Annotated in this window: 58 protein-coding genes and 2 pseudogenes (1 of these 60 running past the window's edge); 23 read left to right on the top strand and 37 right to left on the bottom strand. The window is 43.4% G+C overall.

The window, feature by feature from the left end; all coding sequences use genetic code 11:
- The first annotated feature begins 195 nt into the window (after positions 1 to 195).
- From CDG60_RS03545 to CDG60_RS03535, 3 genes are all read left to right on the top strand, one after another.
- Positions 196 to 1345, top strand: a protein-coding gene (locus CDG60_RS03545; protein ID WP_227542919.1) for an IS3 family transposase whose coding sequence is annotated in 2 segments (ribosomal slippage) — positions 196 to 446 and positions 445 to 1345 — 1152 coding nt in all. Because the reading frame shifts where the segments join, the coding sequence is not laid out codon by codon here.
- Positions 1338 to 1601 (top strand): hypothetical protein, encoded by a 264-nt coding sequence (locus CDG60_RS03540; protein WP_087514444.1) that lies wholly within the window; start codon positions 1338 to 1340, stop codon positions 1599 to 1601. Before CDG60_RS03545 ends, CDG60_RS03540 begins: the two co-directional genes overlap by 8 nt.
- 565 nt (positions 1602 to 2166) lie before the next feature.
- Positions 2167 to 3219 carry a YagK/YfjJ domain-containing protein gene (locus CDG60_RS03535; protein ID WP_227542918.1) on the top strand — a complete coding sequence of 351 codons (1053 nt, stop codon included), beginning with the start codon at positions 2167 to 2169 and terminating at the stop codon, positions 3217 to 3219.
- Positions 3220 to 3536: 317 nt separating this feature from the next.
- On the opposite strand, the gene CDG60_RS03530 is transcribed toward CDG60_RS03535, so the two are convergent.
- Positions 3537 to 3965, bottom strand: coding sequence for a hypothetical protein (locus CDG60_RS03530; RefSeq protein ID WP_160116963.1), 429 nt, complete (start codon positions 3963 to 3965; stop codon positions 3537 to 3539).
- Positions 3966 to 4579: 614 nt separating this feature from the next.
- Here CDG60_RS03530 and CDG60_RS03525 point away from each other — a divergent pair.
- Positions 4580 to 5071, top strand: a complete 492-nt coding sequence (locus CDG60_RS03525) for a hypothetical protein (protein WP_227542917.1) — start codon at positions 4580 to 4582, stop codon at positions 5069 to 5071.
- 118 nt (positions 5072 to 5189) lie between these two features.
- Here CDG60_RS03525 and CDG60_RS03520 read toward each other — a convergent pair.
- From CDG60_RS03520 to CDG60_RS03505, 4 genes and pseudogenes are all read right to left on the bottom strand, one after another.
- A pseudogene (locus CDG60_RS03520) lies at positions 5190 to 5303 on the bottom strand (helix-turn-helix transcriptional regulator); the annotation flags it as partial.
- 73 nt (positions 5304 to 5376) lie between these two features.
- The gene (locus tag CDG60_RS03515) at positions 5377 to 6273 is read right to left on the bottom strand and encodes a recombination directionality factor (RefSeq protein WP_119023841.1); all 897 of its coding nucleotides are present in this window, start codon (positions 6271 to 6273) and stop codon (positions 5377 to 5379) included.
- 119 nt (positions 6274 to 6392) lie between these two features.
- Positions 6393 to 7442: a YqaJ viral recombinase family nuclease gene (locus tag CDG60_RS03510; RefSeq protein WP_119023820.1), complete on the bottom strand. Its 1050-nt coding sequence runs from the start codon at positions 7440 to 7442 to the stop codon at positions 6393 to 6395.
- Positions 7443 to 7595: 153 nt separating this feature from the next.
- Positions 7596 to 8639 carry a DUF932 domain-containing protein gene (locus CDG60_RS03505; protein WP_119023819.1) on the bottom strand — a complete coding sequence of 348 codons (1044 nt, stop codon included), beginning with the start codon at positions 8637 to 8639 and terminating at the stop codon, positions 7596 to 7598.
- Positions 8640 to 9329: 690 nt separating this feature from the next.
- Here CDG60_RS03505 and CDG60_RS03500 point away from each other — a divergent pair.
- Genes CDG60_RS03500 through CDG60_RS03490 form a run of 4 tightly spaced genes read left to right on the top strand, consistent with a single transcriptional unit; the run spans position 9330 to position 10505 of the window.
- Positions 9330 to 9587, top strand: a complete 258-nt coding sequence (locus tag CDG60_RS03500; RefSeq protein WP_087514478.1) for a hypothetical protein — start codon at positions 9330 to 9332, stop codon at positions 9585 to 9587.
- 3 nt (positions 9588 to 9590) lie between these two features.
- Entirely contained in the window at positions 9591 to 9722 is a 132-nt protein-coding gene (locus CDG60_RS18485) for a hypothetical protein (protein ID WP_264757131.1), read from the top strand.
- Positions 9719 to 9943 (top strand): hypothetical protein, encoded by a 225-nt coding sequence (locus CDG60_RS03495; RefSeq protein ID WP_087514477.1) that lies wholly within the window; start codon positions 9719 to 9721, stop codon positions 9941 to 9943. Before CDG60_RS18485 ends, CDG60_RS03495 begins: the two co-directional genes overlap by 4 nt.
- A 34-nt stretch (positions 9944 to 9977) precedes the next feature.
- Positions 9978 to 10505: a hypothetical protein gene (locus CDG60_RS03490; protein WP_087514476.1), complete on the top strand. Its 528-nt coding sequence runs from the start codon at positions 9978 to 9980 to the stop codon at positions 10503 to 10505.
- Positions 10506 to 10591: 86 nt separating this feature from the next.
- Here CDG60_RS03490 and CDG60_RS03485 read toward each other — a convergent pair whose 3' ends face one another.
- From CDG60_RS03485 to CDG60_RS03475, 3 genes are all read right to left on the bottom strand, one after another.
- Positions 10592 to 10900: a hypothetical protein gene (locus tag CDG60_RS03485; protein WP_087514475.1), complete on the bottom strand. Its 309-nt coding sequence runs from the start codon at positions 10898 to 10900 to the stop codon at positions 10592 to 10594.
- A 102-nt stretch (positions 10901 to 11002) separates the two neighbouring features.
- Positions 11003 to 11872 carry a YagK/YfjJ domain-containing protein gene (locus tag CDG60_RS03480; protein ID WP_119023818.1) on the bottom strand — a complete coding sequence of 290 codons (870 nt, stop codon included), beginning with the start codon at positions 11870 to 11872 and terminating at the stop codon, positions 11003 to 11005.
- 385 nt (positions 11873 to 12257) lie between these two features.
- Entirely contained in the window at positions 12258 to 13175 is a 918-nt protein-coding gene (locus CDG60_RS03475) for a hypothetical protein (RefSeq protein WP_227542916.1), read from the bottom strand.
- A gap of 160 nt (positions 13176 to 13335) precedes the next feature.
- On the opposite strand from CDG60_RS03475, the gene CDG60_RS03470 reads away from it, so the two are divergent.
- Positions 13336 to 13608: a pyocin activator PrtN family protein gene (locus tag CDG60_RS03470; protein WP_087513749.1), complete on the top strand. Its 273-nt coding sequence runs from the start codon at positions 13336 to 13338 to the stop codon at positions 13606 to 13608.
- Here CDG60_RS03470 and CDG60_RS03465 read toward each other — a convergent pair.
- Complete coding sequence (locus CDG60_RS03465; protein ID WP_087513748.1) at positions 13592 to 14740, bottom strand: site-specific integrase; 1149 nt, start codon at positions 14738 to 14740, stop codon at positions 13592 to 13594. The genes CDG60_RS03470 and CDG60_RS03465 overlap by 17 nt on opposite strands.
- A 133-nt stretch (positions 14741 to 14873) precedes the next feature.
- On the opposite strand from CDG60_RS03465, the gene dusA reads away from it, so the two are divergent.
- Positions 14874 to 15896 (top strand): tRNA dihydrouridine(20/20a) synthase DusA, encoded by a 1023-nt coding sequence (dusA, locus tag CDG60_RS03460; RefSeq protein ID WP_087513747.1) that lies wholly within the window; start codon positions 14874 to 14876, stop codon positions 15894 to 15896.
- A gap of 6 nt (positions 15897 to 15902) precedes the next feature.
- Here dusA and CDG60_RS03455 read toward each other — a convergent pair whose 3' ends face one another.
- Positions 15903 to 16571, bottom strand: coding sequence for a CDP-alcohol phosphatidyltransferase family protein (locus CDG60_RS03455; protein WP_087513746.1), 669 nt, complete (start codon positions 16569 to 16571; stop codon positions 15903 to 15905).
- Between the two features lie 30 nt (positions 16572 to 16601).
- Positions 16602 to 17009: a hypothetical protein gene (locus CDG60_RS03450; protein WP_087513745.1), complete on the bottom strand. Its 408-nt coding sequence runs from the start codon at positions 17007 to 17009 to the stop codon at positions 16602 to 16604.
- A gap of 135 nt (positions 17010 to 17144) precedes the next feature.
- Between CDG60_RS03450 and CDG60_RS03445 the strand changes: the two genes are divergently transcribed.
- Complete coding sequence (locus CDG60_RS03445) at positions 17145 to 17819, top strand: lysophospholipid acyltransferase family protein (RefSeq protein WP_087513744.1); 675 nt, start codon at positions 17145 to 17147, stop codon at positions 17817 to 17819.
- Positions 17819 to 18760, top strand: coding sequence for a phosphatidate cytidylyltransferase (locus CDG60_RS03440; protein WP_394373925.1), 942 nt, complete (start codon positions 17819 to 17821; stop codon positions 18758 to 18760). The genes CDG60_RS03445 and CDG60_RS03440 overlap by 1 nt, the downstream gene beginning before the upstream one ends.
- A gap of 28 nt (positions 18761 to 18788) precedes the next feature.
- On the opposite strand, the gene CDG60_RS03435 is transcribed toward CDG60_RS03440, so the two are convergent.
- The 9 genes and pseudogenes from CDG60_RS03435 to CDG60_RS03395 form a co-directional block, all read right to left on the bottom strand.
- Positions 18789 to 19565: a tRNA threonylcarbamoyladenosine dehydratase gene (locus tag CDG60_RS03435; protein ID WP_087513742.1), complete on the bottom strand. Its 777-nt coding sequence runs from the start codon at positions 19563 to 19565 to the stop codon at positions 18789 to 18791.
- A 112-nt stretch (positions 19566 to 19677) separates the two neighbouring features.
- Entirely contained in the window at positions 19678 to 20865 is a 1188-nt protein-coding gene (locus CDG60_RS03430; RefSeq protein ID WP_087513741.1) for an MFS transporter, read from the bottom strand.
- A gap of 107 nt (positions 20866 to 20972) precedes the next feature.
- Positions 20973 to 23732: pseudogene (gene acnA / locus CDG60_RS03425) on the bottom strand (aconitate hydratase AcnA).
- Positions 23733 to 23851: 119 nt separating this feature from the next.
- Positions 23852 to 24673 (bottom strand): TatD family hydrolase, encoded by an 822-nt coding sequence (locus CDG60_RS03420; RefSeq protein WP_087513740.1) that lies wholly within the window; start codon positions 24671 to 24673, stop codon positions 23852 to 23854.
- Entirely contained in the window at positions 24673 to 25626 is a 954-nt protein-coding gene (locus tag CDG60_RS03415) for an RsiV family protein (RefSeq protein ID WP_087513739.1), read from the bottom strand. The genes CDG60_RS03420 and CDG60_RS03415 overlap by 1 nt, the downstream gene beginning before the upstream one ends.
- A gap of 64 nt (positions 25627 to 25690) precedes the next feature.
- Positions 25691 to 26509: a hypothetical protein gene (locus tag CDG60_RS03410; RefSeq protein ID WP_087513738.1), complete on the bottom strand. Its 819-nt coding sequence runs from the start codon at positions 26507 to 26509 to the stop codon at positions 25691 to 25693.
- Positions 26510 to 26600: 91 nt separating this feature from the next.
- A complete protein-coding gene (locus CDG60_RS03405; RefSeq protein WP_087513754.1) occupies positions 26601 to 28190 on the bottom strand; it encodes a peptide chain release factor 3 in 1590 nt (529 codons plus the stop codon).
- A 267-nt stretch (positions 28191 to 28457) separates the two neighbouring features.
- On the bottom strand, positions 28458 to 30527 hold the full coding sequence (locus tag CDG60_RS03400; RefSeq protein ID WP_087513737.1) for a bifunctional diguanylate cyclase/phosphodiesterase: 2070 nt from the start codon (positions 30525 to 30527) through the stop codon (positions 28458 to 28460).
- 273 nt (positions 30528 to 30800) lie between these two features.
- The gene (locus CDG60_RS03395; RefSeq protein ID WP_087513736.1) at positions 30801 to 32996 is read right to left on the bottom strand and encodes a carboxy terminal-processing peptidase; all 2196 of its coding nucleotides are present in this window, start codon (positions 32994 to 32996) and stop codon (positions 30801 to 30803) included.
- A 234-nt stretch (positions 32997 to 33230) separates the two neighbouring features.
- Here CDG60_RS03395 and nagZ point away from each other — a divergent pair, with 234 nt between their 5' ends.
- The 4 genes from nagZ (at position 33231) to CDG60_RS03375 (ending at position 37378) form a co-directional block, all read left to right on the top strand.
- Positions 33231 to 34253, top strand: coding sequence for a beta-N-acetylhexosaminidase (gene nagZ / locus CDG60_RS03390; protein WP_087513735.1), 1023 nt, complete (start codon positions 33231 to 33233; stop codon positions 34251 to 34253).
- A gap of 99 nt (positions 34254 to 34352) precedes the next feature.
- Positions 34353 to 35225, top strand: a complete 873-nt coding sequence (locus tag CDG60_RS03385; protein ID WP_087513734.1) for a class I SAM-dependent methyltransferase — start codon at positions 34353 to 34355, stop codon at positions 35223 to 35225.
- Positions 35226 to 35473: 248 nt separating this feature from the next.
- Complete coding sequence (locus CDG60_RS03380; RefSeq protein ID WP_087513733.1) at positions 35474 to 36757, top strand: alpha/beta hydrolase family protein; 1284 nt, start codon at positions 35474 to 35476, stop codon at positions 36755 to 36757.
- 261 nt (positions 36758 to 37018) lie between these two features.
- Positions 37019 to 37378, top strand: a complete 360-nt coding sequence (locus tag CDG60_RS03375) for a hypothetical protein (RefSeq protein WP_087513732.1) — start codon at positions 37019 to 37021, stop codon at positions 37376 to 37378.
- 46 nt (positions 37379 to 37424) lie between these two features.
- Here CDG60_RS03375 and wrbA read toward each other — a convergent pair whose 3' ends face one another.
- Positions 37425 to 38021 carry an NAD(P)H:quinone oxidoreductase gene (gene wrbA, locus CDG60_RS03370; protein ID WP_087513731.1) on the bottom strand — a complete coding sequence of 199 codons (597 nt, stop codon included), beginning with the start codon at positions 38019 to 38021 and terminating at the stop codon, positions 37425 to 37427.
- A 110-nt stretch (positions 38022 to 38131) separates the two neighbouring features.
- On the opposite strand from wrbA, the gene CDG60_RS03365 reads away from it, so the two are divergent.
- Positions 38132 to 39379 (top strand): YihY family inner membrane protein, encoded by a 1248-nt coding sequence (locus CDG60_RS03365; RefSeq protein ID WP_087513730.1) that lies wholly within the window; start codon positions 38132 to 38134, stop codon positions 39377 to 39379.
- A 45-nt stretch (positions 39380 to 39424) separates the two neighbouring features.
- Here CDG60_RS03365 and CDG60_RS03360 read toward each other — a convergent pair whose 3' ends face one another.
- Complete coding sequence (locus CDG60_RS03360) at positions 39425 to 40336, bottom strand: DMT family transporter (RefSeq protein ID WP_171405482.1); 912 nt, start codon at positions 40334 to 40336, stop codon at positions 39425 to 39427.
- A gap of 106 nt (positions 40337 to 40442) precedes the next feature.
- Between CDG60_RS03360 and CDG60_RS03355 the strand changes: the two genes are divergently transcribed.
- The gene (locus CDG60_RS03355; protein WP_087513729.1) at positions 40443 to 41237 is read left to right on the top strand and encodes a helix-turn-helix domain-containing protein; all 795 of its coding nucleotides are present in this window, start codon (positions 40443 to 40445) and stop codon (positions 41235 to 41237) included.
- A gap of 57 nt (positions 41238 to 41294) precedes the next feature.
- Here the strand turns inward: CDG60_RS03355 and CDG60_RS03350 are convergent, their stop codons facing one another.
- The 5 genes from CDG60_RS03350 to CDG60_RS03330 form a co-directional block, all read right to left on the bottom strand.
- Complete coding sequence (locus CDG60_RS03350) at positions 41295 to 41696, bottom strand: ExbD/TolR family protein (protein ID WP_087513728.1); 402 nt, start codon at positions 41694 to 41696, stop codon at positions 41295 to 41297.
- Positions 41696 to 42319: a MotA/TolQ/ExbB proton channel family protein gene (locus CDG60_RS03345; RefSeq protein ID WP_087513727.1), complete on the bottom strand. Its 624-nt coding sequence runs from the start codon at positions 42317 to 42319 to the stop codon at positions 41696 to 41698. The genes CDG60_RS03350 and CDG60_RS03345 overlap by 1 nt, the downstream gene beginning before the upstream one ends.
- Before the next feature lie 18 nt (positions 42320 to 42337).
- The gene (locus CDG60_RS03340) at positions 42338 to 43144 is read right to left on the bottom strand and encodes a TonB family protein (protein ID WP_227542914.1); all 807 of its coding nucleotides are present in this window, start codon (positions 43142 to 43144) and stop codon (positions 42338 to 42340) included.
- Between the two features lie 205 nt (positions 43145 to 43349).
- Positions 43350 to 44216: a formyltetrahydrofolate deformylase gene (gene purU, locus CDG60_RS03335; protein WP_087513725.1), complete on the bottom strand. Its 867-nt coding sequence runs from the start codon at positions 44214 to 44216 to the stop codon at positions 43350 to 43352.
- A 78-nt stretch (positions 44217 to 44294) separates the two neighbouring features.
- Positions 44295 to 44999 (bottom strand): TetR/AcrR family transcriptional regulator, encoded by a 705-nt coding sequence (locus CDG60_RS03330; RefSeq protein ID WP_087513724.1) that lies wholly within the window; start codon positions 44997 to 44999, stop codon positions 44295 to 44297.
- 115 nt (positions 45000 to 45114) lie between these two features.
- On the opposite strand from CDG60_RS03330, the gene CDG60_RS03325 reads away from it, so the two are divergent.
- From CDG60_RS03325 to CDG60_RS03310, 4 genes are all read left to right on the top strand, one after another.
- The gene (locus CDG60_RS03325; protein WP_087513723.1) at positions 45115 to 46560 is read left to right on the top strand and encodes a coniferyl aldehyde dehydrogenase; all 1446 of its coding nucleotides are present in this window, start codon (positions 45115 to 45117) and stop codon (positions 46558 to 46560) included.
- A gap of 160 nt (positions 46561 to 46720) precedes the next feature.
- A complete protein-coding gene (rpmB, locus tag CDG60_RS03320) occupies positions 46721 to 46957 on the top strand; it encodes a 50S ribosomal protein L28 (RefSeq protein ID WP_000048256.1) in 237 nt (78 codons plus the stop codon).
- 12 nt (positions 46958 to 46969) lie between these two features.
- Positions 46970 to 47125 (top strand): 50S ribosomal protein L33, encoded by a 156-nt coding sequence (gene rpmG, locus CDG60_RS03315; RefSeq protein ID WP_001205031.1) that lies wholly within the window; start codon positions 46970 to 46972, stop codon positions 47123 to 47125.
- A gap of 139 nt (positions 47126 to 47264) precedes the next feature.
- Positions 47265 to 48983, top strand: coding sequence for a cation:proton antiporter (locus CDG60_RS03310; protein WP_087513722.1), 1719 nt, complete (start codon positions 47265 to 47267; stop codon positions 48981 to 48983).
- Positions 48984 to 49038: 55 nt separating this feature from the next.
- On the opposite strand, the gene CDG60_RS03305 is transcribed toward CDG60_RS03310, so the two are convergent.
- The 6 genes from CDG60_RS03305 to CDG60_RS03280 form a co-directional block, all read right to left on the bottom strand.
- Complete coding sequence (locus CDG60_RS03305; protein ID WP_087513721.1) at positions 49039 to 49317, bottom strand: hypothetical protein; 279 nt, start codon at positions 49315 to 49317, stop codon at positions 49039 to 49041.
- A 103-nt stretch (positions 49318 to 49420) separates the two neighbouring features.
- Positions 49421 to 49924 carry a DUF6586 family protein gene (locus CDG60_RS03300; protein WP_087513720.1) on the bottom strand — a complete coding sequence of 168 codons (504 nt, stop codon included), beginning with the start codon at positions 49922 to 49924 and terminating at the stop codon, positions 49421 to 49423.
- 132 nt (positions 49925 to 50056) lie between these two features.
- Entirely contained in the window at positions 50057 to 50419 is a 363-nt protein-coding gene (locus tag CDG60_RS03295; RefSeq protein WP_087513719.1) for an ASCH domain-containing protein, read from the bottom strand.
- A 109-nt stretch (positions 50420 to 50528) separates the two neighbouring features.
- Positions 50529 to 50780, bottom strand: coding sequence for an RNA recognition motif domain-containing protein (locus CDG60_RS03290; protein WP_087513752.1), 252 nt, complete (start codon positions 50778 to 50780; stop codon positions 50529 to 50531).
- Positions 50781 to 50809: 29 nt separating this feature from the next.
- A complete protein-coding gene (locus CDG60_RS03285; RefSeq protein WP_087513718.1) occupies positions 50810 to 52801 on the bottom strand; it encodes an ATP-dependent helicase in 1992 nt (663 codons plus the stop codon).
- A 75-nt stretch (positions 52802 to 52876) separates the two neighbouring features.
- The gene (locus CDG60_RS03280) at positions 52877 to 54010 is read right to left on the bottom strand and encodes a glycerate kinase family protein (protein ID WP_087513717.1); all 1134 of its coding nucleotides are present in this window, start codon (positions 54008 to 54010) and stop codon (positions 52877 to 52879) included.
- Positions 54011 to 54107: 97 nt separating this feature from the next.
- Here CDG60_RS03280 and CDG60_RS03275 point away from each other — a divergent pair, with 97 nt between their 5' ends.
- On the top strand, positions 54108 to 54557 hold the full coding sequence (locus CDG60_RS03275) for a carboxymuconolactone decarboxylase family protein (protein WP_087513716.1): 450 nt from the start codon (positions 54108 to 54110) through the stop codon (positions 54555 to 54557).
- 109 nt (positions 54558 to 54666) lie between these two features.
- Here the strand turns inward: CDG60_RS03275 and CDG60_RS03270 are convergent, their stop codons facing one another.
- The 4 genes from CDG60_RS03270 to topA form a co-directional block, all read right to left on the bottom strand.
- The gene (locus CDG60_RS03270; RefSeq protein ID WP_087513715.1) at positions 54667 to 55230 is read right to left on the bottom strand and encodes an HdeD family acid-resistance protein; all 564 of its coding nucleotides are present in this window, start codon (positions 55228 to 55230) and stop codon (positions 54667 to 54669) included.
- A 117-nt stretch (positions 55231 to 55347) separates the two neighbouring features.
- A complete protein-coding gene (locus tag CDG60_RS03265; RefSeq protein WP_087513714.1) occupies positions 55348 to 56106 on the bottom strand; it encodes a hypothetical protein in 759 nt (252 codons plus the stop codon).
- Positions 56107 to 56127: 21 nt separating this feature from the next.
- Complete coding sequence (locus CDG60_RS03260; protein ID WP_087513713.1) at positions 56128 to 56592, bottom strand: NUDIX hydrolase; 465 nt, start codon at positions 56590 to 56592, stop codon at positions 56128 to 56130.
- Positions 56593 to 56688: 96 nt separating this feature from the next.
- On the bottom strand, positions 56689 to 57671 hold the final stretch of the coding sequence (gene topA / locus CDG60_RS03255) for a type I DNA topoisomerase (protein WP_087513712.1). It continues 1660 nt past the right edge of the window; only the last 983 of its 2643 coding nucleotides appear in the window; its start codon lies beyond the right edge, outside the window; its stop codon occupies positions 56689 to 56691.

Below are 57671 nucleotides of genomic sequence, written 5' to 3'. Positions count from 1 at the left end.
TCATAGACCACTCAATAATTATTTTTGCAACAATAATAAATATTGTATCAAAATCATTTTTTGAATGTAATTATTATTAACAGCATAAGTAGACAGTTAAGGAAAGAAGAGTTACCTAACAATTATTTATTTGAATAGCCACCGATTTTGTAGACACTCTTTAGTTAGATAAAATGGCTAATTAACGAGGTGTTTATGAGCAGTAGCAAACGATATCCTGAAGAATTCAAAATTGAAGCAGTAAAGCAAGTGACAGAAAAAGGTCATAGCGTGGCTGAAGTTGCCGCACGCTTAGGTACAACCACGCATAGTCTTTATGCCTGGATTAAACGTTATGATCCTCAACAGCCTAAAATCACAGAATCTGGTGATCCACTGGCGGAATTGGCAAAGCTAAAAAAAGAACTTCAAAGAGTCACAGAAGAAAGAGACATATTAAAAAAGCCACGGTGTACTTCGCAAGCCAGTCCAAGTGAGGTATGCCTTTATTCGGGACAACCAGCGTATCTGGCCAATCCGTCGTTTGTGTTCAACTTTAGATGTTCATCACAGCGGCTATTACGCATGGTTAAAGCAACCCATCAGTGAGACTGCTAAGAAACGGCAACAGCTTTCAGGTCTCATTAAACAGTTCTGGCTCGAATCTGGTGGAGTTTATGGCTATCGCAAGATTCACTGTGATTTAAAAGATACCGGTGAAGGCTGTGGAATTAATCGGGTATATCGACTGATGAAAGCGGATGGGCTTAAATCACAGCGTGGCTATCGCAAGCCTAGAGCTTATGCTGGTATGCCAAGTATTGTCTCCACAAACACTTTAGACCGGCGGTTTAATCCAACTCAGCCTAATCAGCGGTGGGTTACTGATATCACCTATATTCGTACACATGAAGGCTGGTTATATCTTGCGGTGGTGATTGATTTATTTTCGCGCCTTGTGGTTGGCTGGTCTATGAAATCGAGAATGACTACAGACCTGGTTTTAGATGCATTACTGATGGCTCTATGGCGAAGGAAGCCGAAGCATAAAGTACTCATTCACTCAGACCAAGGCAGTCAATATACGAGTCATGAATGGCAAGCTTTTCTCAAGCATCATAATCTGGAAAGCAGTATGAGCAGAAGAGGAAATTGCCATGATAATGCTGTTGCTGAGAGCTTCTTTCAGTTGCTAAAGCGAGAGCGTATTAAGAAGAAAATTTACGTATCAAGATCAGAGGCTAGAGCAGACATATTTGAATATATTGAAATGTTTTATAACTCAAAACGACGACATGGTTCCAATGAGCAACGTTCTCCATTAGATTATGAAAAAGCCCATCAAAAGATGGTTATGTGTGTCTAGAATTTTGGTGGCTATTCAAACATCACTTTCAGAAGAAAGACTAATAGACTTTATAAAGCAAAATGAAGATCGAAGACAAATGAAATTATTCGGTATTATGGCCTTATCTTTAGAAAATAAATATTCTGCTGAAAAATTTATAGATGAAGATGTTAAATATGCCCTTGAACGTATAAGAAAACTCTTGGCGCTGGAAGATAACAGTCATGCTGAGAAGCAAAGACAAGCCATTGATTTATTATTAAAATCTTATTGATGAAGTAATATTCCTTACGATATTTAATTAAGTACTTTTTAGAACAGTAGATTTTTACCCATTCAAGCCAGAATGGGTTTTTTTTTGTGGATTATTCACGATACACGCCTATTCATTAATCAATTTTTCATAATTTTGATTAGATATTTAATCAAAAGATTGCAAAGTTCCCCACTATTTTATCTTGTTATGTCTGAAAGATAGAACGAAGCTTTACAGAACCATTTATGAAATTACAGATTGATGATTAAATTTTATTTATTTAGTTTTTCTAAACAATATATTCATAGCTATCTAAGAACTGCATTGATTTATGCATAAAAAACTAATAGGATTATTAATATCCTATTAGTTTTTTATGTGACCATCACCTCTTTACCCTACTAAATTTATGAAGTTGAGGTAACTCAACAAACGGACACAGATCAACAATAAATATATGAAAAATAATAATTTACTTTTTAACTCTATGTTGTTAAGATATATTGTCATTTAAATATTATATTAAATATCAAACACATAACCATATTGATATTATACCTATATGAACTCATGGGAATTAAGCATGCGTTTTATTGAAGATAAGAGCTTTTCTATTATTGATAACAATAAGTTAACTATTGATAGGGTTGGTTATTTAACTCTCGACGAACTTGCCTCGATAGAAATGTATCTAAAAGAATTAAAAACTGAAGATGAAAAATTATTACGAGATCCATACGGATATAAGTTCATTTTTAAAAAATATAAATTTTTTCTATCAAGGCGAAAAAATTTATGTGCTGAAGAGCTAGAAGAAAACTTTCCAGATAGTAAGTTTTCCCCTTACACAAATCTTTATTTACAGATAGCAGAAAGATGTAAAAATCTTGGTGATCAAGAGTTTTTAATAACTCTAAAAGAAGGATTGGATTCTGAGGTCTTTAAGAAAAAAGTTGTTCAGCAGAGAAAGTATACGAGTGAATATAAAAAGGAGGTTCGAAATTATATTAATGGGCTTTTTGAGTATCGCTCAAGGCTGTTAGTAATAAGAATAGATCTAAGCTACCGTAAAGGACTATTAGTAACTCCACACAATGAATATGGCTTTTTTAAGAGGCCATCTAAACCTGGCATGAACACCCCATTTACAAGTCCCACACCACAGAAACTTAGATTTTTAAAAGATTGGTTACTTGATGTTCAAAAACATAGAACCATGTTAATTAAACAACTTAAGAGACAATATTCAAAAGACTTTGTAGGCTATGTATGGAAGCTTGAATACACTGAAGAGAAATCTTTTCATTACCACATGATGTTTTTTCTAGATGGCTCTAAACATAGAGAAGATGTGGTTATAGCTCAAAATATTGGTGAGTTATGGGTCAGTGAAATTACGCAAGGAATAGGCTTATATTGGAATTGCAATGCTTTTAAGGATAAATATAGAAATCCTGGAATGGGCATGATTAGCCATCATGAAACTTTTCCAAGAGATAACATGTTAAATACTGCATTCTATTTGGTAAAAAAAGATTATTTTATTCGGTCTATTATGTTCGACTCAAAGAATCGAGCTTTTGGTAAAGGCCAAATCCCCGGAAAAAGTAAATCAGGACGGCCTAGAAAAAAATAGCACTAAAAGTCATAATGTATAGAAATACAAATTAATTTAGATATATATTTTTCAAAAAAGGTCTAAATTTGTACTTTAAGAAAGCTTTCCTCTATTACAAAAGTTATTTGAATGGAAAAAACTCTAAATTACCAAGAGCCGGCTACAACTAAATACAATCTAAGCGTAGAGCGATTGAAATTTCAATCGCTCTACCAATCAAAGAGGATCAGTAGAGCGTAGAATTATCAACAGAAATAAAGGATTAATAAAGTAAATCTAATAAGTCTTATCAGATAACGGTCTTTTCTTGGTGTTGCCTGATAGGTTCTTATTCGTTACCAAAGGCGGATGTGTTCTTTATTTTTTAATTCGATGATTAAGCCTTTGCTAAGATCAAGTTCCATTCCACTGCTAAATTGACTTTCAGGCAGAGCTTTAAAGTTATAAAGTTCTTGATCTTCTAAATTCCAAAGCTCATTACTATCCAAGATGGCATATTTACTAATATCGTTATCAGGCCATTTTATTTTTAATAAAGGATATGTACCATTCACTCCGAAGAAATCTTTTGTTCTTTTAGTGGAAGTCTTAACATTGGAAATGCTTACAGTGCATTTTTTACTAGCTATAACTTTTTTATATGCACAATTAAATGAAGCTGTTGCATTGTTTTGGTTAATGAAAGATTCAATTCCTTCGGCATGTGAATAATTTGCCCCAAATCCTAGTAACAATGAACCAAGAATATATGTTAAATTTTTCATCTCTTTTCTCGTAATTAAATATTGGTTTTTCATTTGCTATGATTGGGTTGTAGTTTTATATTTCAATCTATTGCTACATGTAATTTATAGACAAAATATATAAATAAAAAAGATGAAAGCAAACCTGTAATTGAGCTAGCAAAGCTAGATGTAATAAAACATTACAGCATCCAAAAACACAGATCAAAATGAAATCTAAACAAAAATAGTGATGGCAAATCTATCTTTCCGAGATGATAAGAGTATTTAGTCAATCAACTCAGAGAAGTAACGTAGAATAGTCTAAGACTACATTTCAATCGACAGAAAGTAACTTTGCCAGACAACAAGTAGATACACTAAAAACAGCCTTAATTTGTTCAAGAAAGTGAAGCTTGTTAACATGAATAGTTTTACTGACTACTGATGATCAAACAGAGTCATTGTAACGCTTACCTGACACTGAAGTTACAGAAAAATTTGGATAAGGCTTCTATCTGAAGCAATTCTTCAACAGCAAAAATGTGAATCTGCACAACCAAAATATGTGGTTTATTTAGTTGGCAATACGAGTAGCATTGGATTATTTTTTAAACCCATCTTAAATTTATACATAAAATATAATAATTTAACTAATGCAAAATATTGTTTATAATTATTTTTTTATAAATTCTATTTCTGAGGGGAAAATGAAGAATCAATTTTTATTCATTACATTATTAGCGGTAAGCGGCAATGTCTTAGCTGCATGTCCTGGCAATACAAAAACAGTCTTCTCTTGCACGACAGCGAATAATAAAACTATTCAAGTATGTGACGCAGGAAAATCTATTAGCTACTCTTTTGGAAAAGCTAGTTCACCAGAACTGTCCATTGCTGTGCCTCGTAATCGAGTAACGACTCAACAGTGGAATGGAATTGGTAGACATATGAGTTACTCTGTAAATATTCCTAATGGGAATACAGTGTATTCAGTGTTTAACACTGTTGATAAATTTCAGGAATATTCAGGTTCAGGTGTTGAGGTTATACAAAACAGGAAGCTGTTAGCTACTGTTAAATGTTCAGAATCAAAGAAAATCGTAAATAATATCGAAGGCATCAACTTAAAGAATGCCGATGAATAATAAAGACTAAACTTATAAGACATCAGAGCTATAGCTTTGATGTCTTATTTTTTTATCGGGGCTTTCGGAAATATCATTCGACTATAAGCTTTGAAATAGTCGAGTCGTAGTATTTTCAATTTGCATTAATCATTTCATAAATTGTTGATCTACCTACACCTACAAATTTGATCACTTCTTTAATATTGATAATCTGATTCATCTGAAAAGTCTGACCTGTGAACGCATTCATGATGTTTACTCCTGATCACTGATGCGAGCGGGTATTCGCTCAAATGATCGGCCTCCTGTGTAAAGTTTCACTTTCAGGAGTTCACAGCATGAACTGATTTCTGCAATCCCTGCTGAAGATCCTGTACCAGGCTTAATCCCTTGTCCTGCTTCTGATCCCACTGTTCTTCACCAGAATAAAACTCTTCAACCGCTTCCACACCATCTTCACTGTTCATTTCAAACCTCACATTGTCATAGCCATGCCTCGCTGTGCGATCCAGTGCCTCCTGATTAAAACCACTTTGCTTACCCTGCTGATCAATATCCTTCGCCATCTGAATGGCCTGCTGCAGGTCTGTCCCATCTCTGAGCGTCAGATCCACGTAATACACAGGCGTTCGATAGCTTTGTGTGGTGGACTTACCCCGAAGTGTCAGTTGCAGTGGAAGGCATGACAACAGACCATTCGATGCAGCATGGTAATAACTCAACCGTGCTGCCAACGTCCGAATACTGTTAAAACCCGTGGTTCTAAAAATAAATGTCCCAAGTTCATCAGATTCATCCAGATTGACATAAAGGCGTCCATAAGGCTTACAGAGTCCACTCTGTCCCAGTGGACATAAGTCAGGAGACGGGCATGGATACTGCTCTACGCCCTGACTAGTCAGTCGCTGGCAGCTTTCTCCATTGCCGACACATATGGGACGTCCTGTCTGACGGTCAAATAAGGTATATTCCGCTCTCAGGTTGAGATCAGAATCATTGAAGATCATCCGTACCGGAATACTTCTTAGCTTTTGGTTCTGTGCTTTGGCACGCAGCTGCTCATCTAAAGGATGTTTCACCCATCCATCCTTATTCTGAATCTGACTGGTGACGGTGAACTGATCATCCTTTTCAGGGATACGTTTGCCGTTCTTTTCAACCATCCTGCCTATACTGATCCGTCCCAGTACAGGTGGTGTAATTGCTAAACCTTTGATCATGATCATTACCTCTTCTGTTTAAATATTCTGATTTGCCTGATCAGAATGAAATCTGCATAAAAAAATCCCATGCGGCCTGGCATGGGATGTCTGGATCACTGCTGAATGTTCTGCTTAGGCTAATCGGCATAGATACTGAAACGTCTTGAACCCTGTTTAGCCTGTGGAAACTGATTCAGATATTCAGGATGCAGTTTCAGTAAAGCCTTACTGTTTAAACTGACCGAGTCCTTCGCCTTTTTCCACGTCACTGAACCTGTTTTAAAGGTTGCCCGTTCAGTGTTCTGCATTCTGGCCTGCAGCTGATGTTTCAGCAGATCAAACTGTTCCTGATACTTTTCTATGTGATTGCGTGCCTGAATCAGCTGTTCAAACTGTTGACTGGCCTGATCATCCCCAGATAAGTCAGTTGTACTCAGCGGTACATGCTCAGGATACAGCTGCTGCAATGCTCTGGCTGCCGACGCACTGGCATCGGCTTCAGGTGGTGTATCCTTTTCAACACACTCCCAGAAGTAACGTTCTGCCTGGATGATGTGCTGAATCACTGATTCTGAGCGGGTCACTTTAAAGATACGGGTTTCATGTCCGCAGATCAGCACACAGATATGTGCCGCCTTCCTGCCGGTGACGGCTAGCTGATGCTGTACCTGACACAGCACATACAGCGGCACACCATCGCGCCATAGTCTGGCACCGTGTTCTCCGGCTGTTTTACATTCAAGTATCTGTACATCGGCATCCCCTGTGACGGCATAATCCAGGTTGGCCAGCATGAAATGCCTGTCAGGATCGGGATGCTGCAGAACAGCATTGACCCTGCGGACTTTATAGCCGGTATGCATGCTGTAGTATTCAGCCACTAAAGGCTCCAGGCATTTTCCCCAGTACAGTGGTGCATGCCCTTCACTTTCATCTTCAATGGATTGTTGAATCCGTCCTGTTTTAATCATCCACAGTTCAAGCATCGACATATAGGGATTCAGTCCACATGCTGCGGCACAGTCACTGCTGCCGATGCCTTGCCGGCGCACTTCCAGCCATTCGGCCTGACTGAGTTTTCGGGTATCCACAAAGCGTTTTGCGGTAAACAGTTTAGGACGACCGGCATAGCTGTTGACTGCGGGATTCGGTGTTACATTCAGAGAGCTGTTCAGAGCTGTATTCATCATTATTTCCTGTTTTATAAATTTCGGGCATAAAAAAGCCGTGCCCGAAGACACAGCTTTTGAATGCCGTCAATCAGATATTTCTGAGATGGAGACTGGAGAACCTGTACACAGACCCAGGGCGCTGCTCACAGTACAGGTCAGCGGTCAGGCTTAAGCAATCATGCTTAAAGCCTGTTCCAGTCCACGCTGCTTAAGTCCAGCACCTGCACCGAACCATGCTGAGTCAAGCCGGTGATCCTGACTCATTGCCCGACGCTCATGATCAGCAAACTCAGTAATACTGCACAGCAGACCATAGGCTGTACCTTTTGCTGAGCTGAGTTCTGCACCACGCCCCTGACCATTGAACATTTCCATGGTTTTTGTCATGGCTCTTGCATTCGGTTCAGATTTTTCCCTCTTAACCGATTGCGCTGCCTGAGCTGCCACCCCCCGGTAGAACTGAATGATACTGTCCTCCTGATCGGTCACATTCATGCCGGTGCTGTTGAACACCGCATCAAAATAGGCTGCTGCTTCAGTCTGAGTAACCTTACGCTGTGTCAGCTGTTTCATTTCATACATATGTTCATCCCATGTACGCACTGAAATCCCCAGTTGCTGTTTAATTTTCTCTGCATCAAACCGGGTACTATGCGGAACCTTGACTACACCTGCACTGCAGTTCTGCCCTTTGAGGGCAATCGCCAGGGTGTTGTTGCAGACCACCCTGATACTGGTGAACTGTGCTGTGGTCGCCAGGGTACCGTCACATCCTGTTGCCAGTAAAATATAACCATTGCTGACATCTTTGCCTTTTAAGGCTGAGGTTTGACCTGTTTTGGCCAATGCCCAGAATTTCCTGCCACCTTTCAGCACACCTGCAGTTTCCAGTTCAAAGCCGGACTGTTCGGTCAGGTCACGGTAAAACTCCAGTATCTCCCGGGGCTGGACTTCCTGATAACGCTGACTGACCACAGACAACGGAGCATGAGTATCTGAACGGTATAACACCCGCTGCTCCTCATAGGGCATGATGATGCTCTGTCCCCGTTCATTCTGTGCCATATAACTGACATTTGAGGATTCAATCTGCCAGTCCATGCCGGCCTGCTGTGCCCAGACGTCAATGGGCTGGTTCTGACTGAGCTGACTGCCAAGACCATGCCATGGGGTCTGTCCCACATAAGCCATATTTTCAATTTGATGTGCCATGATAATTTCCTTAAAAAAATTGCTGTTTTTAAAATGATCCAGTTCAGATTCCGGGCATAAAAAAGACCTGCTGAAAAAGCAGGCCAAAGGGGTAAATCATGCAGTGTTCAATCTGCGTGAAGATTCATGTAAATGTTATATATCTGAAATATATTGAAATCGGGAACGGTCGGTAAGCGAACAGCTTTTCAGCTGAACCTGCCGGCTGTGATTGACCTTGTGCTGCTCTGCGATTATGATTTGGATGCTGGTCTACATTGCCAGCCGGTTTTAGCAGACCGCTTACCCAAAGCACACTAAAAAGTTCATCTTTTTGGTGGGCGACCCTGCGTGTCCCCCTCTGCGGCGGAACGGGAGGGGGACACCTCCGGGTGTGCTGATCTTTTTGGGTATCAGTCTGCTAACCCCTTTTCGTTTCGCCACCATTATTTAGCAGTAATGTGGTGAAGCTTCTTTATACCCAAAGGAGTCATCATCATGACCAAGCATTATCCCGTACTGCTGTTTTCTCTTCAGCCTGCCTGGGCTGCAGCACTGCCCTGACTTAAATTTACAGATTTTATTTCTGCCTGAACTGACCTGAAGACGGTCATGTCCTGTGGACGGCTTACGCCTGTCTTTTATGCCGATTCAGACGGATAAAAAATTCCTGTTCCAGAAGAACCAGAACAATAAATTTTAAGGGGGCGAATGAAAACTTCATTCTTCATGACATCCATCGCTTTGACTGTGCTTCTGCTTACAGGCTGTGCCGGTAAGTCCGAACGTCAGTTCATCAGTGGATGCAGATCCGGCGGTGGTGACACTGCCACGTGCAGCTGTATCTACAGCAAGCTTGAAAAGAAATTCGGTGCTGATGCACTGGAGCGTGAAATCCGTACCATCCAGCAGACCGAAGCCTTTCACAGGGAAATGATCAACAGTACTTATCAGTGTCTGAAGGAGTAAGGCATGAGGATTATTGCCGGTATTATCTGCATCACCGCAGTCATCCTTTTCCTGGGATTGCCCTTCATCGGAATGATGATTCTGTTCGGGCTTTTCTACTTACTTGCTCAATTCGCATTTGGGGGAAATAAATGAATCCATCCATTAAATCATGGCTGATCAGCGGCTATTTTATCATCGGTCTTCTTTATACGCTCTATCAGAGCTTCTGGGGACAGTACAGCTACAAGTCCTTTGCCTATCATCTCGGCCAGGGTGTGATCTGGCCTGCAGTGATGTTTCCGTCAGTGGGAAAATTTATCGGGGGCATGATCATCCTGATCATCATCGGCATTATTGCCCTGCGTTCAAAATAATCTGAAAAAACACATAACATATTAAGGAACTAAAATGAAAAAACTGATCACCGCATTATTACTGTCCGCCTCTGCCACTTCTGCTTTTGCAGCAGATCAGATGACGGTCAGTGGTAAAAAAGTAACCATGAGTGATACACGTTCAACACTGATTCAGAAGTTTGGCAAACCTGAATCCGGTACAGCACAGTTCAGCAACTGGACGCTGGGGAATCTGAGCATTTATGCCAGCCACCCTTCAAAGGGACTGAGTCAGTTCAGTGTGACACAGACCGGCAGAAAATCCGGCAGCCCTGTCATCACAACAGGAGGTAAAACCCTTCAGCTGGGTAAGGATACTATCCGTACCGCCACAGACAAACTGAAACATGGCTGTTTCAGTTTTGACGAGGGTCGTCAGGGATCAACCTATTCCATGGCGCTTCAGCCTGCCGGTCAGAAGTACTACATCATTCTTGAAACAACAGGAGATGCTTATGATGTCAGAACCATGGCCGGCATGCCGATTACAGGCTTTACATTTACAAAGGAAAATCCTGAGTCCAGTGAAGGCTGTCGCTGATTCCCCTCTGTCATAAGAATGTATTCTCCTGACAGCATTCAGTACAGGCTGACCCTTATCAGTCAGCCTGTTTCTTTCACTGCTGTTCAGTCCTGCCGGCCGTAAAAGCTCCGCTGACAGATCTTACAGCAGTATCCGGTGGAGATCCCTGCACCGGTATCATTCCGGTGTGTTTCCATCAGATGCGCACAGGCTGCCCTGAGCAGCACCTCTGCCAGTCCTGCAACCCAGGGTGACAGGCGTAACCCTCCTGAAAGCGTTTTAAAGAGTATTCTCCCGGCTCCGAGCTGAGAGATCAGACTGACCGGACTCTGCTCAGGTCTGTGTCCATGTGGATGAGAAACAAAAACCGGATAAACCTGGTCAGAATGACAATATGGGCAATGTATAAACATGGCAGTACAACTCCTGTGAAAAATAATGGGCTTTATGTATAAGCCCCTGATCATTCAGATCATGATCTTCACGTGGATGATGTATGCCTGTCTTATTTTCTGTTATCCAAAGGTATGCATCCGCTTTCTGGTTTTCACTCGCAGATGCTGTGATTCCTTTTCCGGGCGCACCAGGTATGTCACCGTATTCAGCATATTATCCACTTCATCCGGATCGTTACGGTGAATCATCCCAATGCCCAGACGGTTACGGTCTGTGAACTGTTTAAGGTAGGCTGCTGTATGGCAGTTGAAATGACAGCCCTGTTCCTCTGTAATATTTTTCCAGAGCTTTCCGACACGGTCTGCCACTGAATATGCATTACGGCGTTCACTTCCCCTGTAAACCAGCAGCAAATGACAGTGATAACCTTTGTCCACTCCCTGCTCCAGTGCCCAGGCGTATTCAATCAGACCTTTAAACACTTTATCCTGATCACGTAACCGGGTACGGAGTACATCCATATCATCACTGAACTGCTGAATACCGATCTGATTCTGGTACTTAAGCGGATAAGCCAAATCGACGCGTACCACTAAAATTCGTGAATATTTATCACTGATTTCTTGCATACGACCAACAAGCGTCCTGGTATTTTCTGACTCACTATGACGATGATCACGTAATTGTCGTTTATGTCTACGATAATGCCACTTGAAATCACGCTGAATATCTTCAAAAGAGATTTTTATTAAGCGCTCATATAAGCATTCAGGATCATCCTGATATCCTTCTAAATCCAATAACAGCTCAATCATGGCTTCTATTGCAGGCATATAAGAATAATCAGGATTATAAATTTGATCGAACTGAACAAGCAGCCCTGATAACTGATCGTAAAAATTACGAGGCTTACGTTTCGTGATAGAGATATTCTCAACAAAATTTTCAATTTCGATCAAGATCTTTGATTCATTTACAGCTGTTGTCATGAGATTTCCTTATGATGGTTTAAATCATAAGAAGAAGATCCCTGTAATTATTTACCTGTACACTCAGTTATAAACTATAAGTAAAGTTATTATTTAATAATATTAATAACCCAATTAGAAAGACTCCAAAAACCACTCAATTACCCAAGAAAAACCAACAAAAATAACAATTAATAATCAAATACTTAAGCAATGTTTATTCACCTTAAATCATGTCAAATTAAAAACTCATACCCTTTTGAATAATCAGAAGCAGGAACACTTTTTGAGTATTTTCACACTACTATTACTCTGGCATGCTTGTATACAGCATATCAATTCCAGGTTTATTTTACACTTGGTTTAACAATGCAAAGGGATCTCTATCAAAGCTGTTAAGTTGTCCTCAATTATTCGTATCCAGAGTGTAGCCAATTATGATTTCTTGAAGTAACTCAGGACAATTTCTTAAATGGTTTATTATTGATTCTTCCTGATAGTCAGAATGAAAAGCCAGTTTTTTCCCCAGAATATCACTAACATTTTTAGCCTTTAAAGATTTTTCCAATTTTTCGTATTGCTTTTTACAGTTATGAATAACATTTTCAAACGACCTATTTTGAAAATTAATCAATTCCTCATTATATTTCTTATTCCGGTTAACCTTAAGTGCATACTCATTTTCTTTAATCTTGTCCTGCAATTTAATCATCTCATTTTTAACCCACTCCCTATTAAACAACTCAAACTCATAATTAATTTTTAAATATGAATCACTTACAGCACTATTAAGATTATTCCATTTACCTTTAACAGCTACCTCTTCTCTAAGTACGCGATACAAAACCTCTCTTTTTTTATAAAGGTTTTCCTCATATCTTTTTCTGACATTTAACAATCCATTGATTCTATTTTTAAGTTTTTTATTATCAAAACCATATATTGGATAACCTTCCTTAACATATAGATATAAGGCTTCTCTATATAGTTGATTATGATTTTTTTGACTTAGGCTATCGAAAATAATTAAACATGTCTTAATTTTTTCTGCAATCTCATATAGCGGTAAAACATGAAAACCATAAAATATCTTCTTTCGAAAATCTTTTAACAACGTGTAATGAGCTTCATGATCAGGAAATTTCAAATTCTCCATTGGCATCTTTAGCTGCGAAGTTAGTAAGAACTTAAAGCACGCCATTAATTCATGCAGAAGTTCCTCGTAATCAGATCTATCAATTTTTTTCATAAAAAAATAATAAAAACATAAAGATGACATAAATTCTAGCACTGTTTTTTTATATATCCCTAGTGTTATTTTCATTCAATTAGTTTCACTCTATCTTATGATTTATCGCTACGATGAGTTCAAGGCTTCGCAGGAAGCCTGAGCACATAGTTTAGATGCCCAGCTGGCTGATGAGGAGTCGAAAAACTACTCTTTAGAAAAATTCAAATTTCAACTACATTAATTAGGGGTTTTAATGAAATCATTACAACTTACAGCAACTGACTACCTCTTCATGAAATATCGCTCAATGATCGTTGAACTAATGACAATAGTTGCTGACTATTATCCTCACCTTAGTAAAGCTGAAGCATTGAGAAAGGCAAATAATCAAGAATTCCCTTTCTCCGTGTTTAAAATTGATCAAAGTAAACGTGCACCATTTTTGGTACACGTAAAAGACCTGGCAGATATTTTAGATAAACAGTATTCAGAAGCTTCAAAAGATTTTGCTACGTTTCATCAATGAGGCGTAGCACCTCTTCTAACTGCATAGTATTTCTTCTTGCCTTCACCGACACATAACGCTGTAAACTACTCCAGGAATCATGCAAACTTACTTTCTGAATCTCAGGAATAGTAAAACTTTGTTCTGCTAAACGTGTACAGCCTTCATGTCTCAAATCATGAAATCGTAGATCATCAATACCCAACACTTTACAAGCTTCCCTGAACTCTTTACCTAAACTTTTAGGATTTAATGGCAGTAGTAAGTTTTCATCATGTCCAAGCTTCAACATCCGTTCACGAACTTCTGACTGCTTTAATCTTTTAATCATTTCCTTACAAGGGTCAAGGACATCAAATGACTTATGATTACCTTTAGATCCATTTGGATTCTTTAGATCATGCACTTTCCATGTTGAGTGATGTGAATCATAGTCCCGAAAAAATAATCGAGTTAATTCAGCTTCACGTCTACATGAAAAAATAGCAAACCACATAATCAAATGCATTGGGTACTTAGAACCATAACGGTTTAATTTCCACCGTTCTGTAAAATATTTCGTTAAAGTAATCAATTCATCCGTTGAAGGAAGTCGATCTCTTTTTTGACTAGAGGATATTTGGCGTGTTTTTCTTAACTGAGCCGTAGCCTTATCAAAACCATTTAAATCAATATCCATTTCCCACATAACAGCAGCATGAGAAAGCACACCACGGATATGTAAAAGCTCATGTTGCTGCGTACTAGTCGCAATAGGCTCAAGTTCCAGGTGAGGTACTCCTCCCTTCCTTAAAGCAACATGCTCGGCCAAATGTACTGATTTTATTTTTGTGATAATATTGCGCGCAATTGGTAGCTTCTTAATTAAGAGCAGAGAATAGCGTTTCGTCCTTCCGTACTCGCTCCCGACTTCATCCAAATATTTATCTATGGCATCTGATAAGGTCAGATCAATCAGCTTTTCTTTGCCAAGCAAAATATCAGGATTTTCTTGAATTTCGACTTCTCGTTTCTTAACCCAGTTTTCAGCTAACTTCTTTGAGTGAAATGTTTTGCTTTCAGAGAAAGTAGGAAAGCCCTTTCGATTAATTCGAATCGCAGCACGATAATTAACTTTACCATCTGCACTTTTCCTTGCTGTAATTGACCCCATAATTTACACCATAACCTGTTTTTTTGATTATGGTGTAAAATTTGGTGTAAATGCAAACCGATTAACCCACCTAAACACAGGTTAAAACAGATTCGCGCAGGTTGCGAAATATAGATTAAAGGCATGATTTTTAATGACTATTAACAAAAACATTGAAAACACTCAATCTCCACGAATCAGTGTTGCACCGATGATGGACTGGACAACCCGCGATTACCGTTTTTTTGCACGCCTGTTTAACCCCAATGTCATTCTTTATACTGAAATGGTCACTACCGGTGCCATCATTTATGGTGGAGCAAACCGCCACCTGGACTACAACAAAGAAGAACATCCGATTGTACTGCAGCTGGGTGGTTCAAACCCGAAAGACCTGGCAACCTGCACAAAAATGGCGCAGGACTGGGGATACGACGAAGTCAATCTGAATGTGGGCTGCCCAAGCGACCGCGTACAGAACAATAAAATCGGTGCCTGCTTAATGGCAGAACCTGATCTGGTTGCAGAATGTATTGCTGAGATGCGTAATGCTGTTGATATTCCTGTGACAGTGAAACACCGCATTGGCATTGATGATATGCAGTCCTATGAAGAAATGCTGCATTTTGTTGATACTGTTGCAAAAACAGGCTGTAATAATTTTATCGTGCATGCCCGAATTGCATTGCTTCAGGGACTGTCTCCAAAAGAAAACCGTGATGTGCCACCCCTGCGTTATGACGATGTCTATCGTTTAAAGCAGGAACGTCCTGACCTGATCATTGAAATCAATGGTGGCATCAAAACTTTTGCTGAAACTCAGCAACACTTAAAACATGTCGATGGTGTCATGATTGGTCGTGAGGCTTATCACAATCCATACCTGCTGGCGGAACTTGGACAGTTATGGAATATGGAAATGCCTGACCGTTTTGAGATCATGGATCAGATGCTTCCATATATCGCAAAGCGTATGGAAGAAGGCGCACCATTGTCGATCATTACCCGTCATATCTTAGGTTTGTTCCAGAATTTACCGGGTGCCCGTAAATGGCGTCAGGCATTAAGTGGTGGCAATGCAAAAACTTTTGCAGATGTGGAAAATGCCATTCTTAACATTAAAGAAGCCATGAAACGAACTGAAGAATATCTTCAGGAGCATCAGGATCAAGCCTGACACCTGTCAGGAACGATGCTCCAGAAATCTGTAAGCACCTGCTGCCCTGCGCCAGCAGGTGATCAGAGCACCCAGGGTCAGAATCACCAAAGCTCCCAGCATGACAAAATCATGCTGCCAGACATACTGTTCAACCGCTGCTGCAACACAGGCAACCGTCAGTAAAGCCATGCGGTGCTGCTTTGCCATTGGCCCTGAAAAACTGGCTGGCGCACCAATGGAAACCGCCAGGGTACGGATATAAGCCGTCAGTACTGCAAGCAGCGCACCACACCATCCCAGTTCCACGCCATAACTGCTGGAAACAAGGGAGTAGCCAGCAGCCACAATAATCAGCGGATCAGAAATACGGTCTGGAATATCATTGAACAGCTCGCCAGAAGGTGTGGACTTCCCACCCTCCACAGCCACCAGCCCATCAAACAGATTACACAGCAAACGCCCCTGAATAAATACAGCCGCCAGCAGATACAGTGCAACTTTCCATAACCCTTGAGCATGAGGTGTGGCAAACAGATACACCGCAGCAAGTGCCGCAAACAGAATACTCAACAGTGAAATATGGTTCGGTGTAATGGATTTCTGACTCAGCCATCGGGCAAATCCATTGACCATTCCTACTTCGCGTACTTTGAGTGGACGGCGGTTTTCAAGAGAGGGTTCCTGTTGTGTCATCGTGTTTATTTTCCAGATTATTTTATTAAATTAATGGGTTGCCTGAGTTTTCAGCTGTTTATACAGCTTAATATTTGTCACAAAGGCAAACAGCAATGCAACGGTTAATGCAGGAGCAACCGTTTTTAAAATCGCAGGGGTCTGAATCAGTGTATGCACCAGTACCAGGCAGCTCCCTGTAAACAGTACGGTACAGACTGGAGGTAAAATCAGTCTGGCAGGGACAGATTTATAAAAATTAAACTGCTTTTCAATTAAAAAGGTAATAAATAAAGTAATAATAAAACTGCAGATTCCCTGCGCCAGTCCAGAAATAATGCCGACCTTTAGACCACCCTGACTCATATTGATATAAAAAGACCAACCCCCCCACAGAAGAAAGGCAAAAAAAGCAGAAAGAAAATTATAACGCTGAGTGTTTCTGATTTTATTACTCATAGGCGAAACTGGAATATTTGTTTAATATAAGATCACTTTAGTGGATTGGTCTGCATCAGGCAACCTGTATGCACTCAGCTTTAATACAGCAAAAAAGATAAACCGGTAAAACAAAGAGACGATCAGAATACAGATATGACAGAAAATCAGCCAACAAAATCTTCTTCAAAACTTGTGTCCCGTCCCATTGCCAGAAGTATTTCCTTTGTGGTTCGCAGAGGAGCACGACTGCTGACAGGTGCCCGCAGTTTATGGACCGGATGTGAACCCGAACTGAAACAGAGGATTTATTATGCAAATCACAACAGTCATATCGACTTTATTCTGCTGTGGTCATCACTGCCAACCCCTGTGCGCCGTATGACCCGTCCTGTTGCTGCATCGGATTACTGGTTAAAAGATGGTATCCGACGTTTTCTGATTCAGGAAACTTTTTCAGGCATTACCATTCAGCGTCAGGGCAATCAAAACAGTGACCCGCTTGCCAGTATCAAGGAAGCCTTAAGTCAGGGCGATTCCATTATTTTTTTCCCTGAAGGTACGCGAAATTTAAGTGATGATACTGAACTGTTAAATTTTAAAAGTGGCCTGTTTCATTTAAGCCAGCAGTTCCCTCAGGTTGAAATCATTCCCGTCTGGATCAGCAACTTAAAACGGGTCATGCCAAAAGGTGCATTTTTGCCGCTGCCTTTATTATCCACCGTCATTTTTGGTGCACCTTTGACACATTCGGCAGACTGGGACAAAACTCAGTTCCTTGAGCATGCCAGACAGCAGCTCTTAGAATTAAAACAGAAAGAGCTTCAATAATGTTTAATCATATTCAACAGACTTATCTGCTTTTTTCCATTTTCAGTGCAATCCTGGTTATTGCATCTACCATCGGTTTCATTTTAAAACGTAAGGCCGGTTCACAGCCTGCTCCTGTCATTGACAATTTAAATGCCAGAATCAATGCCTGGTGGGTCATGCTGATTGTGCTGGCCGTGGCAATCACCCTGGGTAAAACAGCATTTATTATCCTGTTCGGGATTATTTCACTGTTCGCACTTCGGGAATTCATCAGCCTGCTTCCTACACGTCGGGGCGACTATTTTCCTTTACTGATTGCCTTTTATTTTGTTATTCCCTACCAGTACTACCTGGTATATACCGACTGGTACGGACTGTATTCCATTTTTATTCCACTTTATGTTTTTTTACTGGTGCCGATTGCCAGCCTGAAAGCAGAAGATACCACCCTCTTCCTGGAGCGCAGTGCAAAAATTCAATGGGGACTGATGGTCAGCGTTTTCTGTATTTCACACGTTCCTGCTTTACTGAATCTGAAACTTCCAGGATTTGACGGTGAAAAAATCTGGCTGGCAATCTGGCTGATTATGGTGGTTCAGGCATCCGATGTTCTGCAGTATGTCTGCGGCAAGCTGTTCGGAAAACATAAAGTTGCCCCTGTACTTTCGCCATCAAAAACCATTGAGGGCTTACTGGGCGGGATTGTACTGGCAACTGCACTCGGTGTGGCTATGGCATGGTTAACGCCATTTACTTACTGGCAGGCTGCACTGATTGGTTTTATTGTCTGTATCTTCGGTTTCTTTGGTGGACTGGTCATGTCAGCTATCAAACGTGACCGTGGTGTCAAGGACTGGGGCAACCTGATTCAGGGTCACGGCGGAATGCTCGACCGAATTGACTCGATCTGTTTTTCAGCGCCAATTTTCTTCCATATTCTGCGTTACTGGTGGAGCTAAAAACTTACTGATCGGGTGCGCTGAAGCATTAAGATTTTTTCTTTGCGTTCAGCGCATCCAGTTTTTTCAGCACTTCTGCCACAGCAACCATGGCAAAACTTGAAGTGACCACCACTGCCGAACCATAACCACCACAGCGTAAACCTGCGCTCGGACAAACATCTGCACTGGAAAATGGGTTATCAACTGAATACACGCAGGTGATTCCAAATTTATCTTTCGGCTTTTTACAGATGCCCATGCCCCGTAACTGAGTCCGGAGTTTCGCCAGCATTGGGTCCTGTTCTGTTCTGGATAAATCCGCAACTCTGATTTTTAAAGGATCAAGTTTTCCACCTGCCCCACCCGAAACAATCAGAGGAATTTTATTGAAACGGCAATGCAGCATCAGAGCCAGTTTTGCTTTCACGTCATCAATACAGTCCAGAATTAAGTCAGGTGCTTCCACCAGCAGTTCCTTAATATTTTCAGGACTTAAATAATCTTCAATCAGATTGATTCTGATCCGTGGATTGATCTGACGGCAGCGTTCTGCCATGACTTCAATTTTTTCATAGCCCAGCGTTGATGTCATGGCAGGTAACTGACGGTTAATGTTGGATGCAGCAATCGAGTCCATATCGACCAGTGTCAGCTCACCCACACCTGTACGTGCCAGAGCTTCCACCGCCCATGAGCCGACACCACCGATACCAATAACCATGACATGACTGTTTTCATAATGATTAAATGCTTCATCGCCATAAATTCTAGCAACACCGGCAAAACGGCGGTCATATTCATCATCATGAGGAAGATCAGTCATTACATACATCGGCTTTAAAATATTACTGCCATTTTAGCAAAAATACATACTAAGAATGAGAAATAAAACCAGATCCCTGAACTACTGAAAACTTAGCGCGCTATCCCTTATTTCAGGAAGATACTGCTTCTGTTCCCTGCTTCATCTTCCGGTTTAAAAAAATCAGAATCATAAAAACAATCACACAGATGGACAACGCCAACAGGTTTGCATTTTTCCATCCAAATGCAATCAGGATTGGTGCAGGTAAAAATGCCCCCAGTGTTGCAAACAGTGCAATCACTGTTTCATTCAGTCCCTGTATACGATGCTTCTGCTGTTCATTTAAACCTGCAATAAGCGTCGATGCACCTGAATACGCAAAATTCCACCCCACACCCAGCACAATCAAAGAAATATTGATATACAGACTCGCCTGAGTAAATGCAGGGATCAGTGATGACAGCATCAGCAGAATAAAACCGCTATAAATCACAGACTGTGTACCCCAGCGCTGTATCAGTCTGGACACAAAAAATGAAGGGATGAACATTGCAAGTACATGCAGCTGAATGGAAACCGAAGCGTACTGAAATGAATGATGTTCCTTTAAATGCAGGGAAGACATAATCATCATCACATTCATAATATAAAATGCGAATGCACCACTGATGACCGCAACCAGTATCAGACTGACAGATAATCCAGGCTGTACTGATGACTCAGAACTGATCTGAGGTATCTGCTGTACTTTAAATTTCTGATTCCATACATACAGAACAGGTGAAAGCAGTAAAGCCAGTCCACTGAATATCAGATAAATGGCCGTAAAATCAGGTAAGCCATGCACTTGCTGAAACTGAATAGCCAGTACCGGAGCTACGATTGCTGCAATCACACCACCAGAAATAACCATTGCGGTTGCTTTTGGAATCAGGCTTGCCTCAAGACGGTCAGAAGCTGCGAAACGGTAAAAATTTGCCGTAGAAATAAACAGTCCCAGCAAAAAATGGCTCAGACACAGTAAATAAAAATGTTCATACTGAAGTGCAAAAAATCCGGTCAATCCTGCAGAAAAAAGACAGAGACAGCCAAACTGAAAAACAGTATGGCGACCCATTTTCTTCATTAAACCAGAAAAAATAAAAGTGGTCAGCAGCATGGCAAGGAACTGCAAGCCATAAGGCGTGGTCGCCAGCGCCTGACTCGGTGCAAGTTTTAAACCGACAATGGCAGCAACAGTAACGGACAGTACTGCTGCAATTAAATTAAATGCCTGAGCAATCAGCAGGTAATAGACATAAAGCGGTAATTTTTTCAAAACAGGCTTCCAGCTCAATCGGGCTTAAATACATTAACGTACATCGGACAGATATACATAAAAAAAGATGAAAGCAGAGCTTTCATCTTTGACAGTGTTTTTCAGCATTAAGCCGTAATCAGATTACGCAGTACATAATGCAGAATCCCGCCGGCTTTGAAATATTCCACTTCATTCAGGGTATCAATACGGCAAAGAACGTTAAAATACTCGACCGAACCATCTGCCCGTCTGGCTTCCACACTGAAATGCTGATGCGGATGAATTTCGGAGGAAATGCCCAGAATGGATAATGTTTCCGTTCCAGTCAGATTCAGGCTCTGTCGGGTTTGCCCATCCACAAACTGCAATGGAAAAACGCCCATCCCCACGAGGTTTGAACGGTGAATGCGTTCAAAACTTTCCGCAATCACAGCTTTTACTCCCAGCAGGTTTGTTCCTTTGGCAGCCCAGTCACGGGATGACCCTGTGCCATATTCCTTGCCCGCAATAATCACCAGTGGCGTTCTGTCCTGCTTATACAGCATGGCAGCATCATAAATGGACATCTTCTGCCCATCAGGAATATAAAGCGTATTACCCCCTTCCTCACCACCGAGCATTTCATTTTTAATCCTGATATTGGCAAAAGTTCCCCGCATCATGACTTCATGATTACCACGGCGTGAACCGTAGGAGTTAAAGTCTTTCGGTGCAACACCATGATCCTGTAAATACCTGCCTGCCGGACTGTCCTGCTTAATATTTCCCGCTGGCGATATATGGTCTGTGGTGACTGAATCCCCCAGTACCGCCAGGATACGGGCGAACTCAATATTCTGTACAGGTGCAGCAGGACGGTCTATTCCCTCAAAGAAAGGTGGATGACGGATATAGGTTGAGTCCTGATCCCAGCTGTAAGTCTGGCTCTGAGGAATCTGAATGGATTTCCAGTTTTCATCCCCCTCAAATACTGCCGCATATTCCTTATGGAACATTTCTGTATTGACCTTTTGCAGTACCTCATCAATTTCAGCCTGAGATGGCCAGATATCTTTCAGATAGACCACCCGCCCGTCAGTACCTTCACCAATAGGCTGTGTGGTCAGATCTGTACGGATATTTCCTGCAAGTCCGTAGGCAATCACCAATGGTGGCGATGCCAGCCAGTTGGTTTTGACCAATGGATGCACCCGTCCCTCAAAATTACGGTTACCCGAAAGTACCGATGCAACATTCAGGTCATAACAGGTAATCGCTTCCTCAATCGGGGCAGGCAAAGGTCCTGAGTTACCAATACAGGTTGTACAGCCATAACCGACCAGGTTATAACCCAACTGATCGAGATAACTGGTCAGTCCTGCTGCATTCAGATAATCCGTCACCACTTTTGAACCAGGTGCCAGTGAGCTTTTGACCCAGGGTTTACGGTGCAATCCTTTCTCCACCGCTTTTTTTGCAAGCAAGCCCGCTGCCAGCATAACACTTGGATTGGATGTATTGGTACATGATGTGATTGCGGAAATGACCACGTCACCATGAACCAGCGGATAACGCTTACCATCAATCACACAGAAACTGCTGTCCTGCTGATTCGGAAGACTGGCTTTTTTCACATCTACAGCCGTTCCTCCACCTTCATTTTCAAGCCGTGCCTTTTCTTCTCTGGCAGGTTTTAAACTCAGTTCCATCAACTGACTGAATGTTGCCGGTACATCGGCAAGCAGCACTTTGTCCTGTGGGCGTTTCGGCCCAGCCACACTGGCCTGAACACTGCCCATATCCAGGCTCAGTGTATCGGTAAATACCGGTTCATCTCCCTGATGACGCCACAAGCCCTGCTCTTTACAGTAGGCTTCCACCAGTGCAATCCGCTCTGCTTTGCGACCTGTCAGTCTCATATAGCCAAGCGTGACATCATCCACTGGAAAAAAGCCACAGGTTGCCCCATATTCAGGTGCCATATTGGCAATGGTTGCACGGTCTGCAAGCGGTAAATCTGCCAGCCCATCCCCATAAAATTCTACAAATTTTCCAACCACACCTTTCTGACGCAGCATCTGGGTAATGGTCAGTACAAGGTCGGTCGCTGTGATCCCTTCATTGAGCTTACCGGTCAGCCTGAAACCAATCACTTCAGGGATAAGCATGGATACAGGTTGCCCCAGCATGGCGGCTTCCGCTTCAATCCCTCCGACACCCCACCCCAGAACACCCAGTCCGTTAATCATGGTGGTATGTGAGTCTGTCCCCACCAGGGTATCTGGAAATGCAAAGTGCTGTCCCTGACTTTTTCCCAGTCATACAGTCTGAGCAAGATATTCGAGATTGACCTGATGACATATCCCCGTTCCAGGCGGAACAACACTGAAATTGTCAAATGCAGACTGTCCCCAGCGTAAAAACTGATAACGCTCCCCATTCCGCTGCATTTCAATATCCACATTTTCAGAAAATGCACGTGAACTGGCAAAGTGGTCAACCATCACAGAGTGGTCAATCACCAGATCCACTGGCGACAGTGGATTGATTTTTTCAGGGTCTGCTCCAGCATTTGCCACTGCTGCGCGCATGGCTGCAAGATCCACTACCGCAGGAACACCAGTAAAGTCCTGCATCAGTACCCGGGCTGGACGGTACTGAATTTCCTGATCAGAACTGCGGGTGTTCTGCCATGCCACCACAGACTGTATATCTGAGGTTTTTACGGTCATCTGATCTTCAAAACGGAGTAAGTTTTCCAGTAAAACTTTTAAGGATTTGGGTAGCTTCGAAATATCGCCCAGTGTGTGCTGTGCCTGTTTCAGACTGAAAATCTGATAACTTTCCGCACCGACATTCAGGGTTTTTAAGGCATTAAAACTGTTGATCTCACTGTACTTTGCCATAGGGTTTTCCTCCGGCTGACCGAACCTGTTTTTGGTATTATGATGATTTACAGATTCTAATTTAGGCTAAATTCTGATCTAAAAATATTATTGATTGGTAAACTGTCACAGCTTTATTTTTATATTTTAAGATTCAGCACATTATGAGAATTTTCCCATAATTTATACGCAAGCTGTTCACGATCCATCTGAAGGCTTTGCGCCAGTCCATCCAGTACAAAGGGTAAGTTGGCAGGCGTATTACGGGTTCGATGTTGATCTGAACGCTGGCAGCATAAGGGTGTCATATCCGGACAGTCTGTTTCCAGCACCAGGTGCTCTGCCCCCACCGCCTGTACCACCGTATGCAGTTTTCTGGCATTGGGATTGGTGATCTGCCCCGTTACACCAATTTTAAATCCAGCCCGTATAAATGCTTTCGCTTCCTCCACGCCACCGCTGAAAGCATGTGCAATTCCACCATTTTTAAAATGATGCTTTTTCAACAGTACGAGTACATCTGCATGGGACTTTCGGATATGCAGTAACACAGGCTTACTGTACTGTTCAGCCATCTCCAGCTGTGCAGAAAAAAAATCTTTCTGCTTTTTCAGTACCACAGGTTCTTTATGTTCTGGCAAAAAAGTATCCAGTCCGATTTCCCCAATGGCAACACAGTCTTCTGTCTGTAACAACTGTTCAAGCCAACTTAAATGTTCAGCACTGTGCTGTTCAATATAAAAAGGATGCAGACCAGGTGCCAGTAAACTCTGAGGAGCTTCATTTAACCCATTCAGAAAATGATGCGTATTGAGCATATCCTGAAAACGCTGCTGTAAAAAACCGATTAGAATCAGTTTTTCCACGCCCACCTGTTTTGCCGCATACGCCAGCTGTTCCCGATCTGAATCAAAGTCAGGAACATCAAAATGCGTATGCGTATCAAACAGCTGGATTTTCATTAAGATTGTGCTTTTTCAATCTTTGGCTCGGAAGCCAGCTGCTCACTGGCAGGTAAATATTCTTTTTTCAGAATGCCCTGTAACTGATTGTATGGAATAGTCAGACGCGGAAGTCCAACCACATAAGGTCCAATTTCATATTCTGCATACTGCAGAATCAGTCCATCCTTGCCCAGATAATAGTTTTCAGACAGTTTAAATTTCCATGCCTGCTCATATTCATCGACACTGCCAGCCAGTTTCGAGTCTACAACCCAGAGCTTAAATGCTTCATGCGCCAGCTTATCCAGTGCAGGTTGCTTGCCGGCCTGTAACACCTGACCCAGTGGAATCAGTTTTTTCTTTTCCAGATCAAAATTATAATACTGCTGCGCTGAAGAACCATGTGCTCCACCCAGATAACTGCTGCTGTTCAGTACAACCGTCACCAGTGCGCCTTCAGAATTCAGAATTTTAGGCTTAACCATCACACTGATCTGATGACTTGAACTCAGCTGTTTCAGTTCACTGTCCATACTGAGCAATGCTGCGACAAAAGGTTTTAACTGCTGTTCAAGCTGCTGCTTAGGCAAAGGCATCTTTGCTTCTGCCTGAGATGCAGGCAATGACTCGGATGCAGCTGTGCGCTGTTCTGCTTTGACCGCTTCCTCAGGAGCCACATCCAGAATCTGATTTAACTGTTTCAGAATTTCACGGTCAATCAGTTCATCAATAAAAGGCTGATTCGTGCTTAAGCGTTCAACTGAAACTTCCGGACAGCTGTTACCATCACACTCAGGTAAATTCAGTGCAAGCTTTTCAGTGTCCCCTTTCAGCTTCAGCGCATCGTTTTCAACAACGGCAGCAGAAGCAGCCTGTGGCTGTTCCGGTTCTTTCTGCTTAGGCTGACATGCACTCAGTGCCATTGCAGTTGCAAGTACACTGACTGTCCATTTTATTCTGTTCTTTAACATTGATCTGACCTGTTATTTTAAAACTGAACACACCTGCTGTGCAGATATGAACTGAAGCTGTTGACTAAAACATATTTTGATAAACATCAGCTTTTAATACTTGTTGAGTTTGTGCTTTCGTTAAGTAAATATCAAGCTGAGTCCCATCTTTTACAATTTCACTGGTCCTGAAATGCAGTCCCAGTCCTTCCTGATCAAAAAACCAGTCTGATTGCCCCCAGTACAGTTTGGCAGGTGCTTCTTTTCTGATATCTGCTTTCTGTTCTTTTAACCATTTCTGATATGCCGTCTGAATATAAGTATTCAGTGCTGTCTGCTGTTCAGGTTTAATGCTTTCCAGCAAAGTCACGCTCTTTTTATTTTTTCGGTCTGCAACAAAAAAGTAATAGCGCTCTTTCACTTTAATATCTTCCTGTTGCGTATCCACCCCCAGCTGCAACAGCAGATACTGATTACGCTGATAGGCAACCCGTGTATACATGTTCAGGGCATAAGGTTTATTTGCAGAAAACTCATTCTGCCAGGTATCTGACTTTTTAACATAGGCATTTACTGCCTGCTGTAACGTCATACTCTGTTTTAAACCAATCTGATTCTGAATGACGGTTGCCTGATTTTTTGCAATCCACTCATTCAGCCAACTGTCCTGAGTTTTAACCGTCTGAATATCAATATCAATACAGTTCTTACTCTCACAGAATGGCAAGGCAATCTGTGCAGGCTGTTCCTGTATATTCAGATAAGGCAGTACCTCAGCCTTGTCCTGCTGAACTTCATCCTTTACCGCTGTATTTTTCTGACCATCTTTTCCAGATGAGTCACATCCACTGAGTGAAATCAGACTGATGATCAGAACCGAACAGAAAGACACATTCCATTTCATGGACAAAACTCTTCATTAAATTACAGCTTCAGGGATTTACATAGTAAAACAGCTTCCACGGGAAGCTGTTTTATCTTTAAGTAACAATTCTTTAATGTTCGCGTGTAGCACGGAACTGAATATCAGGATAACGCTCCTGCATCAGCTGTAGATTGACACGGCTTGGCGCAAGATAAGTCAGATGACCACCGCCATCAATTGACAACTGGTCATGTGCTTTTTTCTTAAATTCATTGAATTTCTTTTCATCATCACAGGAAACCCAGCGCACGGTATTGATATTTACAGGCTCGTAAACACAGTCCACTTTGTATTCTTCTTTCAGACGGTATGCCACCACATCAAACTGAAGCACACCAACTGCACCAACGATCAGGTCATTATTGATCTGAGGCATGAAGACCTGAGTCGCGCCTTCTTCAGAAAGCTCTTTCAGACCTTTCTGCAGCTGCTTGGACTTCAATGGATCTTTCAGACGTACACGGCGGAACATTTCAGGAGCAAAGTGAGGAATCCCTGTAAAATGCAGGTTTTCACCAGAAGTGAATGTATCCCCAATCTGGATTGTGCCGTGGTTATGCAGGCCAATAATGTCTCCAGGCCATGCTTCTTCCAGCTGCTCACGCTCACCCGCCAGGAAAGTCAGTGCATCACTGATGCGGACATCTTTTCCTAAGCGGACATGATTCATTTTCAGTCCTTTTTCATATTTCCCTGAACAGATCCGCATAAATGCGATCCGGTCACGGTGTTTTGGATCCATATTCGCCTGGATTTTAAATACGAAACCTGAGAAACCTTCCTCTGTTGCTTCAACCGCACGCTCATGAGTCGGATGTGCTTTCGGTTGTGGCGCCCACTGAATAAACGTATTCAGAACATGATCCACAGCAAAGTTACCCAGTGCAGTACCAAACAGTACCGGAGTCTGTCTTCCTGCAAGGAACTCCTCTGCATTCAATGGTTCATTTGCCATCTGTACCAGTTCCAGCGACTCTTCAAATGCTGCAAATGCCAGTTCACCAACCTTATCACGCAGATCCGCATGATCATAACCATCACGGACTTCAATATCAGTAATGGTTGAACCAAAACCGGCTTTATACACATAGAATTTGTTTTCAAGCAGGTTATACACCCCTGCAAAATCACGCCCTGTTCCCATAGGCCATGTCAGTGGCACACACTGAATTTTCAGAACATTTTCAATTTCATCAAGCAGTTCAAGTGGCTCACGGATTTCACGGTCCATCTTGTTGACAAAAGAAATGATTGGGGTGTCACGCATACGACACACTTCCATCAGTTTGATGGTTCGTTCCTCGACCCCTTTCGCACCATCAATCACCATCAGTGCTGAATCAACAGCAGTCAGAGTACGGTAGGTGTCTTCCGAGAAATCTTCGTGTCCCGGTGTATCCAGCAGATTGATCACATGATTTTTATAAGGGAACTGCATCACGGATGTGGTAATGGAAATACCCCGCTCCTTTTCCATTTCCATCCAGTCGGAGGTCGCCCCACGGTCTGACTTACGGCTTTTAACCATCCCAGCCACCTGAATTGCCTTACCCCATAACAGCAGTTTTTCTGTCATGGTGGTTTTACCGGCATCGGGGTGGGAAATAATAGCGAAAGTACGTCGCTGTGCGACCTGTGCCGCCAATTCGTCTTTAAACATATAAAAAATCTGCAATGTATACACAGTTATGTACACATCGGAAAACATGTACTTAAACTGAAAAAAAGGAAATTCAAAATTGGCGTAATTGTAGCAGATTTAGAAAATAATTTTACGATTGTTGAACTGGCTTAATTTTGATGCCATCTGCTCTTTATTCTTATCTACAGCCTGCGTCCACACTCTATCTGTCAGAAAAAAAGCGATCTGAAACTGTTCAGACCGCTTTGAATTACTTTTAAACCCAGGGTTTTACCGTTCAGGTATTTATGTTGTCAGGGTACGGAACTCCATTGCTTCCAGTCGTTCCACTTCCACAGGTATGCCCAGTAAATATCCCTGTAACTGCTGGCACCCCAGTCTGGTCAGAATTTCTGCCTGTAATGGACTCTCCACACCCTCAGCAGTCACTGTCAGACCCAGTTTGATTGCCAGCTGAATAATACTTTCAAGAATCAGTTCATCTTTTGAACCTGTCGCCAGATCCTGAATAAATCCGCGGTCGATCTTCAGTTCATCCACAGGCAGATTTTTCAGATACAGAAAGCTCGAATGCCCTGTTCCAAAATCATCAATCGCAAGTTTAATGCCCATCTTTCTCAGGTGTTCAAAACTGCGGATACTTGAGTCAATATGATGCATCGCCGTTGACTCAGTGATTTCAATCATCAGATGCCCAGGGTTAATTTCATACCGCTCAAACAGCATTTCCAATGTACTGAACAGATGTTTATGTTCAAACTGAACGGCAGAAAGATTGACTGCAACAGGGAAAAAATCTGAACCGCTTTTTTCCCACTGCTGAATCTGCTTGCACGCCTGTTCAAGCGCCCAGTAACCCATTGGAATAATCAGTCCAGTTTTTTCTGCCCCTTTAATGAACATGCCCGGTGTCAGCAGTCCCAGACCTGGGTGCTTCCATCTGATCAACGACTCTACACCACAGATATCATAAGTACCCGTTTTAAATTTAGGCTGATAAAACATAACAAACTGCTGTTCATCCACAGCTTTATACAGATCATTGATCAATCGGGTCTGGCTGCGGGCTTCCTGCTGGTCATAGGAATAACTGAATACAGAGAACGTATTGCGTCCCTGATATTTGGAGGTCAGCATCGCAGCATCTGCATTGATCAGCAGATCCTGTAAGTTATTGCCATGATCAGGATACATGGAGATGCCAATGCTCGCTGAGACATTAATATCCTTGCCAGCCACCTGAAAACTTTCCTGAATCAGATCCAGTGTTTTTTCAGCCAGCTGCATTGCATAATCCACCGTTGCATCTTCCACAACCAGTAAAAACTCATCTCCACCAATGCGCAGCAGTTTTTCTTTGTCATTCAGCCCACGATGAATACGTGTTGCCAGCTGAATCAGTAACTGATCACCAATATGATGCCCAAACACATCATTCACCGCTTTAAAGCGATCCAGATCTATATACAGAAATGCCACTTTGGTATTTTTCTGACGATGATCCACAAAAAGAAAATGTGAATATTCGGACAGATACATACGGTTGGGTAAACGGGTCAGACTGTCCTGTATTGCCTGATTTGCCAGCTCACGGTTGGCTTTGGAAAGCTGCTTGTTGCGCTCTTCCAGGCGTTGTTCCAGTACAGCCACGCTGAATGCTGCCACCAGAACCAGGCTGGTAATGAAAATAATCGTAAACAGGATAATGCCCTGACCTGCCTTAAATGGTTCAACCATCAAACCATTATCAGGATAGAACATGACTGCGGACATGCCTGTGTAGTGCATACCCACGATACTGAGCGCCATCATGGAGGCAATCATGAACTTCAGTGTTTTTAAGCGTTTTACAGAATTTTTATATTTAAAAGTCAGCCAGAAGGTCAGTCCTGAACCGCTGATGGCAATCAGAATGGAAAATACAACAATCAATGGATCATGGTAAATTTTATAATCATCCAGGATCAGTCCCATCATGCCGGTATAGTGCATCCCTGAAATACCCAGTCCCATCAGCACTGCACCGAGAATCAATCTTGGCAAAGGCAAAGTCGGTCTTGCTGTCAGCCAGACGGCAAAGGTCGATGCAATGAATGCAATGACATAGGAGACAAAAGTCAGCGGATAATCAAGATGATAGGTGGATGGTAAATGACATGCGAGCATCCCTACAAAATGCATGCTCCAGATGGCAGCACCCAGTAAAGCCCCACACCCGATCAGGATGAGTTTTTCGTATTTTTTTCGGTTTCCCCAAAAAAGTAACTGTTCCACTGACACCGCCAGATAGCAGGTCAGTATTGCGACAGCGACAGAACCCAGGACAAGGCCTATATCATAATGTACATGAACCATACAAAGCTTCCGTACAGGTTATATTTGTTGTTATTGCCAAACTCAATATGGATTAATCTTAAATCTTTCACATCTATCTTCAACAGGCTGGAACTTCGAACCTACTCAATCTAGAATCCAATACAATTGGAATCAGGTCAAGTATCAAAACTACAATTCATCAATTAAATTGCTGAAATATTTCTCAAAAAAAGCACAATATGTCTTTTCCCTGTAACAATTCAGACCACAAAAAAAACAGCCAGGTAAACCTGACTGTCTGAATGTTGCTGTTTATTTTGCAGCGGGTGCCTGTAGCTTCGAATAATCAAGCAGTGTATTTGCCGCTTCAATGACAAATGCTTCATCTTCCGGTAAAGGCGGACGCTGTGCTGCTTTCATTTTCGCTCTGCTTTCCGCAAGTGCATCAATCGATGCCTGATAGCTTTCCCAGTTGGCATAAGGTTTTAAACCCGTTGCCTGACGGCGCTGATTTTCAGCAGTCAGGGTTTTCTGCTCCAGGGCTATCAGCTCTGCTTTCCGCTGCTCCAGGTCTAGCACTGCCGTCTTTTTATCGTCAGTCGATTTCGCAATCTGCTTACGCTGTTCAAGATATTTAAACTGCGGATCAGCTGCAACACGCTGCTGAGACAGCTGGTTCAGTTGAGGCAGATACGGTTTAATCGAGCCTTCACGTTTAAACGGTGCGGTTGGGATAGTGTCCCATTTCAAGGCATTTTTGGCTTTACGCTCACCAAATTCTTCATTGTAAATATCCACCAGCTGTACATCAGGAACTACACCTTTGTTCTGCGTACTTCCACCTGTAATCCGATAGAACTTACGCTGAGTCAAAGTCGCCTGACCATAGGCAAGTGAATCCAGCTGCACCTGAGCTGTCCCTTTACCTGTGGTGGTACTTCCAATCACGATACCACGCTCATAGTCCTGAATCGCAGCAGAATAAATTTCACTGGCAGAGGCTGAAGCCAGATTAATCATGACCGCCAATGGACCGGCGTAAGTCTGTGCTCCACCATCTTCATCTTCAAAAACGCTGACATTGCCATTGCCATCACGGATCTGAACCACAGGACCGGATTTCACAACCTGCCCCAGCATACGTGCCACTTCTTCAAGTGAACCGCCTGGGTTGTTTCTCAGGTCAATGATAATGCCGTCTACATTTTTAGCTGCAAGACTTTTCAGTGCATTGTTGGTGTCCACAGCAACAGAACGGTATTCAGTTCCTGCACGGCGGGCACGATAGTTCAGATAGAACGACGGAATTTCAATCACACCCAGCGTATGCTTTTTGCCATCACGGGTCAGTTCTACGGTACGTGAACGCACACCGGCATCTTCTTCCTGAATCACATCACGGACAATAGTGACATTGCGTGCCTGATTCATCGCAGCACCTGGTCCAAGCAGACGGACAGTCACTTTGGTTCCACGTTTACCACGGATCAGACCTACAATTTCATTGCTCGGCCATCCAATCACATCCACCATTTTATCGCCATCCTGCGCGACACCAATGATGCGGTCACCGGACTTCACCTGACCAGTCTTACCGGCAGGTCCACCTTCAACTATGGTTTCGATTTTGGTGTAATCTTCATTGCCACGCTCTGGGCGGATGGATACCCCAATCCCCTCAAGCTGCAAAGTGGTCTGACGGTTCAGTTCCATTGCATCCACAGGTGGGAAATAGTTGCTGTGCGGATCATAAGTCAGCATCATCGCATTCAGTGTTTTGTCGAGCACATCATCACTTTTAATCCGGCTGATGCGCTCAAGCTGACGGGTATAACGCTTGGTCAGTGTCTGAACCGGTGTCAGATCTTCAGGTCCAGCAAGATCCTGTCCATTGGCAAGTTCTGGATTATCTTTCAGTGCTTTCTGCTTAGCCTGCTCTTCCTGCTTACTGATCGTGAGATTGATCAGCTGAGAAATCAGCATTTTACGCCACTGATTCTGCTGTTCAGCAGCTGTTTTAAAGAATGGTGCTTTTTCACGGTCTGTTTCAATCGTGACATTCGACTGATTCAGATTCTGAGGTTTTTTCAGTTCATCCAGCATGAACTGATAGAACTGAGTCAGTCTTTCACGGTACTGAGCATGAATCGCATAAGGTCCAGACAGATCACCGCCTTTCAGCGCAGCACCAAATGTTGCCCCATATTTTTTCTTATAGCTGTCTACTTCTGGTGCAAGAAAAATCGTGTGTTCCGGATCCAGACTGTCCAGGTAAAAATCAAGAATACGTGCAGAGGTCGCCGCATCCAGTCGCATATTCAGATAGTGCTGACGGTCAACCAGTGTCGCAAGCTGACGTGAAACCAGAGCCTGCTCCTGAGTTGGAACAATCGTTTTTGCTGTGACCGCAGTCGTATCATTTGCAGCTATAGCTTCATTAATGACGTGGGAAAAAAAGAAGCCACCAGTCGCGATGGCAACTGCACAAGCTATGGTTTGAAGTTTCATAAATAATCTGTACTTCCCTGGATTTAACCAATATAACGGTGTTGTTTTTCAAACAGAACTGAGCATATTCAAAATCTTAAACAACTTAATATGTTTATGTCGTGTAGTTTTATCATAATCTGTACTGGCAAAATGTAGCAAATCATTGCAGAATTCAGGTATTGTTTCGAGGTTTTCTGCTGTCAGTAAACAACAGCAGAAGTTCCTGATTAAAAAACCAATACGGACATCCCTATGATTGGCGCATTGATGCTGGATATTGCCGGCACAGAACTTACCCAAGAAGATATTGAACTATTACAGGCTCCGCAAGTCGGTGGCATGATTTTATTTTCCAGAAACATCGAATCTCCTGCCCAGGTTCGTGCCCTGACGGATCACATGCGCCGCATCCGTCCTGAAATTCTGATTGCTGTCGACCAGGAAGGTGGTCGTGTCCAGCGTCTGAGACAAGGGTTCACCCTGTTGCCAGCTATGGGCCGACTGGGAGAACTCTATCAGTCTGAACCGGCAAAAGCCATTGAGCTTTCGGAGCAGTGCGGCTGGTTAATGGCAACAGAAGTCCTGGCCGTCGGTATTGACTTCAGTTTTGCTCCTGTACTGGATCTGAATGATATCAGTGATGTGATCGGTGACCGTGGTTTTGCCCGTAACCCTGCAGATATTGTGACACTTGCAGGTGCATTTCTGAAAGGTCTGAAAAAAGCCGGCATGGCATCAACAGGAAAACACTTTCCTGGTCATGGTTCAGTAAAAGCAGATTCACATGTTGCAGCAGCCATTGACTCACGCAGTTATGATGAAATTTACCAAAAAGATATGCAGACATTTATTCAGCTGATGCCACAACTTGATGCCCTCATGCCTGCACATGTCATTTATGATCAGATTGATCCAAATCCAGCAGGCTTTTCACCCTACTGGATTCAGAATGTTTTACGCCAGCAGCTGAAATTTAATGGCGTACTGTTCTCCGATGACCTGAGTATGCAGGCGGCCTGTGTTGCAGGAGGTGCTGATGCACGGCTTAAAGCTGCACTCGATGCTGGCTGTGATATGGGGCTTGTGTGTAATGACCGTGCTGCACAGTGTACAGCGCTTGAAGGCATCAGCGATATTGCACTGCCTGATCAGCAGCGGCTGGAACGTATGCGTGGCAAAATTCCGGCATCTGTACCGGGTCTGAACATTGAACTGGATGATGAATGGAAACAGATCAGGGATAATGTTTCAGAATTCAGAAGCATCTCCAGCTGAACCGTAAAAGGAGCACGACAATGTGCTCCTTTTTCTTTATCATCGGAAGGATACGATGATTCAACAGACATAAAACCAGAATAACAAGGTCAGGACGACATGACACAACCACTTTCAGAACACAGACATATTTCATTTACAGCCCACTACACCGGTTATATCTGGTACAAAATGGGCATTTCACATGCGGCTTTTGCCACATCCAAAGGCAAGTTTCTGGCGAAACTGGTACATCCACTGGAAAGCTGGGCGGAAAAATTCGTAGGTGGCAGTATGCGCACCACGCTTAAACTCAGACATACCATGATTGATGAACACCTGACTCAGTTGATCGAACAGCATCCTGATCTGCAGGTTCTTGAAATCGCCTGTGGTCTGTCTCCGCGTGGCTGGAGCTTCCGTCAGAAATTCCCTGCAATCAACTATCGTGAGCTTGACCTGCCCGATATGGCACGTATCAAAACAGAAGCCCTGAAAACAATAGATACCGCCAGTCCAGAAGTGATTTCAGTAGATCTGTTCACTGCTGATTTTGAAAATGCATTTAAAGTATTTGATCAGTCACGTCCACTGGTGATTATCAGTGAAGGACTGATCAACTACTTTAGCAAAGACATGCTGCAGCAACTGCTGCAAGCCATGACACAATATGGAAGTTCATTTCCAGAACTGCACTATCTGACCGATATTTATCCTGAACCTGTAAAAAACAGACTGGCAAATATTATCTGGAGTTGTAGCAAACTGCTGAAATGGATGTCCAGGAGTGCTTTCTCCTTTCATTTTGTTACCCCCGATGAGGTTCAGCACTTCTTCAGCACAGCAGGTTTCAGCAAAACTGAAACGGTACAGCCGAGTCATTATTTTTCTGACATGCATGTTGCACAAAGTAATCCAGCTGAAAAAGCAATGCAGAATGAACATGCAGGCGATCTGGTCTGGATGATTCATGCATCAGTAAAGCGAAACTGAAAATATTCCATACAAAGTACATGATCCTGTGATTTTCACAGGATCATAAATATCAGATATTTCACTTGTATATTCACATTAACATTCAAATTAAAATCACTGTTTTTTTTAATAATGATAAGTAAATCAAATATACATTTGTCAATTAAAACAACTGTCTGGTTTTAATATAGCCTGTTTATTTCTTTTATGTTTTCATTGCTCCGTCCTCATGATGAGGACGTAAATTCAACAGTAATGGATGTTGTATGAAAACGATATTTAAGAAATCTTTATTAGCACTGACCTGTTCTTCTCTGCTTTTCCTGACCGCATGTGGCGGTGACGGCTCAGACAGCTTTACCGGTGTCAAACCTGATCAGACGTTCATCTCTGAAACTCCATACAAACATGAAAGCATGGCTGAAGCGGATTCAATCAAAGTCATGACCTACAACATGGTTAATGTTCAGGGAAAAACAGCTAAAGCTACAGCCATTGTGATGTTTCCTAAAACACCAATGCCTAAAGATGGATACCGTACAGTCGTATGGGAACATGGCACGCTTGGGGTAGGTGATTTCTGTGCACCAAGTAACAATGTCCTGGGAACAAACTTCAGAGACCCGTTAGCAAAAGGCTTACTTAATGCCGGCTATGTGATTGTGGCACCAGACTATGAAGGTATGGGGACTCCAGGCATTCACCCATATCTGCACCTGAAAAGTGAAGCGATGTCTGCAATTTCAGCAATGAAAGCAGCAAAGGATCACTATGGTTCAAAACTGAATGGTGCGTGGATGTCGGTTGGGCAGTCACAGGGTGGTCAGGCTTCCCTGGGAACAGCCCAGTATGCCAAAGCGGATGAATCCTACAAAGGTGCAGTTGCAGGGGCTCCGGCTTCCAGCCTCGATACAATTATTTTTGATATCGCACCCGACCTGCTGATTGATACAGAGAAACAGGAAATTGCCGCTGGTATACCAGCCGACAAACGCCCTTCTGTGTCTGCTTATTCCACATTACTCAGTTATGCTGCAATAGCAGCTGTGGGTATTAAAGCCTCAGACCCTCGTTTTGACTATCGCGAAATTTTTGCAGATCCGCGCTCTGGAGATATTGCTGCAACAGCCGAAGGCTCTACCGGTGAAAATGGTCTGTGTCTGGATGTCAATGGTGGTCACACTGACAGCATCCGTAATAAATTCAGTGAGGATATCATCAGGTTCCTGTCCGAAGATCCATCCAGAAGAATTATGGAATATCCAGGTCTGGATAAAGCTAAATTCAAAGCCAGTAAACAGGTTCAGCAGTTCATTCTGGACAGCCAGCCAGGTACTGAAAGAATTGATAAGCCAATCCTGATTATTCAGGGTACTCTTGATATGAGTGTGCCTTATCCTGTAACGAAAGGGCTGTATGACCGTATGCTTGCCATGAAGTCAAATGTAGCTTTCCTCCCTGTAAAAGATGCATCGCATACTCAGGCTATTGTCTGGGCAAATGCCGACCTGATGAAGTTTGTACAGACACACATGCCTGCATCCAACTGATAAACACGTCAGTCAATCAAAAATCAGATTCATAAAAAAAGAGCTTCGGCTCTTTTTTTTAGAGTTAAGTTGCAACAGCTCATGATCACACATCAGATTCATAATATGTCCATTTTTCAGTGCCGTATTTACAACAGAGCTAAACAAAGAATGAATCTTTCGTATACAATCAGAGGCTTAATAAAGTTTCTGAAATTCAAGTCAGTTCACCTGACAGATTAATCTTCAGTTCGCCTGAACAGAATATACTGACAACAAAGAATGGAATCAGACATGCAATGTCCTAAATGTGGTTCATCCAATATAGAAAAACGTAATCATGAACAGATTCTGCAGAAAGCAGGAGGAGTCCTGCTGACTTCTGCCGGTGCTGCAGCAGGAACTGTCGGTGGGGCTGCATCCGGTGCATCCATTGGAGCTGCTATCGGAACGGTTGCAGGTCCTTTGGGAATTATTGTCGGTGGTACTGTCGGCACCTTTGTGGGTGCAATCAGCGTTGGTATTACAGGTGGTTTTATCGGGCACCGCTTTGGTAAAAAAGCAGGTGTTATTGTGGATAAAAACATATTCCTTGAATACCAGTGCAAAAACTGCAACCACCGTTTTCAAAGCAAAACCTGAGCCTTGTCAGCAAAAATCCAGCCCGACTTTTGCTTCAACTCAAATCTTATACCGCCAGCAGTTTTTTGACAGTTTCCCCAAGACGCTTACCCTGCGCAGCACAAAGTATTTTTTCATCCTGACTTAAGTCCATATCATGACGGGGACCACTGACATGGGATACACCATAAGGCGTTCCGCCTGTTTTCGTATTTGACAGTGCCGGAGTGGCATTGGTCAGTCCCATGATCATCATGCCATGATGAAACAAGGGAGGCAGCATCGTCAGCAGCGTACTTTCCTGACCACCATGCATGGAGCCTGAAGATGTAAATACACAGGCTGGTTTATTATGCAGTGCTCCATTCAGCCACAGACTTGTGGTCTGATCCCAGAAATATTTCATTTCAGCAGCCATATTGCCAAAACGGGTAGGCGAACCTAATGCCAGTCCTGCACAGTTCTGTAAATCATCCAGGGTACAGTAAATATCACCTTCGGCAGGAATACCCGGTTCTGCAACAGCAACAGATGTAAATACCGCAGGCACCGTCCGGATTTTCACACTGACACCTGCCGATTCAACACCATTGGCAATTAAATGTGCCATTTCTCTTGTGGAACCATATTTGCTGTAATATAAAACAAGAACATAGGGTTGCATATTTTTAGAATCTGACTGAAAAAGAAAACTATACGGTATTTTTCCGCTTTTATGGTTAAGCTGATAGATGAAAATTCTTAAAGATTTAAAAAAAACTGAGATATGAAAGCATGATATTTGAGTATTTAAAGAAATTACCCTTTTATGACAAAACATGGTTTCAGTTTGTATTATTTGTCATTCGGCGTTTTGAAGCAGACCGCTGTCGTGAGCAGGCAGGCTCCCTGACCTATACCACGCTGTTTGCAGTTGTGCCTATGCTGACTGTATTTTTGGTGATTATTTCATCCATCAAAGCACTTGAACCTGCCCGTCAGCAGTTACAGCAACTGATTTACAGCAATTTTCTGCCTAAAACCACCATTGCCTTTGATAAAGCATTCAGTGCCTTTACTGAAAAATCCAGTAATTTAACAGTGATTGGTATTCTCTTTCTGTTTGTGACTACTGTTCTGATGCTGACAAGCATTGAAACAGTGTTTAACCGGATCTGGCGTGTACAGGAAACCCGTAACGGTATTGTTGGCTTTATGCGTTACTGGACCATTATTTCACTTGGTCCTATTTTACTGGGCAGTGCTTTTGTCATTTCCTCAACGCTTGCCTCTTTAAATGTACTGAGCAACAACTTTGCAGGTTATCAGGTAGATGGCTCTTTTCTGCTGTGGATTATTTCATTTTCACTGACTGTTCTTGGTTTTTTTATTCTGTACTGGACCATTCCAAACCGCAGTGTTCCGATTCGCGCTGCTGCAATTTCGGGACTGTTCAGTGCTGTGATCTTTGAGTTACTGAAAAACCTGTTTGGTTTTATCATGACCAACTTTACCAGTTACACCATTGTCTATGGCGCATTTGCAGCGATTCCCATTTTTCTTTTATGGATTTTTCTGTCCTGGAATATCGTGCTGCTCGGTGTTGAAATCAGTTATGCACTGACCGCCTTTCATACCGGTAAAATCCAGACCCGCCATCCTGTTCTGATGATGCTGGATGTGCTGGAACTGTTTTATAAAAAGCAGAAAACCGGGGAAACAGTTTCCGATGCCGAAGCACTGGATATACTGGGTCGTGGTGAAATTGGGCGGTGGCCATCCTATGTGCGTCAGCTGGAAAAACAGAATCTGGTACAGCGCACCGACAACAATGAATATGTGCTCGCCCGAAACCTGGATACCGTGGATTTCTGGACCTTTTACAAAGCCCTGCCCTACACCCTGCCACGTCGTGAAGATGTTGGAAACATTCACCCGGATGATGTATGGATGCAGCGCATCGGTCCTGCGCTGATTGATGCTGATGATTATCTTGCAGCTAAACTGTCTGTACCGCTTTCCACCATTTTAGAAGAAAAATAAAATACAGCCGAACAGATGACTGAATCATTCAGCATCTGTTCGGCTTCAACCTCGGCGACGGAACCAGCTCTGCATACTCACCACAAGCACCCCTGCCATCACCAGGGCTGTCCCGATAATAAAATTCATTTCGATACTTTCTTTTAAAAAGATCACGCCAAAAAGCATTCCAAAAATAGGGGTCATAAATGAAAACACCCCCAGTCGGTTTGCCAGATAGTACCGAAGCAGCCAGAACCACAGCATAAAACTGATAAAAGAAACAATCACCGCATGAAAAACCAGGCTGCCAATCGCCAATGCTGTCCAGTGAATGCTTGCCTGCCCCATCAAAAATGCCAGTGGCAACAGGAAAATACAGCCACCCACCAGCTGATAAAACAGCGTCTGAGTTGGATGTGCATCGGACAGTTTTGTCAGACGCAGCGAGATGGTCGTCAGTGCCCAGAAAATACCTGCAAGCAAAGCCAGACCATCCCCGAACAGCTGCTGTGGCAGCGCCTGCATGCCACTGGTTTCACGCCCCATAAACGTCACCACAATACCCATAAACGCAATCAGAATCCCCGCCCACTGCAACAGGGTCAGCCTTTCTGAAGGCAGTTTCCAGTGCAGCCCCAAAGCAACGAAAATCGGTGCTGTATACAGAAGAACGACTGTATGTGATGCGGTGGTATAACGTAATGCTTCAGCCACAAGAAAAAATTCGGCTGAAAACAGAAATGCAATCCATATCCCTGGGATCAGATAAGTTCTGGTAAGCAGTGTTGTTCCCTGCTGAAGCTGAATCAGAGGATAGACCATCAGTGCTGACAGACCCGACCGGACAGCAATCTGCATGACCGGAGAAATATCAGGAGCAGCCATTTTCAGCACCACCTGCTGTAATCCCCAGATCATGCACAATGCCACCATAATTCCGGATGCCTTTGCATCCAGGGCTTTTCGCACGTCCACAGCATGACCTTCATTTAAAAAATTACACTGCACTATAACGCTGTCAGATTTACAGGATATAATTCAAAACAGACAACACATCTTCTTATTCAGGCAAACTGTCTTCATGAAAGTCCGCCATACCCATCAACAGCTGCATCGGCTGACAAATAACGATGAGATTGTTGCACCCCTCTGGCTGAACATCCGCCACGACCCTGCTCAATCCATCTATCCGGCTCATGGGCATGCATGGGGCGAATTCATCTATGCATTCAATGGGGTGATGGAGGTGAATATTGAACAGATTGATTACATTACTCCTCCACCGTATGGCATCTGGCTCCCACCGCATATTCAGCACAGTGGACTGAACCGGACGTCCATTACCCATGCCACACTGTATGTGCATGAAAGTCTCTGCAATGCACTTCCAGCACATCCAGGTATTCTGCTGACAACTCCGCTGGTGACCTCAATACTGCAACATATTCTGCAAAACCCTTCAGATGAAACCGACCCGGCTTATACACGGTTGCTGTATGTCCTGCTTGATCAGTTACGCCAAGCGCAGGTTATCGGCAGTTATCTGCCTCATACTTCACATGCTGCACTGAAACAGATCCTGGACTATCTGCATCAGAATCCTGCGGATAACAGCTCACTTGCAGCACTCGCCCGTACAGTCAATATGACCGAGCGGACACTCGCAAGACACTGTCAAAAAGAACTGGGCATGTCACTGAATGAATGGAGACAGCGTCTGAAAGTCATGAAAGCCATGACCATGCTGAATGAGGCAAGGAAAATTGAGAGCATTGCGCTGGATCTGGGCTATGCCAATGCATCTGCTTTTATCAATATGTTCAAACGCTGGATGAATATCACCCCTGATCAGTTCCGTAAACTGAGGCAGCTCTGAACAGCAAAATTCAAGGCAAAAAAAGCGACCTCAAGGTCGCTTTTAAAATCTGAAGCTTTATTCGCTGACAAATGCAATATCAGTCAGTCCTGCTTCACTTGCACGGGACATGACCTGTGCCACCGTATCATAACGTGACTCTTTGTCTGCACGTAGCTGAATCGGTGGTTTGCTGGACTGCTGCCCTGCTTCATCCAGACGCTTCTTCAGTTCATCCATACTGATGACCTGAGTTCCCCACGCCACTTCACCCTCAGCATTAATACTGATGGTGACCGCTTCCTGAGGAGGCTCAACCACTTCTGCGGTTGTTTTTGGCAATGTTAATGGAATTGATGGGTTGGCAACGGTTGCAGTCACCAGAAAGATGATCATCAAAACCAGCATAATATCGATCAGAGGAATGAGGTTCATCTCATTCATTCCTGCATCGTTATCTTCACCCAACTGAAAAGCCATTAAACCTGACCTCCAACCAGACTGTCAGAAGATGTTTTGACATCCGCTTTCTGAGCCGTTGAATCCTGTTGCAGCATCGTGTCAATCAACAGGCTGTGTGCCTGATCCTGCAACTCGTTGCTGAGTGTACGGTTAAAACGGACACAGATGTTGTAGGCAAGTACTGCTGGAATTGCCACCGCAAGACCCAGACCAGTCATGATCAGTGCTTCACCCACTGGCGTTGCAACCTGAGCCAGACCCGCCTGACCGCTTTTACCCACAGCAACCAGGGCATGGAAAATACCCCATACTGTACCGAACAGACCCACGAAAGGCGCAATTGAAGCAATCGTACCCAGAACAGAAACACCTTTTTCAGCATTTGCTTTTTCAGCAGCAATCTGACGAAGCAGTGCCTGTTCAGCAACGGCTTTACGCTGTTCAAAACTTAAAGGAGAAAACTTCGCCTTTAGTTTATTCAGTGCATCTGCAAGACGGGTATAAGCCACCTGCTTTAACTGACGAGTACCCATCAATCTCAGAACAAAGATGGTCCATGTCGCAATCGACATTGCCAGCAATACGAAATACAGCGTTTTACTCACTGCATCAGCATGTTGCCAGTAAACTGAAAAGTTCATACACGAACTCCTGAAATGTTAATTTTGGGTATTCAATTCAAATTCCAGTGGAAGCGTTGTTGTCAGAATCCCACCGCCTTTGACAGGTCTGAATTTACTGTAACGCACGCTTCTCAAAATCTTTTCATCAAAGGCAGAAACACCTGAAGAACTGGCTATTCTTGCACTGTTGATCTTGCCCGATGTTCCATCAACCTCAAGTGCAATCAGCATTTTCCTGTTGCTTCCTTTGAGGTCTTCATTGGTATATTTAATGACTGGTTTTCTCGACCAGTCGAGTTCACCAAAACTGACCACCCGTGGTGTTTTCGACTCACGGTCTGCACGTTCACGGTCCGCCCGATCCCGTTCAGCTTTATCACGCGCAGCCTGCTCTCGTGCCTGCTGCTCTCTGAGTTCCTGCTCACGCTTTAACTGATCCTGACGTAACTGTTCTGCCTGACGCTGCTGATCCAGCTTCTGCTGTTCCTGCTTCTGTTTTTCTTTTATATCTTCCTGATGTTTTACATCAGATGCCGGCTTCGTCACCTTCTGCGAAATAATTTTTGGTTTCACAACAGGCTTTGGCTCAACCTTTTTCTCTACCGGTTTTGGTTTCGGTTTCGGCATGACAGGAGGCGGTGGTGGTGGCGGAATGTCCTGTTTAATTTTGACAAAACGCACCTGTACAGGTTTTTTCTCTATAGGTTTAAGTTCAGCCATTTTCATATGGCTGACTGCCCATAGCACGCCCATATGTCCAATCACAACAGCAACAAGTGCAGCTACGACTTTCTTTTTCATCGAGTTTGGATCTTGCATAGCGGGTGTGGGAGAATAGCTCATTTAAAATCTGATACCTGAACTGCTGCTTATTATTCAAATAAACAATCAGTTTCATTGGTTGGCACAATTAAGGTAACGCAATAATAAATGAGAAGTGTTTTCATTTGCAACTATTAATTGCACTGTTTTTATGAGTTTTTTGAATGAGTCATACAAAAAAGGCATACCAAATGTATGCCTTTTAAAACAAAGAAATCAATCGATCTTACTGGAATACAACCGTTTTATTACCATCCACAATGATACGGTCTTCAAGATGCCACTTCACCGCACGGGCAAGCACATTACGCTCTACATCCTGTCCAAGTTCACGCAGCTGTTCGACAGTAAAATCATGGCTGACACGCTCTACATCCTGCTCAATGATCGGTCCCTGATCCAGATCAGCCGTCACATAGTGTGCCGTTGCCCCAATCAGTTTCACACCTTTTTCATACGCCTGTTTATATGGGTTTGCACCAACGAATGCAGGCAGGAATGAATGGTGGATATTGATCACTTTCATTTCCCATTTCTGTACAAACTCTTCATCCAGAATCTGCATATAACGGGCAAGAACAAGCAGGTCATTGCCTTGCATCAGCTCATCAATCTGTGCATAAGCTTCACGTTTATTTTCTTTGGTGACAGGTACAACTTCAAACGGAATGCCAAAGTTTTCCACGGCTTCACGCAGATCAGGATGGTTGGAAACCACTTTAGTGATCTCACACGCCAGTCCACCACGTGAATGACGCCACAGCAACTCAAGTAAGGCATGATCCACTTTAGAAACCAGAATACCGACTTTTTTCACGTCACTGACCAGAGAAAGACGCCATTGCATCTCATAACGTTCAGCCACATTGGACGCAAAAGTCTGGAGCAGGCTTTCACGGCGGCTCTGTAAATTATCCAGTTCAAACTCAACACGCATGAAATAACGTCCACCCTGAGCTTCAGTCGCGTATTGATCCAGTGCGGTAATGTTTGCGCCCTGATGGTACAAAAAGCTGGAAACAGCCTGCACAATACCAGGTTTGTCCTCACAGGTAATCAGTAAACGTGCTGTATTAGCAGTGGTCATATTCATGTTGGTTTATATCACTAATCGGTTAATTAAAAAAACAAGGCAAATATTCTACTCTGTTTCAGGTTTTTTGAAACAGAATTATTCCTCTGTATCGTTATTACGCGATGCAGAAAGACTGGCAAACAGTTCAGAAGGTCCAAATGTTTCCATTAAATGCTCATAGGTTGCACGGCTTTCACCACGCAGATATGCCCCCTCAAGGAACACCATCTGTCTGAGTGCCTGCCAGACCCACTTCTCCTCAAGATGGTTGGAGTCCACGATATGACCCGACATATACAGGAAATTGGTCCAGTTGGTCAGCACAATCCAGAGATTGATAATCAGTGCCTCAATTTCAGAAGATGTCATCTGCATCAGACCTGCATCCACAAACGCCTGATAGATTTTCTGACCCTGCTGCATGACCTTGCCTGCAAAACGTGGGTACATCTTACGGAAATCTTCGTTATTTTCCACCAGATGATAAACATCACGGTGCAGAAAGCGGTAAGCCCATAACTGGCTGCTCAGCACCTGAAAATAACGGATCTTATCATTGGCATCGAGCAGACGGTCATCCGGCAATGCAAGCATTTCCAGTGTTTCCTGCTGATACTGCTCCATCAGCTCTTTGATGATTTCATTTTTATTTCTGAAGTGATAGTACAGATTCCCCGGACTCATACCCAGTTCGGCTGCAATATGATTCGTAGTAACGGAACGTTCACCACGCTCATTAAACAGCTGCAGACTGAGTTGCAGAATTCGTTCTTTCGTTTTAACCGTTTTGGAGTGAGACATCCTGAACTAACCATTTTTCCAAGTGTCAGATGAGTGACACATAAAGTAACTTGACTCTTTAGAGTAAATACTCTAAAAAATAATTCAATCGCTTTTTATTAAATGGTAACACGTCATGAACAGTCAAACAAAAACAACTTCAATGACACCGCATGCACTGGACAGTCAGATGCAGGGAATTCTTGAGCAGCAGAAGTTTGCCTATCAGCGTTACCCGATGCCAACAGCAAAGGAACGTATTGATCGTCTGGCACGACTGAAAAAAATACTTGTGAAATATCAGGATCAGATTGCAGAAGCCATTAATCAGGATTATGGCAACCGCTCTATTGCAGAAACCAAAATTGGTGAACTGCTGACCTGCCTTGAACATATCAAATATTACAGTAAAAATCTAACCGGCTGGATGAAGCCTTCCAAACGTCACATCGGTATTATTCACCAGCCAGCAAAAGGATGGGTTCAGTATCAGCCTCTTGGTGTTGTAGGCATTATCACGCCATGGAACTATCCTCTACTGCTGTCTATGGGTCCTCTGATCTGTGCGCTGGCTGCGGGTAACCATGCCATGATCAAAATCTCCAGCGCCTCTGCCAATTTTGGTCGGGTCATTGAAAATGCACTGTCTGAAGCTTTCCCACAGGAACTGGTTGCAGTCATCAATGGCGGTGGTGCGGTTTCTGATGCATTCTGTCGTCTGGCTTTTGATAAAATGATTTTTACAGGTTCAACCAATGTCGGTAAAACTGTCATGGCGGCAGCAGCTGAGAACCTGGTTCCTGTTATTCTGGAGCTGGGAGGCAAATCGCCTGTGCTGGTTCACCCTTCAATTGATCTGCATGATGTCGCACAGCGCCTGGCTGTCGGTAAATTATGGAATGCCGGTCAGACCTGTGTTGCACCGGATTACATGTTCCTGCCTAAAGGCAAGACAGCTGAATTTACTGAACATTTCAGAAACTGTGTTCAGCAGATGTACCCATCCATTCAGAACAATCCTGACTATACCTCCATTATCAATGACAAACAGTACAACCGTTTACAGGGTTATCTTGAGGATGCACGCAATCAGGGTGCAACCCTCACTGAAATCAATCCAAAGCATGAAGATTTGAGTGGCGTCCGCAAAGTTGCACCGACATTACTGAGCAATGTGACCCCGGATATGGACATTATGAAGAATGAAATCTTCGGTCCGGTACTTCCAATCATGGAATATGATCAAATAGACGATGTTATTGACTTTATTAATAGCCGTCCACGTCCACTTGCTTTATACTACTTCGACTTTGATCAGGCGCGTGCAGATTATGTTGCACAGCGTACTCATTCAGGGCATTTCGGACAGAACACGGTTTTGACCCATGTCGCACAGGACGATCTACCATTTGGTGGCGTTGGTGCATCAGGTATGGGGAAATATCATGGTCCAGAAGGTTTCTTCAGTTTGTCGCATGAACGGTCAGTGATGTCGAATCCCAAGTTATACAGCTTGAAATTCATTCTCCCACCGTTTAACAAACCGATTCACAAGTTGATTTCAAAGACCCTTCTTCGCTAAATGATCAAGGCATGACCTATCGCACAGGTTCATGCCCAGTTTTAATGAAAATCGCTTGTCTTTTAAGCGCATTTTTGGTATAAAACGCCCCTTGAATGATTTCATCCGTTTACTTAATAACTAGCTGCACAATCTGTGTTGTCTAGCAATGGAGTTCACCATGTCTAAGGTTTGCCAAGTTACCGGCAAGCGTCCAGTCGTTGGCAACAACGTCTCGCACGCCAATAACAAAACCAAACGCCGGTTCGAGCCGAACCTGCATCACCACCGTTTCTGGTTAGAAAGCGAAAAACGTTTCGTACGTCTTCGTCTAACTACAAAAGGTATGCGTATTATCGACAAATTGGGTATCGAAAAGGTTGTTGCTGACCTGCGTGCTCAAGGTCAAAAGATCTAAGGAGTCACAGCAATGCGTGATAAAATTCGCCTGGTTTCTTCAGCTGGTACAGGTTATTTCTATACCACTACTAAGAACAAACGTACTATGCCGGAAAAAATGGAAATCAAAAAATTTGATCCAAAAATCCGTCAGCACGTGATCTTCAAAGAAGCGAAAATCAAATAATTTTGGTTTTCTTAAAAAAACGACCTCTCTGGTCGTTTTTTTTTGCACTTTTTTTATTCAGCTTGTTAAAATTTCTGAGACTTTTCTGGCATTTTTTGTGCTTGTGTTTTCACCTTAATCATTACTTAAGGAGCCTTTAGTGCCTCATGATGTAGATCTGATTATATTACTTGCCGCAGGTTTTGGCTTAGCCCTTGTTTTTGGCTATTTTGCTGCCCGTCTACGCCTCCCCCCTCTGATTGGATATCTGATCGCAGGAATTATCATCAGCCCCAATACACCAGGTATGGTTGGGGATATTCAGCTGGCAAACCAGCTCGCTGAACTGGGCGTGATGTTCCTGATGTTTGGCGTAGGTATGCACTTTTCGTTAAATGACCTGATGCAGGTCAAACGGATTGCTTTACCTGGTGCAATTTTACAGATTGCTGTAGCAACACTGCTCGGAATAGCTGTTTCCATGCTCTGGGGATGGAGTTTTGGCTCAGCCCTGGTCTTTGGTCTCAGCCTGTCCTGTGCAAGTACAGTCGTCCTACTCAAAGCTTTGGGTGACAGAGGTTTACTCAATTCTGTAAATGGTAAAATTGCCGTTGGCTGGTTGCTGGTTGAAGATCTGGTCATGGTACTGGTGCTGGTACTGTTACCTGCAACTGCGGTTCTGTTGGGTGGCAAGGCACTCACTGACAGCTCTGCAACGCAGAATATATGGCTGACACTGGGCATCACACTCCTGAAAGTTACCGGCTTTATCGCATTCATGCTGATTGTGGGTAAAAGACTTGTCCCATTAATCATGCAGTTTGTTGCCCGTCTCGGATCACGTGAGCTGTTTACCCTGACAGTGGTTGCAGCCGCAGTCTCCATCGCATTTGGTGCATATAAAGTTTTTGGTGTTTCTATGGCACTGGGGGCATTCTTTGCAGGGATGGTAGTTAAAGAATCAGACTTCAGTCACCGTGCTGAGGAAGAAACACTGCCTTTACGCGAAATTTTTTCCATCCTGTTCTTTGTCTCTGTCGGTATGCTGTTTGACCCACGCATTCTGATTGATGATCCAATCCATGTTCTGGCAGTGGTTGCCATTATTATGATTGGTAAAACCATTGCAGCTATGGCACTGGTTCTATTTTTCCGCTATCCGCTCAACACCGCTTTAACTGTAGGCGCAAGCCTTGCACAGATCGGTGAGTTCTCCTTCATTCTTGCCACACTGGGTGTCTCACTCCAGCTGTTATCCCTGGAAGGTCAGAACCTGATTCTGGCTGGTGCTTTGATTTCCATTACCCTGAACACGTTCATTTTCTCTGCAATTGAACCTGTGCAGAACTGGATACGTGAACGCTCACATCTGGCACGCTTACTGGAACGCAGTGGTGACCCACTGGCGATGTTACCGGATGAAGTCTCACAGGATTACCTGCGTGATCAGGTGGTGATTATTGGGCATGGTGAGGTCGGTCGCCGTATTACCCGCAGCCTGATGTCTGAAAATATTAAAGTTGTGATTGCAGAAGAAAACCGGGAAATCGTGGAAGACCTGCGTGAAAAAGGCATTGCTGCAGTCAGCGGTGTGGCAACCGAAGCTGGCGTCCTGATTCAGGCACATATTCAGCATGCCCGCCTGCTGGTGATTTCACCTATGGATATCATTGATATTCATCGTATCGTTGATATTTCAAGAACACTCAACCCACAGATTCAGGTACTGGTCTGTGCTGAAAGTAAAGAAGAAGCTGAAGTGATACGCAAAGAAGAAATTGGCGAGGTTTATTTTGCCAAAGAAGAAATGGCGAAGAATATGACCAATCATATTCTGAATCAAATTCAGATCGCACACCATCAGTCACCTACGCATTAACCTGTTACTGAAAACAAAAAACGCACCCTCTGGTGCGTTTTTTCAATGAAACAAATCAGCTCATATACTGCGGTTTTTCATCCACAATTTCAGCCTGAAGCTGATCCATCTGTTTTTCCAGCAAACCAAACAAGGCTGCCTGAATCATATGCTGTGCAACGACTGCCGTCTGATCACCAAGCAATGCCTTCACTTCGTCATTAAACTGAATTTTGACCAATGGCTCTTTTTCAGAATCAGCATTTCTCAATGCCAGTTCACCACCTTCCAGCTGAACCAGTTCCAGAATCGCTTCCTGGCTGCCAAATAATTCTTTCAATTGTTCTATAGACATAAATCCTCCATGTTCAACATGGTGACAAAGAGCAGGACACTTTGTGTGACTGAGAATACTGATATCGGGGCAATTTTCCAAAGTTCAAGGGTTCCCCCTCTGCTTAGAATTCCACCATTTCATTTCTGAATCCATCAATCAGATGAGTCAGCTCACGGTGCCATTCCCGCAGGATTTTTGTATCAGGTAACCATGCCTGCGGTGTCTGTGTCACTTTAATAATCAGGTTGGATGATGTTTCATCTTCAGGTTCAGGCGCACTTGGCTCGGGTGTGTACTGACACATTCTGTATGCCCGTTTAAGTTCCGCAATGAAACCCTGCTTTGCCAGTTGCTGCATCACAGCAACTTCAGGTGACACCTGCCCTTTGGCCGCCATATTTTCTTCAATGGATTTCAGCGTTGGTGTCATATCGTTCAGGCGGTAGTAACGCACCAGTTCCTGTAAAAAGGCAAGTACAGCGCCATGCAGATGAAATACAGCAGCTTCACGATGCGCCTGTGACTGCTGAATATGTTCAATCTGTTCCGCCTGCTGACAGGAAAGTCTGGCAAAATAAAGCTTCTGATTGGTACGGTCTGCATGAAAACGGGCAACACGGGACATGAGTATTTCCTAAAAAATTCTGGCGTCTATGACGTAAAAGTCTGCATTGCTTCAGCCCATCATACAGACTGAACCGATGATTCAGCAGACCCTGTAAGCTTAATCTGTATTAAACCGAATACACAATAAAAATTATTCATGATCAATTTCCACCGTATAAATTTTCCGTTTAGCAACGACAGGAACAGGTGGGTCAAGTGGACGAACCCTGGTGATCACCCATGCCCAGTATCCTTCTGCCCAGTAAGTACCACATGCTGCTTCCAGTTCATCTTCACGCCAGGGATGAACCGATTCAATATCCACAACAGCGACTGCCAGTCCTGAGTCTTCATCCCCCTCCTGTCTCAGGTAATGATGATTTTCCACGATCAGTAAATCTTTCACTGGCACATGAGGCGGACACCATGAACGTATTTCCAGGGTCTTTAATCCCTGTACAATTTTAGAACCACCTGGTGAGACGATCGACAAAGCAGAATATTGTTTTTCCATTTACAGTTCTTAAATTAAGTGCTTCAGGGTTTCAATATATACTGGCGACAATATTCTCAGACAATAAAAAAGGAGCATTTCTGCTCCTTTTCAATGTCGTGTACTCAGTTTAAGCTTTTGGTTTTTCTTCCGCAGCTTTCACACGAATCCCACATCCTTTCACTTTCAGCGTATTTAAACCTTTGATGGCTTTAATCGCTTCACGAGGATTTGTCATTTCAACAAACCCAAAGCCTTTGGATTTGCCTGACTCAGCATCCATCACAACCACCGCAGACTCTACAGCACCAAAAGGTTTAAACAGCTCAAGTAATTCAGCTTCTGTGATCGAACGCTCAAGGTTACGCACTAAAATTTTCATGATAAAACCTGTAATATCTTCCACATAGTTTAATCCAGATCTATACCAAAATCTAAATTAATCGCCTGACGTTCGATCAAGGCACTTTTTACTGTCTGCTGACGGGGACGGTAATGCGTTTCCGTAGTACATAAAATACGGCTCAGATCATTCAGAAAATAACTTTCGATCTTACGCCCCTGCTCATCCACCTGATCTTTTGCCCACAGACTCAGATTCTGCTTAGTCAGAATCAGTTCATTCTGCGCCCGTGTCAGTGCCACATACAGCACACGGCGTTCTTCCTCAACTTCGTCAAAGTTACCTTGCGCACGTGCATGTGGGTACTGTCCTGCGGATACATTCGCTACATAACAGACTTTCTGTTCAGTTCCCTTTGCTGAATGAATGGTAATGAGTGTGACCACATCATCCTGTGACTGACGCTCAATCTCGGAAATGGAGACAGGATCAAGCACATATTCTTCCAGAAACTCACTCAGCTGAGCATGTTTTGAAGCCAGCTGTTTGACCAGCTCAAAGTCTCCGACCCGCTTATGCCAGTCTTTTTTGGCATAATTTTCTTCCAGCTGCTGCAGAATGGCTTCCACACCCAGTCGGACGCAGGCTTCCACTTCTGTTTTCAGTACCTGCATCTGCTTCATAATGAGCAGTGTATTTTCTGGAATACGTCCAAATTTTTCCAGTTTCAGCATCAGCTGATCAAAGTCAGCTTCCAGTAATAACTGCTGCGCGAGTTTACTGGCACTGACATCCCCCACACCATTCCACAGCGTCAGAAAGCGCATCCAGGCGATATCATCCATTGGGTTGGCAACAACACGCAGCAAACTGAGTAAATCCTTCACATGCGCTGTTTCCAGCAGTTTCATGCCCCCAATAAAACGATAGGGCACATTCGCCTGAATAAAGGCAGCCTCAATATGACGTGCTGCAAAAGCTGAACGCACCAGCACCATGTGATCATTCCATGATGCACTTTCCAGCAGATGTCGTTCTTTGATATCAATCGCAATCCATTTCGCTTCATCAAACTCATTCGGGAAAACATGAAGACGAGGCGCTATACCCTCTCCACGGTACGCTTCGAGTTTTTTGTCATAATCAATCGGGCTTTGATCAAGCAACCAGTTGGACAGATCCAAAATTTCCTGGGTGGAACGATAGTTCTTTTCCAGTTTATGGACAACTGCATCGGGTACACGGTCTTTGAAATGGTGAATATTTTCAAAATCTGCACCACGAAAGCCGTAGATGGACTGTGCGTCATCACCCACGCAGAACAGACTGGTCTGATCTTTTAAAGGCTCAAGAATTGCCCACTGCAAGGGATTGGTGTCCTGCATTTCATCCACCAGCATGTGCTGACACAGCCCTGCCACATACTCACACAACCCTTCAGACTGCGCCAGTGCAGAAGCGACCACAGCCAGAATATCATCGTAATCGAGAAAGTGACGTGCCCGCTTCCGAGCCTCGTATTCCTTCATAATCTCTGCAATCTGATCTTTATATTCCAGAAATTCCGGATGCTGTTTTTCCAGGGAAAGACTCAGTTTCTGACGGGTGTTCCGCGCATAGGAATAGACATCACAAAGCTGCTGGGGTTTTGGCAAGGCGTTAGGATTTTTTTTATCATCCTTACCACGGATCAGACGGAACAGCATGAGCTGATCATCCCGATCAATAATGGAAAACTGTTCCAGTCCAAATGCCTTAGGCACACGGCGCAGTAAATACATACAGAATGTATGGAACGTGGAAGCACGCAAACCTTTAGCTTCATCGCCCAGCGCCAGTTCCACCCGTGCGACAATTTCACTCGCTGAACGGCGGGTAAAGGTCAGAATCTGAATCTGGTTTGCCGGAACACCCTGATCTATCAGGTAGGCTGCCCGCGCCACAATGGTTTTGGTTTTGCCACAACCTGCCCCTGCAAGTACCAGACTGTGCTTTGCCTCTGTGGTGGCAGCCTGTTTCTGTTGCGGGTTCAATTCATTTATCAGCTGGGCTAAACTCATTTTTACTCATCAATTTGCGAATGGCGTTAGTTTAGCAGACCTGTCTTTTAAAAATGACTTTTCCTTTTCATTCGTTTACAGGATTAATCTGGCAATATTTTCACAGCTTCTTTCCAGATTCTTTTCTCCATTTTTTAATGCTGTCTGCAGATCACAAGCACCATCAACAATACCAAAAATCGCAGTAAATCCCTCATCGTACAATTCTTCAATGCCTTCACCAACATAACCTGCCAAAGCAATTACAGGTGTATTGAAACGCTTTGCCAGCTGCGCCACACCAAACGGGGTTTTACCAAACTTCGTCTGAAAATCTATGCCCCCCTCACCTGTCAGTACATAATCAGCCTGAGCTATTTTGTCAGCAAGCTGCGTTTCTTCAATCACGATTTCCACACCTGAACGGATTGTCGCACCTGCAAAAGCCATCAGACCAAAACCCAAACCACCTGCTGCCCCTGCCCCCGCAACATTCTGTTGATCAATCTTTAAAGTGGATTCAACCAGATCAGCAAAATGCTTTAAATTCTGATCCAGCATTTCCACCATTTCAGGGCTTGCACCTTTCTGTGGTGCAAAAACATGAGAAGCACCATTTTCACCACACAGAGGATTATTCACATCACTGGCAATCATGATTTCAGTCTGCTTTAAACGTGAATCCAGTTCTGAAAGATCAATTTGAGTCACCTGATTCAACTGACCACCGCCCACTGCCACAGACTGTCCATGATCATTCAGGAAGCTGACACCCAATGCCTGAGCCATGCCTGCACCCGCATCATTGGTCATACTCCCCCCCAGACCAATAATAATTTTCGAAACACCCAGATCCAGCGCAGCACTGATCATTTCCCCTGTGCCAAAGGTCGATGTAAATAATGGGTTACGCTGAGATTTTTCAATCAGATGAATGCCATTGGCGAGTGCCATTTCTATTACAGCGGTTTGATCATTTTCAATCAAACCGAAATATGTCTGAATTTTCTGACTGAATAATGGTCCTGAAACTTCAACTGCAACTTTTCGCCCATTTCTCGCTGCCACTAACGCATCCACTGTTCCCTCGCCACCATCAGCCATAGGGACATGAATAAACTCCGCATCGGGTATCACTTTCTGAATGCCGCTCTGCATAGCATGGCAGGCTTGCACAGCAGTCATGCTTTCTTTGAAAGAGTCAGGGGCGAGGACAAAACATTTTGACATTTAATTTTCAAGCGTTGCTGATTCAAAAATTAACATAACGACTTTTTACACATAGATAAACTGATAAATAATTTCCAAAGCTAAAGAAGTGATGAATATGGAACGAGTCAATTTAGGAAAAACAGCACCTGAACTGTATAAAACTGTCCTTGAACTTGAAAATCTATCCATGCAAAAAGTGAAACAGGCAGGTCTGGACTCAGGTTTTTCACACCTTTTAAAATTACGTGCTTCACAGATTAACCAATGTGCTTTCTGTGTCCGTATGCACACCCAGGATGCAATCAAAGCAGGTGAATCCATTGATCGGATTACCTTGATCAGTGCATGGCGTGAAAGTCAGTATTTTTCAGAAAAAGAACGTGCAGCACTAGTTCTGATTGAAGAAATCACTCTGATCGCACAGCAGCATTTTCCTGATGAAGCCTATACTGCTGCAAAAAAAGTGCTGAATGATGATGAAATTACAGCGATTGAATGGATCGCCATTGTGATCAACACCTGGAATCGCATTGCCATTTCAAGTCAGTATCAGGTCAGCCCATAAAGATTACTTTTATCTTTATCAAAGTACAGACCCAATCAGTGCTTAAATTTCAACAGAATCAATAAAAATGCCCAACGACTGACCGGGCATTTTTATTATTTACAAGTCATCAATGGCTTGCAGGCGGTATCTTCTTAATTGCGGCAGCAAAAGTCAGATAATTGACCCCCTGAAACAGAATATCCACACCCAGAAACAACCCCAGTACCCAGAAAGGTGAATCGGGTGTTGCCAGAATCATGACACCGGTGATCAGCGTCAGTATGCCTGAAAATAACGTCCATCCCCAGCCATGCATTGGCTTCAGCATAAAAGCATTAATAATCCGGATAAATCCTGCGATCAGCAAAGCCACAGCCAGTAAGTTGGTCAACACGACGGCCGTTGTTACAGGTGCCTTAAATGCATAATAACCTGCCCCGATATACAGCAGCCCAAACAGCGCCCATAGCCAGCGCAATCCACCATCAAATATTTTAAAAGCCGCAATCAGGTGTAATACACCACCAATCATCATCAGCACGCCAAACAGCATGACGACCGTTAATGTCGCAAAGCCGAGTGATCCCAGTAAAACCAGTCCAAAAATAACCAGTATTGCCCCAAGCAATAAATACCACTTTCTGTTTTCATGAAGTTGATGGCGAATCAGATCGTTTCCCACTGTACGCATATTTTTCTCTTCGTTGTCATGCACCTGCTTTATTGTTGCGCTGTTTCAACAGGCTGTCTGTATAAAAACTGCATCTGAACAGGAACAAAATATGGCTCCAGCTACAGGCAGCCCGTCTTATTTCAGCCAGCCCATTTCCTGAGCTGTCAGCGTACTGATCATGGTATCTTCGAGTTTTGAAGGAGTAACACTCTTTTGATCACTCAGTGGAATATAGCCACCCATCAGTTCTGCACGTTTCTGAGGGAACAACGGTTGCTGATCAGGAGCTGCATAACCCTCAGGAAAGACTGGCTGCCCTGTCTGCATGTTGTATTTGTCTGTTGCTCCAAAAGTATGCATCAGCTCATGCAGCATCACCACTTTATTTGAACCACTATGCCTGCCTGATGCAAACAGATTGACCGAACCAATTTTACCCCGCTGTAAAGCCACAGAGTGTTTTAAAAGCTTCGTCTGCTTAGGGTTATAGTAATTCAGATACAGGGTCACACCCGGACGACCATCTGCACTTTCCTGCTGTCGCCAGGCGTAATAACGAAACTTCAGACTCCAGATGATGGTATCAGCCATGCTGCCTGTTTCAGGTACCTTGGGTGCCAGCTGATTGATCTGACGCCCCAGCTGAAAATAAATCTGAACAGGATTCCCCCTCAGATGCTGACTCTGACTAAGAATATAATCCTGTGCTTCTATCATATCTACAGCAGACAGTTGCTGAATATAGGCTTGCGTCACTTCACTTCCATCTGCGTTGACAGGATGCAACAGAACAATCACAGGCTTAGTCCAGTCCTGATTCATATCCCGCCAGGCATTCACAGCAACAATCAGTAAAATCACCAGTAAAATGGATACTCTGATTTTTTTCCACATAAACAGGACTCGGCTTAACGTTTAAAACAGCTGAATTTTCAATAATTCAGATGGTTTCCGGTGAACAAAATTATCCCAGATATACTGATACAGGAGTCTCTGCCCCCCAAATTCAGCTTTTTCAATTGCCTCCTGCAGACTGAACCAGGCATATTCGCTATGTTCATTATTCAGCACAATCTGCTGATGTTCCGTGCAATACACCAGGAACACAGGAATCATTTCTATTACATTCTGATCAGCTTCATAGAACTGCTCCAGATAATCAGCACTGTACAGCTCGCTGACCTGAACCTGTGTTTCCTCTTTAATTTCCCGCACAATCGCCTGAACAGCGGTTTCAGCCGTTTCAACTTTTCCTGCAATGTGGCTCCAGAAATTTCCTTTGACCCGTTTCATCAGCAGAATTTTTATTTCCCCGTCCTGCCTTGAGAGCAGAACCCCAGAAACAATATGGGAACGAACTGGAATGAGCGTTTTTATCATGAATCTATCCTTTTACAGTTCAGTTATGCAGTTCAGTCCATTGTCTTAAAAACAAAAAATGCTAACCGAAGTTAGCATTTTAAACCGACTGAATAATTAAGCTTCAGTCCATTTTCCATCTGTATAAACCAGTGACCATTTGGTCTGTTTACCCTCAGGTGTTTCAGAACCAATATACTGTGCCTGATTCTTACGGCTGAATTTCACCAGGGTTGGATTACCTTCTGGATCCTGATCCGGAGCCTGCAGGATAAACTGATATTTCGGATCCAGCTGATCTGCAACACTGCGTAATTCTGCAACCTTAGGCGCACGTGTTTCACGGACTTTCGGGAACTTGCTCGCCGCCAGGAACAGACCTGCTGCACCGTCACGCAGTACAAAGAAGTCATCATGCTTGGTTGAACGTAAATGTTCCATTTTGATCGGGTCTACACGTGGCGGTGCAGGTTGACCACTTTTCAGGACTTTACGGGTATTGTCACAGCTCATGCAGGCAAAATAAGGACCGAAACGACCTGTTTTCAGCTGCATTTCGCCATCACATTTATCACATGGAATGGTTGGACCATCATAACCCTTGATTTTGAACTCACCTTCTTCGAGTTCATAACCATCGCAGTCAGGGTTATTACCACAGATATGCAGTTTGCGACCACCATCAATCACATAACTGTCCATTGCCGTTTCACAGACTGGACAGCGTTTTTTCGACATCAGATCTGCGGTTTCAGCAGCGTCATCATCAGACAGCGCAGCCAGTGATTCAACCGGGGTTAAATTCAGCGTCTCTTTACAGCGTTCTTTCGGTGGCAGGTTGTAACCTGAACAACCCAGGAATACCCCAGTCGTACCTGTGCGAATCTGCATAGGACGCTCGCATTCTTTACAGTGCACGGCTTCCACTTCCACAGGTAAATTACGGCGCATACCGTTTTCACCCTGTGCTGTGGTCAGACGTTTTTTGAAGTCACCATAAAAACTGTTCAGCAGCTCTTTCCAGTTACGTTCACCATCTGCAACTTTATCCAGCTGCCCTTCCAGGTCTGCGGTAAAAGCATAGTTCATCAGATTGTTAA

The sequence above is a fragment of the Acinetobacter chinensis genome (assembly GCF_002165375.2).
GTDB classification, from domain to species: domain Bacteria; phylum Pseudomonadota; class Gammaproteobacteria; order Pseudomonadales; family Moraxellaceae; genus Acinetobacter; species Acinetobacter chinensis.
Note: the sequence above shows the minus strand (reverse complement) of the source record. Positions and strands in the feature narration are given on the sequence as shown.

Coding starts and splice junctions, on each gene's coding strand:
- CDG60_RS03535 (WP_227542918.1), top strand. CDS start 2,167: ATGCGTTTTATTGAAGATAAGAGCTTTTCTATTATTGATAACAATAAG.
- CDG60_RS03530 (WP_160116963.1), bottom strand. CDS start 3,965: ATGAAAAATTTAACATATATTCTTGGTTCATTGTTACTAGGATTTGGG.
- CDG60_RS03525 (WP_227542917.1), top strand. CDS start 4,580: ATGCAAAATATTGTTTATAATTATTTTTTTATAAATTCTATTTCTGAG.
- CDG60_RS03515 (WP_119023841.1), bottom strand. CDS start 6,273: ATGATCAAAGGTTTAGCAATTACACCACCTGTACTGGGACGGATCAGT.
- CDG60_RS03510 (WP_119023820.1), bottom strand. CDS start 7,442: ATGAATACAGCTCTGAACAGCTCTCTGAATGTAACACCGAATCCCGCA.
- CDG60_RS03505 (WP_119023819.1), bottom strand. CDS start 8,639: ATGGCACATCAAATTGAAAATATGGCTTATGTGGGACAGACCCCATGG.
- CDG60_RS03500 (WP_087514478.1), top strand. CDS start 9,330: ATGAAAACTTCATTCTTCATGACATCCATCGCTTTGACTGTGCTTCTG.
- CDG60_RS18485 (WP_264757131.1), top strand. CDS start 9,591: ATGAGGATTATTGCCGGTATTATCTGCATCACCGCAGTCATCCTTTTC.
- CDG60_RS03495 (WP_087514477.1), top strand. CDS start 9,719: ATGAATCCATCCATTAAATCATGGCTGATCAGCGGCTATTTTATCATC.
- CDG60_RS03490 (WP_087514476.1), top strand. CDS start 9,978: ATGAAAAAACTGATCACCGCATTATTACTGTCCGCCTCTGCCACTTCT.
- CDG60_RS03485 (WP_087514475.1), bottom strand. CDS start 10,900: ATGTTTATACATTGCCCATATTGTCATTCTGACCAGGTTTATCCGGTT.
- CDG60_RS03480 (WP_119023818.1), bottom strand. CDS start 11,872: ATGACAACAGCTGTAAATGAATCAAAGATCTTGATCGAAATTGAAAAT.
- CDG60_RS03475 (WP_227542916.1), bottom strand. CDS start 13,175: ATGAAAATAACACTAGGGATATATAAAAAAACAGTGCTAGAATTTATG.
- CDG60_RS03470 (WP_087513749.1), top strand. CDS start 13,336: ATGAAATCATTACAACTTACAGCAACTGACTACCTCTTCATGAAATAT.
- CDG60_RS03465 (WP_087513748.1), bottom strand. CDS start 14,740: ATGGGGTCAATTACAGCAAGGAAAAGTGCAGATGGTAAAGTTAATTAT.
- dusA (WP_087513747.1), top strand. CDS start 14,874: ATGACTATTAACAAAAACATTGAAAACACTCAATCTCCACGAATCAGT.
- CDG60_RS03455 (WP_087513746.1), bottom strand. CDS start 16,571: ATGACACAACAGGAACCCTCTCTTGAAAACCGCCGTCCACTCAAAGTA.
- CDG60_RS03450 (WP_087513745.1), bottom strand. CDS start 17,009: ATGAGTAATAAAATCAGAAACACTCAGCGTTATAATTTTCTTTCTGCT.
- CDG60_RS03445 (WP_087513744.1), top strand. CDS start 17,145: ATGACAGAAAATCAGCCAACAAAATCTTCTTCAAAACTTGTGTCCCGT.
- CDG60_RS03440 (WP_394373925.1), top strand. CDS start 17,819: ATGTTTAATCATATTCAACAGACTTATCTGCTTTTTTCCATTTTCAGT.
- CDG60_RS03435 (WP_087513742.1), bottom strand. CDS start 19,565: ATGACTGATCTTCCTCATGATGATGAATATGACCGCCGTTTTGCCGGT.
- CDG60_RS03420 (WP_087513740.1), bottom strand. CDS start 24,673: ATGAAAATCCAGCTGTTTGATACGCATACGCATTTTGATGTTCCTGAC.
- CDG60_RS03415 (WP_087513739.1), bottom strand. CDS start 25,626: ATGTTAAAGAACAGAATAAAATGGACAGTCAGTGTACTTGCAACTGCA.
- CDG60_RS03410 (WP_087513738.1), bottom strand. CDS start 26,509: ATGAAATGGAATGTGTCTTTCTGTTCGGTTCTGATCATCAGTCTGATT.
- CDG60_RS03405 (WP_087513754.1), bottom strand. CDS start 28,190: ATGTTTAAAGACGAATTGGCGGCACAGGTCGCACAGCGACGTACTTTC.
- CDG60_RS03400 (WP_087513737.1), bottom strand. CDS start 30,527: ATGGTTCATGTACATTATGATATAGGCCTTGTCCTGGGTTCTGTCGCT.
- CDG60_RS03395 (WP_087513736.1), bottom strand. CDS start 32,996: ATGAAACTTCAAACCATAGCTTGTGCAGTTGCCATCGCGACTGGTGGC.
- nagZ (WP_087513735.1), top strand. CDS start 33,231: ATGATTGGCGCATTGATGCTGGATATTGCCGGCACAGAACTTACCCAA.
- CDG60_RS03385 (WP_087513734.1), top strand. CDS start 34,353: ATGACACAACCACTTTCAGAACACAGACATATTTCATTTACAGCCCAC.
- CDG60_RS03380 (WP_087513733.1), top strand. CDS start 35,474: ATGAAAACGATATTTAAGAAATCTTTATTAGCACTGACCTGTTCTTCT.
- CDG60_RS03375 (WP_087513732.1), top strand. CDS start 37,019: ATGGAATCAGACATGCAATGTCCTAAATGTGGTTCATCCAATATAGAA.
- wrbA (WP_087513731.1), bottom strand. CDS start 38,021: ATGCAACCCTATGTTCTTGTTTTATATTACAGCAAATATGGTTCCACA.
- CDG60_RS03365 (WP_087513730.1), top strand. CDS start 38,132: ATGATATTTGAGTATTTAAAGAAATTACCCTTTTATGACAAAACATGG.
- CDG60_RS03355 (WP_087513729.1), top strand. CDS start 40,443: ATGAAAGTCCGCCATACCCATCAACAGCTGCATCGGCTGACAAATAAC.
- CDG60_RS03350 (WP_087513728.1), bottom strand. CDS start 41,696: ATGGCTTTTCAGTTGGGTGAAGATAACGATGCAGGAATGAATGAGATG.
- CDG60_RS03345 (WP_087513727.1), bottom strand. CDS start 42,319: ATGAACTTTTCAGTTTACTGGCAACATGCTGATGCAGTGAGTAAAACG.
- CDG60_RS03340 (WP_227542914.1), bottom strand. CDS start 43,144: ATGAGCTATTCTCCCACACCCGCTATGCAAGATCCAAACTCGATGAAA.
- purU (WP_087513725.1), bottom strand. CDS start 44,216: ATGAATATGACCACTGCTAATACAGCACGTTTACTGATTACCTGTGAG.
- CDG60_RS03330 (WP_087513724.1), bottom strand. CDS start 44,999: ATGTCTCACTCCAAAACGGTTAAAACGAAAGAACGAATTCTGCAACTC.
- CDG60_RS03325 (WP_087513723.1), top strand. CDS start 45,115: ATGAACAGTCAAACAAAAACAACTTCAATGACACCGCATGCACTGGAC.
- rpmB (WP_000048256.1), top strand. CDS start 46,721: ATGTCTAAGGTTTGCCAAGTTACCGGCAAGCGTCCAGTCGTTGGCAAC.
- rpmG (WP_001205031.1), top strand. CDS start 46,970: ATGCGTGATAAAATTCGCCTGGTTTCTTCAGCTGGTACAGGTTATTTC.
- CDG60_RS03305 (WP_087513721.1), bottom strand. CDS start 49,317: ATGTCTATAGAACAATTGAAAGAATTATTTGGCAGCCAGGAAGCGATT.
- CDG60_RS03300 (WP_087513720.1), bottom strand. CDS start 49,924: ATGTCCCGTGTTGCCCGTTTTCATGCAGACCGTACCAATCAGAAGCTT.
- CDG60_RS03295 (WP_087513719.1), bottom strand. CDS start 50,419: ATGGAAAAACAATATTCTGCTTTGTCGATCGTCTCACCAGGTGGTTCT.
- CDG60_RS03290 (WP_087513752.1), bottom strand. CDS start 50,780: ATGAAAATTTTAGTGCGTAACCTTGAGCGTTCGATCACAGAAGCTGAA.
- CDG60_RS03285 (WP_087513718.1), bottom strand. CDS start 52,801: ATGAGTTTAGCCCAGCTGATAAATGAATTGAACCCGCAACAGAAACAG.
- CDG60_RS03280 (WP_087513717.1), bottom strand. CDS start 54,010: ATGTCAAAATGTTTTGTCCTCGCCCCTGACTCTTTCAAAGAAAGCATG.
- CDG60_RS03275 (WP_087513716.1), top strand. CDS start 54,108: ATGGAACGAGTCAATTTAGGAAAAACAGCACCTGAACTGTATAAAACT.
- CDG60_RS03270 (WP_087513715.1), bottom strand. CDS start 55,230: ATGCGTACAGTGGGAAACGATCTGATTCGCCATCAACTTCATGAAAAC.
- CDG60_RS03265 (WP_087513714.1), bottom strand. CDS start 56,106: ATGTGGAAAAAAATCAGAGTATCCATTTTACTGGTGATTTTACTGATT.
- CDG60_RS03260 (WP_087513713.1), bottom strand. CDS start 56,592: ATGATAAAAACGCTCATTCCAGTTCGTTCCCATATTGTTTCTGGGGTT.